This window comes from Nonomuraea mesophila (genome assembly GCF_004352805.1).
Classification (GTDB): domain Bacteria; phylum Actinomycetota; class Actinomycetes; order Streptosporangiales; family Streptosporangiaceae; genus Nonomuraea; species Nonomuraea longispora.
Map to the genome: position 1 here is coordinate 1 of NZ_SMLD01000079.1, position 41,363 is coordinate 41,363.

General features: G+C 70.6%; 41 protein-coding genes, 1 tRNA gene and 1 pseudogene. 10 read left to right on the top strand and 33 right to left on the bottom strand.

The window, feature by feature from the left end; translation table 11 throughout:
- The 13 genes from E1295_RS26580 to E1295_RS26640 all read right to left on the bottom strand — a co-directional run.
- Nucleotides 1-732: FAD-binding protein (locus tag E1295_RS26580; protein ID WP_246080374.1), on the bottom strand; the 732-nt coding region annotated here is incomplete at its 3' end.
- Nucleotides 733-804: 72 nt separating this feature from the next.
- Nucleotides 805-2,259, bottom strand: coding sequence for an L-arabinose isomerase (gene araA / locus E1295_RS26585; protein ID WP_132633803.1), 1,455 nt, complete (start codon nucleotides 2,257-2,259; stop codon nucleotides 805-807).
- Nucleotides 2,256-2,975, bottom strand: a complete 720-nt coding sequence (locus tag E1295_RS26590) for an L-ribulose-5-phosphate 4-epimerase (protein WP_246080376.1) — start codon at nucleotides 2,973-2,975, stop codon at nucleotides 2,256-2,258. Before E1295_RS26590 ends, araA begins: the two co-directional genes overlap by 4 nt.
- Nucleotides 2,972-4,603, bottom strand: a complete 1,632-nt coding sequence (gene araB, locus E1295_RS26595) for a ribulokinase (protein WP_220448902.1) — start codon at nucleotides 4,601-4,603, stop codon at nucleotides 2,972-2,974. Before araB ends, E1295_RS26590 begins: the two co-directional genes overlap by 4 nt.
- 56 nt (nucleotides 4,604-4,659) lie before the next feature.
- Nucleotides 4,660-5,673 carry a LacI family DNA-binding transcriptional regulator gene (locus E1295_RS26600; protein WP_425465369.1) on the bottom strand — a complete coding sequence of 338 codons (1,014 nt, stop codon included), beginning with the start codon at nucleotides 5,671-5,673 and terminating at the stop codon, nucleotides 4,660-4,662.
- Between the two features lie 35 nt (nucleotides 5,674-5,708).
- Nucleotides 5,709-6,971, bottom strand: a complete 1,263-nt coding sequence (mmsB, locus tag E1295_RS26605; RefSeq protein WP_220448900.1) for a multiple monosaccharide ABC transporter permease — start codon at nucleotides 6,969-6,971, stop codon at nucleotides 5,709-5,711.
- Between the two features lie 5 nt (nucleotides 6,972-6,976).
- Complete coding sequence (gene mmsA / locus E1295_RS26610; protein ID WP_132633807.1) at nucleotides 6,977-8,506, bottom strand: multiple monosaccharide ABC transporter ATP-binding protein; 1,530 nt, start codon at nucleotides 8,504-8,506, stop codon at nucleotides 6,977-6,979.
- A gap of 60 nt (nucleotides 8,507-8,566) precedes the next feature.
- The gene (gene chvE / locus E1295_RS26615) at nucleotides 8,567-9,685 is read right to left on the bottom strand and encodes a multiple monosaccharide ABC transporter substrate-binding protein (RefSeq protein WP_132633809.1); all 1,119 of its coding nucleotides are present in this window, start codon (nucleotides 9,683-9,685) and stop codon (nucleotides 8,567-8,569) included.
- Between the two features lie 194 nt (nucleotides 9,686-9,879).
- Nucleotides 9,880-10,920 carry a galactofuranose ABC transporter, permease protein YjfF gene (yjfF, locus tag E1295_RS26620; RefSeq protein WP_246080378.1) on the bottom strand — a complete coding sequence of 347 codons (1,041 nt, stop codon included), beginning with the start codon at nucleotides 10,918-10,920 and terminating at the stop codon, nucleotides 9,880-9,882.
- A complete protein-coding gene (locus tag E1295_RS26625; RefSeq protein WP_132633811.1) occupies nucleotides 10,917-11,957 on the bottom strand; it encodes an ABC transporter permease in 1,041 nt (346 codons plus the stop codon). Before E1295_RS26625 ends, yjfF begins: the two co-directional genes overlap by 4 nt.
- Nucleotides 11,954-13,465 carry a sugar ABC transporter ATP-binding protein gene (locus E1295_RS26630; protein ID WP_132633813.1) on the bottom strand — a complete coding sequence of 504 codons (1,512 nt, stop codon included), beginning with the start codon at nucleotides 13,463-13,465 and terminating at the stop codon, nucleotides 11,954-11,956. The genes E1295_RS26625 and E1295_RS26630 overlap by 4 nt, the downstream gene beginning before the upstream one ends.
- A 54-nt stretch (nucleotides 13,466-13,519) precedes the next feature.
- Nucleotides 13,520-14,521: an ABC transporter substrate-binding protein gene (locus E1295_RS26635; protein WP_220448901.1), complete on the bottom strand. Its 1,002-nt coding sequence runs from the start codon at nucleotides 14,519-14,521 to the stop codon at nucleotides 13,520-13,522.
- 336 nt (nucleotides 14,522-14,857) lie between these two features.
- Nucleotides 14,858-15,610, bottom strand: a complete 753-nt coding sequence (locus E1295_RS26640) for a metallophosphoesterase (RefSeq protein WP_132633815.1) — start codon at nucleotides 15,608-15,610, stop codon at nucleotides 14,858-14,860.
- Between the two features lie 100 nt (nucleotides 15,611-15,710).
- On the opposite strand from E1295_RS26640, the gene E1295_RS26645 reads away from it, so the two are divergent.
- On the top strand, nucleotides 15,711-15,914 hold the full coding sequence (locus E1295_RS26645) for a DUF4236 domain-containing protein (RefSeq protein ID WP_132633817.1): 204 nt from the start codon (nucleotides 15,711-15,713) through the stop codon (nucleotides 15,912-15,914).
- A 104-nt stretch (nucleotides 15,915-16,018) separates the two neighbouring features.
- Here E1295_RS26645 and E1295_RS26650 read toward each other — a convergent pair whose 3' ends face one another.
- Together E1295_RS26650 and E1295_RS26655 are read right to left on the bottom strand one after the other, a co-directional pair.
- Nucleotides 16,019-16,849 (bottom strand): maleylpyruvate isomerase family mycothiol-dependent enzyme, encoded by an 831-nt coding sequence (locus E1295_RS26650; protein WP_132633819.1) that lies wholly within the window; start codon nucleotides 16,847-16,849, stop codon nucleotides 16,019-16,021.
- 55 nt (nucleotides 16,850-16,904) lie between these two features.
- Nucleotides 16,905-17,804 (bottom strand): LysR family transcriptional regulator, encoded by a 900-nt coding sequence (locus E1295_RS26655; RefSeq protein WP_132633821.1) that lies wholly within the window; start codon nucleotides 17,802-17,804, stop codon nucleotides 16,905-16,907.
- 177 nt (nucleotides 17,805-17,981) lie between these two features.
- Here E1295_RS26655 and E1295_RS26660 point away from each other — a divergent pair, with 177 nt between their 5' ends.
- Together E1295_RS26660 and E1295_RS26665 are read left to right on the top strand one after the other, a co-directional pair.
- Complete coding sequence (locus tag E1295_RS26660) at nucleotides 17,982-18,788, top strand: class I SAM-dependent methyltransferase (protein ID WP_166427426.1); 807 nt, start codon at nucleotides 17,982-17,984, stop codon at nucleotides 18,786-18,788.
- 27 nt (nucleotides 18,789-18,815) lie between these two features.
- Nucleotides 18,816-19,607, top strand: a complete 792-nt coding sequence (locus E1295_RS26665) for an alpha/beta fold hydrolase (RefSeq protein ID WP_132633825.1) — start codon at nucleotides 18,816-18,818, stop codon at nucleotides 19,605-19,607.
- A gap of 92 nt (nucleotides 19,608-19,699) precedes the next feature.
- Here the strand turns inward: E1295_RS26665 and E1295_RS26670 are convergent.
- A tRNA-Ala gene (locus tag E1295_RS26670) sits at nucleotides 19,700-19,775 on the bottom strand.
- A gap of 75 nt (nucleotides 19,776-19,850) precedes the next feature.
- Here E1295_RS26670 and E1295_RS26675 point away from each other — a divergent pair.
- Nucleotides 19,851-20,756, top strand: coding sequence for an RNA polymerase sigma-70 factor (locus tag E1295_RS26675; protein WP_132633827.1), 906 nt, complete (start codon nucleotides 19,851-19,853; stop codon nucleotides 20,754-20,756).
- Between the two features lie 180 nt (nucleotides 20,757-20,936).
- On the opposite strand, the gene E1295_RS26685 is transcribed toward E1295_RS26675, so the two are convergent.
- From E1295_RS26685 to E1295_RS26710, 6 genes are all read right to left on the bottom strand, one after another.
- Nucleotides 20,937-21,758 (bottom strand): alanyl-tRNA editing protein, encoded by an 822-nt coding sequence (locus tag E1295_RS26685; RefSeq protein ID WP_132633829.1) that lies wholly within the window; start codon nucleotides 21,756-21,758, stop codon nucleotides 20,937-20,939.
- A complete protein-coding gene (locus E1295_RS26690) occupies nucleotides 21,755-22,987 on the bottom strand; it encodes an MFS transporter (RefSeq protein WP_132633831.1) in 1,233 nt (410 codons plus the stop codon). The genes E1295_RS26685 and E1295_RS26690 overlap by 4 nt, the downstream gene beginning before the upstream one ends.
- Nucleotides 22,988-23,166: 179 nt before the next feature.
- Nucleotides 23,167-23,769, bottom strand: coding sequence for an SRPBCC family protein (locus tag E1295_RS26695; protein ID WP_132633833.1), 603 nt, complete (start codon nucleotides 23,767-23,769; stop codon nucleotides 23,167-23,169).
- A 52-nt stretch (nucleotides 23,770-23,821) separates the two neighbouring features.
- On the bottom strand, nucleotides 23,822-24,199 hold the full coding sequence (locus E1295_RS26700; RefSeq protein WP_132633835.1) for a hypothetical protein: 378 nt from the start codon (nucleotides 24,197-24,199) through the stop codon (nucleotides 23,822-23,824).
- Nucleotides 24,196-24,558 carry a hypothetical protein gene (locus E1295_RS26705; RefSeq protein ID WP_132633837.1) on the bottom strand — a complete coding sequence of 121 codons (363 nt, stop codon included), beginning with the start codon at nucleotides 24,556-24,558 and terminating at the stop codon, nucleotides 24,196-24,198. Before E1295_RS26705 ends, E1295_RS26700 begins: the two co-directional genes overlap by 4 nt.
- A gap of 11 nt (nucleotides 24,559-24,569) precedes the next feature.
- The gene (locus E1295_RS26710) at nucleotides 24,570-25,259 is read right to left on the bottom strand and encodes a TetR/AcrR family transcriptional regulator C-terminal domain-containing protein (RefSeq protein ID WP_132633839.1); all 690 of its coding nucleotides are present in this window, start codon (nucleotides 25,257-25,259) and stop codon (nucleotides 24,570-24,572) included.
- A gap of 44 nt (nucleotides 25,260-25,303) precedes the next feature.
- On the opposite strand from E1295_RS26710, the gene E1295_RS26715 reads away from it, so the two are divergent.
- Nucleotides 25,304-26,620 (top strand): DHA2 family efflux MFS transporter permease subunit, encoded by a 1,317-nt coding sequence (locus E1295_RS26715; protein ID WP_132633841.1) that lies wholly within the window; start codon nucleotides 25,304-25,306, stop codon nucleotides 26,618-26,620.
- Between the two features lie 5 nt (nucleotides 26,621-26,625).
- Nucleotides 26,626-27,120 carry a 2-thiouracil desulfurase family protein gene (locus E1295_RS26720; protein ID WP_132633843.1) on the top strand — a complete coding sequence of 165 codons (495 nt, stop codon included), beginning with the start codon at nucleotides 26,626-26,628 and terminating at the stop codon, nucleotides 27,118-27,120.
- Here the strand turns inward: E1295_RS26720 and E1295_RS26725 are convergent.
- Entirely contained in the window at nucleotides 27,096-27,476 is a 381-nt protein-coding gene (locus tag E1295_RS26725) for a hypothetical protein (protein ID WP_132633845.1), read from the bottom strand. The two genes, E1295_RS26720 and E1295_RS26725, sit on opposite strands and share 25 nt — an antisense overlap.
- A 41-nt stretch (nucleotides 27,477-27,517) precedes the next feature.
- Nucleotides 27,518-28,114, bottom strand: coding sequence for a TetR/AcrR family transcriptional regulator (locus E1295_RS26730; RefSeq protein ID WP_132633847.1), 597 nt, complete (start codon nucleotides 28,112-28,114; stop codon nucleotides 27,518-27,520).
- A 226-nt stretch (nucleotides 28,115-28,340) separates the two neighbouring features.
- On the opposite strand from E1295_RS26730, the gene nhaA reads away from it, so the two are divergent.
- Nucleotides 28,341-30,176 (top strand): Na+/H+ antiporter NhaA, encoded by a 1,836-nt coding sequence (gene nhaA / locus E1295_RS26735; RefSeq protein WP_132633849.1) that lies wholly within the window; start codon nucleotides 28,341-28,343, stop codon nucleotides 30,174-30,176.
- 8 nt (nucleotides 30,177-30,184) lie between these two features.
- Nucleotides 30,185-30,631: a hypothetical protein gene (locus tag E1295_RS26740; protein ID WP_132633851.1), complete on the top strand. Its 447-nt coding sequence runs from the start codon at nucleotides 30,185-30,187 to the stop codon at nucleotides 30,629-30,631.
- A 2-nt stretch (nucleotides 30,632-30,633) separates the two neighbouring features.
- Here E1295_RS26740 and E1295_RS52235 read toward each other — a convergent pair.
- Nucleotides 30,634-31,549 (bottom strand): annotated as a pseudogene (locus tag E1295_RS52235) (NADP-dependent oxidoreductase).
- A 144-nt stretch (nucleotides 31,550-31,693) separates the two neighbouring features.
- On the opposite strand from E1295_RS52235, the gene E1295_RS26750 reads away from it, so the two are divergent.
- Complete coding sequence (locus tag E1295_RS26750; RefSeq protein ID WP_132633853.1) at nucleotides 31,694-32,065, top strand: MerR family transcriptional regulator; 372 nt, start codon at nucleotides 31,694-31,696, stop codon at nucleotides 32,063-32,065.
- A gap of 102 nt (nucleotides 32,066-32,167) precedes the next feature.
- Nucleotides 32,168-32,500 carry a hypothetical protein gene (locus E1295_RS26755; RefSeq protein WP_132633855.1) on the top strand — a complete coding sequence of 111 codons (333 nt, stop codon included), beginning with the start codon at nucleotides 32,168-32,170 and terminating at the stop codon, nucleotides 32,498-32,500.
- Here E1295_RS26755 and E1295_RS26760 read toward each other — a convergent pair.
- From E1295_RS26760 to E1295_RS48985, 8 genes are all read right to left on the bottom strand, one after another.
- On the bottom strand, nucleotides 32,487-33,491 hold the full coding sequence (locus E1295_RS26760) for an ABC transporter ATP-binding protein (RefSeq protein ID WP_132633857.1): 1,005 nt from the start codon (nucleotides 33,489-33,491) through the stop codon (nucleotides 32,487-32,489). The genes E1295_RS26755 and E1295_RS26760 overlap by 14 nt on opposite strands.
- Nucleotides 33,488-34,498: an ABC transporter ATP-binding protein gene (locus tag E1295_RS26765; RefSeq protein WP_132633859.1), complete on the bottom strand. Its 1,011-nt coding sequence runs from the start codon at nucleotides 34,496-34,498 to the stop codon at nucleotides 33,488-33,490. Before E1295_RS26765 ends, E1295_RS26760 begins: the two co-directional genes overlap by 4 nt.
- The gene (locus E1295_RS26770) at nucleotides 34,495-35,331 is read right to left on the bottom strand and encodes an ABC transporter permease (protein WP_132633861.1); all 837 of its coding nucleotides are present in this window, start codon (nucleotides 35,329-35,331) and stop codon (nucleotides 34,495-34,497) included. The genes E1295_RS26765 and E1295_RS26770 overlap by 4 nt, the downstream gene beginning before the upstream one ends.
- Nucleotides 35,328-36,308 (bottom strand): ABC transporter permease, encoded by a 981-nt coding sequence (locus E1295_RS26775; protein WP_132508589.1) that lies wholly within the window; start codon nucleotides 36,306-36,308, stop codon nucleotides 35,328-35,330. The genes E1295_RS26770 and E1295_RS26775 overlap by 4 nt, the downstream gene beginning before the upstream one ends.
- Nucleotides 36,305-37,912: an ABC transporter substrate-binding protein gene (locus tag E1295_RS26780; RefSeq protein WP_166427427.1), complete on the bottom strand. Its 1,608-nt coding sequence runs from the start codon at nucleotides 37,910-37,912 to the stop codon at nucleotides 36,305-36,307. Before E1295_RS26780 ends, E1295_RS26775 begins: the two co-directional genes overlap by 4 nt.
- Nucleotides 37,913-37,923: 11 nt before the next feature.
- Nucleotides 37,924-38,634 (bottom strand): PIG-L deacetylase family protein, encoded by a 711-nt coding sequence (locus E1295_RS26785; protein ID WP_132633865.1) that lies wholly within the window; start codon nucleotides 38,632-38,634, stop codon nucleotides 37,924-37,926.
- On the bottom strand, nucleotides 38,631-39,566 hold the full coding sequence (locus E1295_RS26790; protein WP_132633867.1) for a GNAT family N-acetyltransferase: 936 nt from the start codon (nucleotides 39,564-39,566) through the stop codon (nucleotides 38,631-38,633). The genes E1295_RS26785 and E1295_RS26790 overlap by 4 nt, the downstream gene beginning before the upstream one ends.
- Before the next feature lie 441 nt (nucleotides 39,567-40,007).
- The coding region (locus tag E1295_RS48985; RefSeq protein ID WP_166427428.1) for a hypothetical protein at nucleotides 40,008-41,363 on the bottom strand (1,356 nt) is incomplete at its 5' end.

Below are 41,363 nucleotides of genomic sequence, written 5' to 3' on the forward strand. Positions count from 1 at the left end.
GCCGTCGGCGGGGCGGGTGGCGTACCAGTCGGGGCTGGTCAGCTCGTCGGCGCGCTTCAGCCAGACGCGGGTGTCACGCCAGTCGGTGAAGAGGCTGACGCTGTAGCCGCTCGACATGATCGCGTCGAAGTCGCCGAGCGCGTCCGCGGGCAGCCCTTCGCGTACGTACTGGCGCAGCTCGAAGGCGGGCACCAGGTCGAGCGTGAGCGACGTGACGACGCCGAGCGCGCCCAACGCGACCACCGCGCCGGGGAAGTCGGCGTCGCCGCGGGAGAGCGTCAGCAGGGAGCCGTCGGCGGTGACGAGGTCGAGCGAGGACACGGCGGCGGCCAGGCAGGCGATGCCCTCCCCCGAGCCGTGGGTTCCGGTCGCGACCGAGCCCGCGACCGAGATGTGGGGCAGCGAGGCCATGTTCGCCAGCGCGAACCCCGCTTCGTGCAGCACGGGCGCGAGCCGCGCGTACGTCATGCGCGCCGGCACCCTGACGGTGGCCGCCGCACTGTCGATCTCCACGGCGTCGGGCATGCGGTCCAGGACCACGAGGTCGCCGGTGGCGTCGGCGACCGTGTTGAACGAATGAGCGCTGCCCAGCGCCCGCACGTGGGCGCCGGCGGCGACGAGCCGCTGAAGCTGGTCGAGGGAGGTGGGATGGTGCACGTTTCGAGCGCGGAAGGCGGTGTTGCCCGCCCAGTTGGTCAGCGTCACGGCCTTCACCTTGCCACAGTCGTTCATGGTCGATCCCGCCGGGGCGGCGGGGAGCGCGAGCGTTGCGCGCCCGCGCCCCGAGCCCCTGGTGTGCGGCGATCAGAACCCCTGGGCCAGGCGGTAGTACGCCTGGTTCCAGCGCAGTTCCTTGGCGAACCGCTCGGTCGTCGTCCCCGCGTCGATGACCACGAGTTCGACGCCGAGCATGTCGGACAGGTCGGTCAGCTCGTCGCGGCCGACGGCCGTGGACAGCACCGTGTGGTGGGGCGCGCCCGCGGTGAGCCACGATTCCGTGGACGTGCGCAGGTCGGGGCGGGGACGCCACACCGCGCGGGCCACGGGCAGCCGGGGCAGCGGCTGCGGCGGGGCCACGACGTCGATCTCGTTGGCGACCAGCCGGAACCGCTCGCCCATGTCGGCCAGCCCGACCACGATGCCGGGGCCGGGCTCGGCGTCGAAGACGAGCCTGACCGGGTCCTGCCTGCCGCCGATGCTGAGCGGGTGGATCTCGCACGACGGGGTGCCGGCGGCGATCGACGGGCAGACCTCCAGCATGTGCGCGCCCAGGATCAGTTCCTCGCCGGGCGTCAGATGGTAGGTGTAGTCCTCCATGAACGAGGTGCCGCCGGGCGTCATGGCCTTGAGGGTGCGCAGCAGCACCGACGTCTTCCAGTCGCCCTCGCCGCCGAAACCGTAGCCGTCGGCCATGAGCCGCTGCACGGCCAGGCCCGGCAGCTGGCGCAGGCCGCCGAGGTCCTCGAAGTTCGTGGTGAACGCCTTGAAGCCGCCGGCCTCCAGGAAACCGCGCAGGCCCAGCTCGATCCTCGCCGCGTACCGCAGCGACTCGTGACGCTCGCCGAGCAGCTCGGGAGCGACGGCGTACTGGTCGGCGTACTCCTTGACCAGCGCCGTCACGTCGGCGTCGGCGGCGGCGTCCACGGCCTCGACCAGGTCGTTGACGCCGTAGGTGTTGACGGAGACGCCGAAGCGCAGCTGCGCCTCCACCTTGTCGCCCTCGGTGACGGCCACGTCGCGCATGTTGTCGCCGAAGCGCGCCAGCTTCAGCGTGCGCACCTCGGCCAGGCCGCGGGCGGCGCGTACCCAGGTGAGGATGCGCCCGGCCACGGACGGGTCGCTGACGTGCCCGGCCACGGTCTTACGCGCGACGCCGAGGCGGGTCTGCACGTGGCCGAACTCCCGGTCGCCGTGCGCGGCCTGGTTGAGGTTCATGAAGTCCATGTCGATGGAGCTCCACGGCAGCTCGACGTTGGCCTGCGTGTGCAGGTGCAGCAGCGGCTTGCGCAGCGCGTCGAGCCCGGCGATCCACATCTTGGCCGGCGAGAACGTGTGCATCCACGCGATCACGCCCCCGCACGAGTCGTCGGCGTTGGCGTCGAGCATGACGCGCCGGATCTCCGCCGCGTCGGTGAGCACCGGCTTCCACTCCACCGGCATGGGCAGCTGCTCGGCGATCCGCCGCGACTGCTCGGCCACCTGGCGCAGCGTGTCCTCACCGTAAAGTCCCTGGCTGCCGGTCAGAAACCAGATGTTCAACGCGGGCTCCTCTGTCCGTAGACGTTCTGGTAGCGGTCGTAGAGGCGGTCGATGTCGTCCTGCGGGATGGGCAGCGGCTCGCCGAGCTGCCTGGCCACGTGCACGGTACGGGCCACGTCCTCGCACATCACGGCCGCCTTCACCGCGGCCCTGGGGTCCTTGCCGATGCTGAACACCCCGTGGTTCTGCATGAGCACGGCCTTCGACCGGTGGCCCTTGAGCGTCTCCACGATGCCCCGGCCGATCGAGTCGTCGCCGATCAGGGCGAACGGGCCCAACGGGATCTCCCCGCCGAACTCGTCGGCCATGGCGGTCAGCACGCACGGGATGGCCTCGCCGCGGGCCGCCCACGCCGAGGCGTACGTGGAGTGGGTGTGCACGACACCGCCCACGTCGGGCATGTTGCGGTAGACGTACGCGTGCGCGGCGGTGTCGCTGGACGGCGCGTGCTCGCCCTCGACGAGATCGCCGTCGAGGTCGCACACGACCATGTTGCCGGCGTTCAGCTCGTCGTAGGAGACGCCGGACGGCTTGATGACGAACAGGTCCTCCCCCGGGATCCGCCCGGAGACGTTCCCGGCGGTCCAGGCGACCAGGCCGTACCGGACGAGCTCGGCGTGCAGTCCGGCGACCGTGGTACGGATGGCCTCACGCCGTCCGGCGGCTCGGTCGCCCGAAGCTCCGGCTTCCCCCAGCTCGAGTCCCTCCAGGCTCATGAGTGGGCCTCGTTCCTGATGGCGCGCAGGGTGTGCAGCATGTGTCCGTCTCCGAAGAAGTCGTGGAGTCTGCGGTATTCGGCGTAGAGCCGGTCGTAGGCGTCGGCGCGGGCCTGGTCGGGCACGTACGCGGCCTCCTTGCGCCGGCCCATGGCCGCGGCCGCCTCCTCGATGGAGGGGTAGGCGCCGGCGGCGACGGCGGCGTGGATGGCGGAGCCGAGCGCGGGCCCCTGGTCGGAGCCGATGGCCGACAGGGGGCGGCGCAGCACGTCGGCGTAGACCTGCATGAGGAAGGGGTTCTTCAGCAGGCCGCCGGCGACGACGAACTCCTCGACCGGCACGCCGGACTGCTCGAACGTCTCCACGATCATGCGGGCGCCGTACGCGGTGGACTCGATGAGGGCGCGGTAGACGTCCTCCGGCCTGGTGGCCAGCGTCTGGCCGACGATCACCCCGGAGAGGTTGTGGTCCACGAGCACCGAACGGTTGCCGCCGAACCAGTCGAGCGCGACCAGCCCGTGCTGCCCCACGGCCTGCTTCTCGGCCAGCGAGGTGAGCTGCTCGTGCCCGTCCGCGCCCAGGGAGTCGACGAAGGAGTCGACGAACCAGGCGAAGATGTCGCCGACCGCGGACTGCCCGGCCTCGTACCCCCACAGGCCGGGCACGATGCCGTCCTGGACGACACCGCACATGCCGGGCACCTCGGCGAGCTGGTCGCTGGGCATGATGTGGCAGGTCGAGGTGCCCATGATGGCCACCATCTGCCCGGGCCGCACGGCGTCGGCGGCGGCCGCGGTGACGTGGGCGTCCACGTTGCCGACGGCCACGGCGGCGCCCTCGGGCAGCCCGGTCCATCCGGCGGCCCGCGCGGTCAGCCGGCCGGCCAGGCCCCCGAGCGGGGCCAGCGTGACGCCGCCGACCTGGTCGCCGACCTGCCCGGTGGCGAGTTTGGCGGCGAACCCGGCGAAGCCGGGGTTGAGCTCGGCGAGGAACTCCTCCGACGGGTAACGCCCGTCCTGGAAGACGCCCTTGTAGCCGGCGGTGCAGACGTTGCGGCTCTCGACGCCGGTGAGCTGCCAGATGATCCAGTCGGCGGCCTCGATCCAGCGCTCGGCCCTGGCGTACACGTCGGGGGCCTCTTCGAGCACCTGCAGGGCCTTGGCGAACTCCCACTCGGAGGAGATCTTGCCGCCGTAGCGCGGCAGCCAGCTCTCGCCCCGGCGCGCGGCGAGGTCGTTGATCCGGTCGGCGTGCGGCTGTGCGGCGTGGTGTTTCCAGAGTTTGGGCCAGGCGTGCGGCTCGGCCGGCGTCTCGGTGCACAGGGGCGTGCCGTCGGCGGTGGTGGGCAGCACGGTGCAGGCGGTGAAGTCGGTGCCGATGCCGATCACCTGCTCGGGCGCGACGCCCGCGGCGGCGACCGCCTCGGGGACGGCGGTCCTGAGCACGTCGATCCAGTCCTGCGGCGACTGCAGGGCCCAGTCGGGGCCGAGCCGTACGCCGGAGCCGGGCAGTTCGGTCTCGATGACGCGGTGGGTGTACTCGTGGACGGCGCTGCCCAGCTCGGCGCCGTCGTGCACGCGGACGACGACGGCACGCCCTGAGAGGGTGCCGAAGTCCACTCCGACCACGTAGCTGTTAGCGTTCACATGGGACTCCAGGGGTTATCCGGGGGCATCCCCATCATCTACCGAGTTGGGGCGGTGCTCGACCTCACGACGAAGATGGGGCGTACGACCAGGCGCTCGTGCGCGGTGGGACCGGTGTCGATCTGCCGCAGCAGCACCTCGATGCAGTGCCGGCCCACCACGTCGAAGTCCTGCCTGACCGTGGTGAGCGGCGGCGAGAAGAACTCCGACTCGGGGATGTCGTCGAAGCCCACCACGCTGATCTGGTCGGGGACGCGCACTCCCTCCTCGCTGAGGGCGCGCAGCACGCCGAGCGCCATCTGGTCGTTGGCCGCGAAGACGGCCGTGACGCCGTCCATCCGGGCCAGGCTCTTGCCCGCCTCGTAGCCGGCGCGCGGGCTCCAGTCGCCGGCCAGCGGCTCGGGCACGTCCCGGCCGGCCTCCTCCAGCGCGGCACGCCAGCCGCGTTCGCGGCCCTCGGACTCCAGCCAGTCGGGCGGGCCGCTGACGTGCCACACGGTCTCGTGTCCCAGCTGCAGCAGGTGCCGCGTGGCCAGCCTGGCGCCCTCGACCTGGTCGATGCACACCACCGCGACGTCCGCGTCGTGCGTGCCCTCGACCGCCACCGCCGGCATGCCGGACGGCAGGTTCTCCAGGGCTCGCGCGGCCGAGCGCTGCGGGGCCACCACCACCACGCCGTCGACACCCTGCTCGGCGAGGTAGTCGATGGCGTCGCGCACGCCGGCCGCGTCGATCGACTTCAGGCTGACGATGCTGACGAAGTAGCCGGCGCTCCTGGCCGCCTGCTCGATGCCGTACATCGTGCTGGCCGGGCCGTACAGCGTGGTGTCGAAGCTCACCACGCCGAGCGTCCTCGACCGTCTGGTGACCAGGGCGCGGGCGACCAGGTTGCGCCGGTAGCCCAGCCGGATGATCGCCTCCTCCACCCGGGCGCGGGTGTCGGCCCGGACGTTCGGGTGGTCGTTGAGCACCCGGGAGACCGTCTGGTGCGACACGCCCGCTTCTTTGGCCACGTCGGCCATGACGGGCAGGCGGCGCTTGGGGGTCGTCACGGTCTCTCCTTTCACTCGGCCGGACAGGGTCGCGGCTAGCGCGCGGCGCCCGCCCTGCGCTTGGTCCACACGTCGAAGGCCACCGCGGCGAGCAGGACGGCGCCCTTGACGAGCATGACCCGCTCGCTCGGCGAGCCGATCAGGGACATGCCGTTGTTGATGACGGCCATGATGAGGCCGCCGGTGATCGCGCCGACGATCTTACCGACGCCTCCCTGGACGGCCGCCCCGCCGATGAAGGCCGCCGCGATGGCGTCCAGCTCGAAGGCGTTGCCTGCGGTGGGACCCGCCTGGTTGAGCCGGCCGGCGAAGATGATCCCGGCGACGGCCGACAGCACGCCCATGTTCACGAAGATCCAGAAAACCACCGACTTGACGCGCACGCCGGACATGACGGCTGCCTGGAGGTTGCCGCCGATGGCGTAGATCTGCCGGCCGAACACCGTCTTGTTGGCCATCAGCGAGTACGCCAGCACGAGCACGGCCAGCAGCACCAGCACCCACGGCAGGTTGTTGAACCGGGCCAGCTGCACGACGAGGAAGAGGATCAGCGCAGCGCCGGCCGCCATCTTCAGCACGAACACCGGCATCGGGTCGACCACCTGCCCGTACCCCTGGCGGGCGGCGCGGGAGCGCCACTGGGCGGCGACCATGCCGGCGACGGCGACGATGGCGACCAGCAGGCTGAACAGGTCGGCGCCACCGAGCAGCGGGCCGAGGCCGATGTTGCCGAGATAGCCGCTGGTGAAGCCGTTGGCGAGGGTGCGGACCTGGTCGGGGAACGGGCCGATGCCCTGGTTGCCGAGCACGGTCAGGGTCAGCGCCCGGAACAGCAGCATGCCGGCCAGCGTCACGATGAACGCCGGAAGGCCGAAATAGGCGATCCAGTAGCCCTGCCAGGCCCCGATGAGGGCACCCGCCAGCAGGGTGATCAGCAGGGCCAGCGGCCAGGGCACGCTCATGTTGACCATGAGCACCGCGGCCAGCCCGCCCGTGACCGCGACCACCGAGCCGACGGACAGGTCGATGTGCCCGGCGATGATGACGAGGATCATGCCGATGGCGAGGATCAGCACGTAGGAGTTCTGGACGATGATGTTCGAGATGTTCTGCGGCGTGAGCAGGGCGCCGTCGGTCAGCACCGAGAACAGCGCCACGATCAGCGCGAAGGCGATGTAGATGCCGCTCGACCGCAGGTTCAGCGACAGTCCGCCGAGCGACACCCGGCCCGGCCGCCGGGGCGGCTCTCCGTCGCCCTTGGCGCCGACCTCCAGGTCGGCGGGCGTGATGCTGCTCATGTGAGCTACTCCTGTCCCTTGGTCATGAGGTGCATGAGGCGTTCCTGCGTGGCGTCCCGGCGCGGCACCTCGCCCGTGACACGCCCCTCGGAGAGGGTGTAGATGCGGTCGCACAGGCCCAGCAGCTCAGGCAGCTCCGAGGAGATCACGAGCACGGCCTTGCCCTGGTCGGCCAGGCGGTTGATGATCGTGTAGATCTCGTACTTGGCGCCGACGTCGATGCCGCGGGTGGGCTCGTCGAGGATGAGCACGTCGGGCTCGGTGAGGATCCACTTCGACAGCACGACCTTCTGCTGGTTTCCGCCGCTCAGCTGGCCGACGACGCTCGACACGCTGGGCGCCTTGATGTTCATGCTCTTGTGGAACTCCTCGGCGACGCGATATTCCCGCATCTCGTCGACCCAGCCGCGCTTCGACATCCCGCGCAGCCCGGCGGCGCTGATGTTGCGCTTGACGTCCTCGATCAGGTTGAGCCCGTACCTCTTGCGGTCCTCGGTGGCGTAGGCGATGCCGTGCCCGATGGCGTCCTGGACGTTGCGGACCTCGATCGGCTCGCCGTCCTTGAAGATCTTGCCGGTGATGTGCACGCCGTACGTCCGTCCGAAGACGCTCATCGCGAGCTCCGTGCGGCCGGCGCCCATCAGCCCGGCCAGGCCGACGATCTCGCCGCGGCGCAGCGAGAGCGCGGCGCCGTCGACCACCTTCCTGTCGGGCTGGTTGGGGCTGTACACCGTCCAGTCCTCGATGCGCAGCACTTCGTCGCCGATCGACGGCTCGTGCGGCGGGAAGCGGTTGTCGAGCGCGCGGCCGACCATGCCGGAGATGATGCGGTCCTCCGTGACCTGGTCGGCGTGCATGTCCAGGGTCTCGATCGTGCGGCCGTCACGGATGATCGTGACGGAGTCGGCGATCGCGGTCACCTCGTTGAGCTTGTGGGAGATGATCAGGCAGGTGATGCCCTCGTCGCGCAGGCCGCGCAGCAGGTCGAGGAGGTGCGCGGAGTCGTCGTCGTTGAGCGCGGCGGTGGGCTCGTCGAGGATGAGCAGTCTCACCTCCTTCGCCAGCGCCTTGGCGATCTCGACGAGCTGCTGCTTGCCCACGCCGATGTCGGCGATCGCCGTCGTCGGGTTCTCCCGCAGCCCGACCCGCTTCATCAACGTGGCGGCCTCGTAGTTGGTACGGTTCCAGTCGATCAGGCCGCGCCTGGCCCGCTCGTTGCCGAGGAAGATGTTCTCGGCGATCGACAGTTGCGGGCTGAGCGCCAGCTCCTGGTGGATGATGACGATGCCGGCGCGCTCGCTGTCGCGGATGCCGCCGAACTCGCACCGCCGTCCCTCGAAGGTGATCTCGCCCTCGTAGGAGCCGTGCGGATAGACGCCCGACAGCACCTTCATCAGCGTCGACTTGCCGGCGCCGTTCTCGCCGCAGATGGCGTGGATCTCGCCCCGCCGTACGGACAGGTTGACGTCCTGCAGCGCCTTGACGCCGGGGAACGTCTTCGTGATCCCGCTCATCCGCAAGATTTGCTCGGTCATGATTCCTCGCTCGCAGCCGGGAGGCCCCGGGGACCCGGCCGGTCCCCGGGGCGCCGGACCCTACTTGAGCTGGTCCTCGGTGTAGTAGTCACTGCCGACGATGACGTCCTTGTAGTTGCTCTTGTCCACGATCACCGGTTCGAGCAGGTACGAGGGCACGACCTTGTTGCCGTTGTCGTAGTCCTCGGTGTTGTTCACCTCGGGCTTGCCGCCCTTGAGCACGGCGTCGGCCATCTTCACGGTCTGCGCGGCGAGCTCGCGGGTGTCCTTGAAGATGGTGGAGTACTGCTCGTCGGCGATGATCGACTTGACCGAGGCGAGCTCGGCGTCCTGGCCGGTCACGATCGGGTACGCCTGGTCGCCGCGGCCGTAGCCGGAGCTCTTGAGCGCCGACAGGATGCCGATCGACAGGCCGTCGTACGGCGAGAGCACGCCGTCGACCTTGGTGCCGCCGGTGTAGGTCTTGGTGAGGATGTCCTCCATGCGCTTCTGCGCGGTGGCCGGGTCCCAGCGCAGGATCGCGGCGGTCTTGAAGTCGGTCTGGCCGCTCTTGACGACGAGCGTGCCGTCGTCGATCTTCGGCTGCAGCACGGACATGGCGCCGTTCCAGAAGAACGTGGCGTTGTTGTCGTCGGGCGAGCCGCCGAACAGCTCGACGTTGAACGGGCCCTTCTCGCCGTCCTCGACGCCGAGGCCCTTGAGCAGCGAGGTCGCCTGCTGCACGCCGACCTTGTAGTTGTCGAACGTGGCGTAGTAGTCGACGTTGGGGCTGTTGCGGATCAGCCGGTCATAGGCGATGACCGGGATCTTGTTGTCGGCGGCCTGCTGGAGCTGGCTGGTGAGCGCGGTGCCGTCGATCGAGGCGACGATCAGGAGTTTGGCGCCCTTGGTGATCTGGTTCTCGATCTGGTTGGCCTGCGTGGGGATGTCGTTCTCCGCGTACTGCAGGTCGACCTTGTAGCCGAGCTTCTCGAGCTGCTCCTTGACGTTGTCGCCGTCGTGGATCCAGCGCTCCGACGACTTGGTGGGCATCGTGACGCCGATGAGGGCACCGGCGTTACCGGCCGCGGCGGAGGCGGAAGCCTCGGCGTCGACGGTCTTCACGCTGGACCCGCAGGCGGTCATGGTCACGGTGAGCGCGATGGCGGACACCACGCCCCCGATTCGGGCCAACCTCATGTCATCTCCTCGCGAAGGGGGTCGCGGCAGCGCTGGACGCGGCGGCTGCCGATGAAACGGTGATGCTGATCACGGAACGTGATGAGGACGGTCTGACTCGCGGTCACCACCGCCCGATTGTTATCGTTAACAAACACAATGTCAACGGTTCCTCATAACCTGCCGGTAACGTTCCCGGACGGCTTCCTCGCAGGTCAGCGGCGCGAACGGGCCGAGAAGACCCGCTGCAGGAGGATGAAGACGAACAACAGCAGGCCGATGAAGATCTTCGTCCACCAGGACGACAGCGTGCCCTGGAAGCTGATGATCGTCTGGATCAGCCCGAGCACGAGCACGCCGAGCACGGTGCCGAACAGGAAGCCGCTGCCGCCCGTCAGCAGCGTGCCGCCGATGACCACCGCCGCGATCGCGTCCAGCTCCATGCCGACCGCGTGCAGACCGTAGCCGGAGAGCATGTAGAACGACAGCAGCACCCCGCCGAGCGCCGAGCAGAAGCCGCTGATCGTGTAGACCGCGATCTTCGTCCGGCCGACGGGCAGGCCCATCAGCATCGCCGACTGCTCGTTGCCGCCGGTCGCGTAGACCGAGCGGCCCAGCCGCGTGTAGTGCAGCACGTACGCCGCCACGAGCACCACCACCACGGCGATCACCACGCTGGGCGAGATCCACAGGTCGGCGAACAGGTCGATCCTCGTCTGGGCGAACGCCGTGAACGTGGCGTCCTCGATCGGGATCGAGTCGGTCCCGATCGTGTAGCACAGCCCCCGGGCCAGGAACATGCCCGCCAGCGTCACGATGAACGGCTGGATGTCGAAGGCGTGCACGATGTACCCCATCACCAGCCCCAGCCCCGACCCGATCGCCAGCACCAGCGGGATCACCACGTACGGAGGCCACCCCGGCCCCGCCATCAGACCGGCCGCGACCATGGTCGACAACGCCACCACCGACCCCACCGACAGGTCGATGCCCCCGGTGAGGATCACGAACGTCATCCCCACCGCCACGACCAGCAGGAACGCGTTGTCGATGAAGACGTTGAGCACCACCTGCCCGTGGGCGAACCCCTCATAGCGGATCCCGCCCACCACGAACATGGCCACGAGCAGGCAGCCGGTCACCAGCACCGGCAGGTATTTCACGGGCAGGGCCGCGCGGCCCAGTGTCATCGTGCTCATGCTCATCGCCTCACTCCGTACGGCGGGCTCGGTCGCCGTGGGCCGCCGCCCGCTCATGACCGCACTCCGTCCGGCGGCACTTCCTCGCGCACCCGCACCTTCTCCTCGGCCACGGCGCCCGGCGGCGCGCCTCGGCCCCGCCGGCGGAACACCTTGGCGCGGAAGGACGGCGACTGGATGAGGCAGACCGCCGTCACGACCAGCGCCTTGAACAACAACGTCGTCTCCGGCGGCACGCCGATCGAGTAGACGGTGGTGGTCAGCGTCTGGATGATGAGCGCGCCCATCACGGTTCCGGCCAGCGAGAAACGGCCGCCGGCCAGCGACGTGCCGCCGATCACGACGGCCAGGATGGCGTCCAGCTCGATCCACAATCCGGCGTTGTTGCCGTCGGCGCTGGAGACGTTCGAGCTGATCATCAGTCCGGCCACGCCCGCGCAGAGCGCCGCGAACGCGTAGACCATGATGATGATCCCGCGCGACCTGATGCCGGCCAGCCTGCTGGCCTCGGCGTTGCCGCCGACCGACTCGATGAGCATGCCCAGCGCCAGCCGCCGGGTCATGAACGCGGTGATCACCAGCACGGCCAGCACGATCAGCACGCCGAACGGCACGGTCAGCCAGTAGCCGCCGCCGATCATCTTGTACGCCTCGCTGTTGACGGTGATGATCTGCCCGCCGGTGATGAGCTGGGCCAGGCCGCGCCCGGCCACCATGAGGATGAGCGTGGCGATGATCGGCTGGATGCCGACGCCCGCGACGAGGAACCCGTTCCACGCCCCCAGCAGCAGGCAGAGCCCGAGCGCCGGCGCCACCGCCGCGAACACGCCGGCGTCCTCGCTGATCCGCAGGCACGCCAGGGCGCCGGCGATCGCCACCACCGAGCCGACCGACAGGTCGATGCCGCCGGTGGCGATGACGAGCGTCATGCCGAGTGCGACCAGGATGAGCGGGGCGCCGAACCGCAGGATGTCGATCAGGCTGCCGTACAGGTGGCCGTCCCTGACCTGGATCGCGAGGAAGCTCGGGGTGAAGAGGACGTTGAGCGCCAGCAGCAGCACCAGGACCGCCGCCGGCCAGAGCAGCCGTCTCATGAGGCCCGGCCTCCGCTCGCGATCGTCTCCATGAGCACGTCCGTGGTCAGCTCGTCGTCGTTGGGCAGCTCGGCCACCAGCCTGCGGTCGCGCAGCACCTCGACCTTGTGGCTGAGCCGCAGCACCTCCTCCAGCTCCGCCGAGATGAACAGCACCGCCACGCCGCCGTCGGACAACTCCGCCACCAGGCGCTGGATCTCGGTCTTCGCGCCGACGTCGATGCCCCGGGTCGGCTCGTCGAGGATGAGCAGGCGCGGCTCCAGGATGAGCCACCTGGCCAGCACCACCTTCTGCTGGTTGCCGCCGCTGAGGTCGCGTACGAGGTGCTCGGGGTTGGGCGGGCTGATCCGCAGCGCCTTGACGTACCTGCCGACCAGCTCGTCCTGCACGTCCCTCGGCACCGGGCGGGTCCAGCCCCGGGTGGCCTGGAGGGCCAGGATGATGTTCTCCCGGACGGTGAGGTCGGGGATGAGCCCGTCCTCCTTGCGGTTCTCCGAGCAGAACGCGATCTTGTGGTTCATGGCCGCGCGCGGCGTGCGCAACGACGCCGGCGCCCCGCCGACCGCGACCTCACCGGTGCTCGCGTGGTCCGCGCCGAACAACAACCGCGCGATCTCCGTACGGCCGGAGCCGAGCAGGCCGGCCAGGCCCACGACCTCGCCCTCGTGGACGGTGAGCGAGAACGGCTCGATGGCGCCCGCCCTGCCGAGCTCGCGCGCCTCGACCAGCGGGCGGTCGAAGACCCGGGCCGAGCCGTGCAGGCGTTCGAGCGCGTCCAGTTCCTGGCCGATCATCTTGGCGACGAGCTGGACCTGGCTGAGCTCGCTGGTCGGGTACTCGCCGACGAGCCGGCCGTTGCGCAGGATCGTCATCCGGTCCGAGATCTCGTAGATCTGGTCGAGGAAGTGGGAGACGAAGAGGATGGCGATACCCTCCTCCTTGAGCCGCCTCATCACCATGAACAGCTGCTCGACCTCGCCCGCGTCCAGGCTGGAGGTGGGCTCGTCGAGGATCAGCACCCGCGCGTCGACGTCGAGCGCCCGCGCGATCGCCACCATCTGCTGGATCGCCGGCGAGTACGACGACAGCGGCGCCGCCACGTCCAGGCTCAGCTCCAGCCGCGACAGCAGTTCGGCGGCCCTGGCCCGCATGCGCCTCCAGTCGATGCGGCCCAGGCGGCGCGGTTCCCTGCCGATGAGGATGTTCTCGGCGACCGAGAGGTTCGTGCAGAGGTTGACCTCCTGGTAGACCGTGCTGATGCCGGCCTGGCGCGCCTCCAGGGGGCTGCCGAACGCCACGGCGGCGCCGTCGAGTTCGATGGTGCCCGTGTCGGCGGGGTGCACGCCGGTGAGCACCTTGATCAGGGTGGACTTGCCCGCGCCGTTCTCTCCCATGAGCGCGTGCACCTCTCCGGGTGACAACCGCAGGTCCACGCCGTCCAGGGCTTTGACGCCCGGAAATTGTTTGCCGATCCCGCTCATCGTCAGGACCGGCGCGGGTACGGCCATACGCCTTCCCTCTTCACAGATGGGCCGGGGCCGAGGGCGGCCCCGGCCGGGTGGTCAGTACTGGCGGGTGGACAGGACTTCCTTGGCCTGTTCCTGGGTGAACGTCGTCTCCTCGGTGACCACGCGGGCGGGCACCTGCTCGCCCTTGACGACCTTCTTGGCCAGGTCCATCAGCTGCGGGCCGAGCAGCGGGGAACACTCGACGATGTAGTTGATCTTCCCGTCGGCGAGCGCCTGCATGCCGTCCTTGACGGCGTCCACCGTGATGATCTTGATGTCCTCGCCGGGAACCTTGCCCGCGCCCTCGATCGCCTCGATCGCGCCGAGGCCCATGTCGTCGTTGTGTGCGTAGAGCACGTCGATGTCCGGGTTCGACTTCAGGAAGGCCTCCATGACCTCCTTGCCCTTGGCCCTGGTGAAGTCACCGGTCTGCGAGGCGATGACCTTGAACTTCGGTTCGGCCGCGATGACCTGCGCGAAGCCCTCCTTGCGGTCGTTCGCGGGCGCCGAACCGGTCGTGCCCTGCAACTCGACGATGTTCACCGTGTCGGTGGCGTCCTTGTACTCCTCCACCAGCCACTGGCCGGCCTTCTTGCCCTCCTCGATGAAGTCCGAGCCGAGGAAGGACTTGTAGAGGCTCGTGTCCTTCGAGTCCACCGCGCGGTCGGTCAGGATGACCGGGATCTTCGCGTTCTGGGCCTCCTTGAGCACCGTGTCCCAACCCGACTCCACCACCGGGGAGAAGGCGATGACGTCCACCCTCTGCTGGATGAAGGAGCGGATGGCCTTGATCTGGTTCTCCTGCTTCTGCTGGGCGTCGGAGAACTTGAGCGTGATGCCCGCCTTCGCGGCGGACTCCTGGACGGACTTCGTGTTGGCGGTGCGCCATCCGCTCTCCGCCCCGACCTGGGAGAAGCCCATGGTGATCGCGTCGTCTCCGCCGCCGGAGCCGCCGCCGTCACTGCCACTGACACCGCCGCCGCCACCGCTGCCGCACGCCGCCACCGCCATCGCGGTGAGCCCGGCGAGCACCAGCGCCGAGATCCTCTTCAACACGTGGGAGTCCCTTCCTATGTGAGCGCTAACATGCCGGTACGGCCGCCAGCGCCTCCTACTTTCCCGCCGGCCACCTTCTCCTGCCTGAACACGCCGCGAGCCGGCGGACGCGAGTTCCGCCGCCACGCTCCTTTGCCGATCTGGCCCCGACTGTGAACGTTAACAACGGGTGTCGTCAAGGGCCCTCCGGATTACGGTCGGGTCACGTGCGCCCGCCCTTGACGGGGTTCGCGGACCTGGCGTGCGACTTCTCCCCTACGACGTCCCGGCGCACTCGGTGACGTCCGTCCGGCGGAACGCCGAGCGGCGGGAACGGCGCCCCCCCTCCCCAGGCCATCACGGGACGACGCGGTAGTGCGTGGTCATCCGGCCGTCGTCGTCGAGCACGTGGAACGCGAGCGCCGGCGGCAGGTCGAAGTCGATGCAGTTGCCGAGCGTCGTGCCGCCCTCCCACGGAAGCCGTACCGTGGACACGACGCCGGGCGCGACGAGCAGCGGCCGGCCGGCGAACGTGGTGGCGGCCGGCGTGTGGGCGTGGCCGGTCAGCACGGCCGGCACGTCCGTGCGGCCGGCGAGCAACGCCTCCAGGCGCTGCGGCCGGTGCAGCCTGATCTCGTCCAGCGGCGGGCTGTGCAGCGTCACCGGCGGATGGTGGAACGCCACGAACACCGGCAGGTCGGCGCCCTCCAGCACCCCTTCGAGCCAGGCGATCGTCTCCTCCTCCAGCCGCCCGGCGTTCTCGCCGGGGATGGACGAGTCGCACATGGCGTAGATCGCGCGGGAGGTGCGCCGCACCTGGTTGACGGGCCCCGGCCGGGGCTCGGGCTCGCCGAGCAGGACCCGGCGGTACTCCGCCCGCACGTCGTGGTTCCCCGGACAGGTCAGTACGGCGTGACGCGAGGCGAGCACCTTCCCCGCCTGCTCGTACTCCTCGGCCAGCCCGTGGTCGGCGATGTCACCGGTCACCAGCACCGCGTCCAGCTCGTCGCAGGGCAGCGCGTCCAGGTAACGCATGACCCTGTCGGCGCGGGCGACGGCGTCGGGAGTGGCGCCGATGTGGATGTCGCTCAGGTGGGCGATCACGATCATGAACGCGGTTCCTTCCTGGAGGCACGGCACGGCGGGGCGAGGAACCCGTCGGGCCGCCCGGTCGTTCTCAGGATGAGCGTACGCAGCCGGAGGAGGGGCATTGGGCTGGCACTACCGCAAGTCGATCAAAGTGGGGCCGTTCCGGATCAACCTGTCGCGGCACGGCGTCGGCCACAGCTTCGGCAACCGGCGTTTCCGCGTCACGACCGGCCCTGACGGCCGCCGTCATGTGTCGGTGCACCTGCCGGGCGGTTTCCACCTCGGCAAGACGTTGGGGTCGCGCAGACACCACCGGCACTTCTAGCAGACACCACCGGCACTTCCGGACGTAGACCCGGACGGGCCGGCGCGCCCGTCACGCGCGAGGGTGCCCCGCATGTCCGGGACACGTGCCGTCGCCGCTCGCCCTCAGGCGACGATCGCGAGCAGCGTGGTCACCGCCGAGGCGAGCGCGGCGTCGCCGGACATGCCGGCGCGCTCGCGGGCCTGCTCGGGGGTGATGCCCCGGGTGGCCAGGCGCCAGAAGGTGTCCTGGTCCATCGAGACGCGGGCGGCGGGCTCCGCTCCGGCCGGGCCCATCTCCCACCGGCCGTCCCGCCGGACGGCGTACCACCGGCCGCCGGCCGGCCCGGTCACCTCCAGCTCGACCGCCGTCCCCTCCGGGCGCTCCTCGGCACGCAGGGTGTACGCCAGAGCCCGCGCGAACAGGTCCAGCACCGGCCCCATCAGCTCGGGGTCGTCGGCTCCCGGAGCGGAGACGGCGTCGCGCACCTGCTGCTGGTGCACCCAGAACTCGGTGTACTCGCGCCCGATGTCGAGCCACGCGGGACTGCCGACGTCCGTCGCGGCCCAGGACACGTTCAGGTCGGCGGGCCCGTCCAGGTCGCGGCCCGCCCACAGGTCGTCGAGCTGCCGGCCCAGCATGTTCAGCAGGTCGCCCATCACCCGCGGGCTGATCTGGCGCAGCGCCTCCACGAACTCCCCGTTGACGCGCGCGAGGTAGGCGGGCAGTGTCTCGTCGTCGGCGAAGACGGCACGGAAGTAGCCGTCGCGGCTGCCGGAGAGCCGCCGCATGTAGTCGTTGAGCACGTGGGCGACCACGTCATGGACGTCCCAGCCGGGACAGACCGTCGGCCGCGACCAGTCCTCCGGCGCGAGCCCGCCGAGCAGATCCAGCAGGGCTTGCCGCTCGCGCGGGAACAACGGGCGCACGTCGAGGGCAGGACCAAAGATCGTCATGCCCTCGACCCTACGCGCGCACCCGGCCACCTGCGGGACCGGCCGTCCACAGCGGTCACGGCGTCCGGGCCCCGAGCTCGGCCGCTGCCTCGGCGGCGAGCTGGATGGTACGGATGGCGAGCGGAGAGTGGCTGCGCCCGGCCGGCCAGTGCACATGGATCCGGCGTGGCGAAGGCGTTGGGCGTAGTTCGTGGACGCGGAGCCGGTCGTCCTCGTCGGCTCCGGCGCCGTGGACAGCGAGCCAGGGCAGCACGGCCGATCCCATGCCGGCCCGCACCATGGACAGGAGGGCCTCGTTGCTCGCCGTGCGGAACACGATGCGCGGCCTGGCCCCGGCACGGGCCAGGGCTTGTTCCATGGCCGGCTGGTCGCAGGTCAGTGGCCAGGCGACCATCGGCGCGCCGTGCAGCTCCCGCACGGGTACGGGCCCGTCGGGGAAGACGCCGGCACGGGCGACGAGCAGGTAGGGCTCGGTGAGCAGGTGGACGGATTCGACGTCGCCGTCGAGGCGCCCGTCGTAGAACAGCAGATCGAGGTCCCCGATCCGCGGGTTCTCCGGCTCTTCCTCCGACAGGCGGATGTCGCAGCCGGGGACCTCCTCGTGCAGCCGCCGCACGACGACCGGCAGGATCACGTTCGTCACGCTCTGGAAGGTTCCGATGTCGATGCGGCCCTCGCCGGCCTGGAACCGCTCGATCGCCTCCGTCATCTCCTCGGCCTTGGCCAGCACCTCGCGCCCGCGGGCCAGCACCAACGCGCCCAGCGAGGTGATGCGAACCGGCCGGGGTCCTCCCGGCCGGTCGAAGACGGCCCCGCCGGCCGCCTTCTCGAGGGCGGCGATCTGCTGGCTGACGGTCGACTGGGTGTAGCCGAGCCGCGCGGCGGCCCGCCCGAACGACCCCTCGTCGGCGACGGCGGCCAGCGCGGTCAGGTGCCGCAGCTCGATGTCGGGCATGAGCCAAGGCTAGCTCTGTTCATCGGTGACAGCGATCGACTTGATCGACAATCATCGCTTTTCCCGATGAGCCTGCGGGCCTAGCGTGGCTTCCATGACGACGACCCGGCTGCGCCGTAACGGCGACCCCGAACAGGTCTGTGCGGCCACCGATGAGCCGGCGCGGAGGTGATGGGTATGCCCATGGACCTGGATCACGAACTGCTCGACTACGAGGAACCGCTGCGGACGGCTGCCGCGCCCGCGCCCGGTGAGCACATTCTCGACGTGGGGTGCGGCGCCGGCGCCACCAGCCGGGACCTCGCGCCCGCAGCCGCTCCGGGCCGCGTCCTCGGCATCGACATCAGCGCCGGCTCACTGTCGCGCGCCGAGCGGTCGGCCCGGGAGGCGGGGATCGAGAACGTCGGCTACCTGTGTGCCGACGCCCAGACCCACCCGTGGCAGAGACCGGCCTTCGACGTGGTGGTCAGCCGGTTCGGAGTGATGTTCTTCGGCGACCCACCGGCCGCGTTCGGCAACCTGCGGCGGGCATTGCGCCCCGGCGGGCGACTCGTGTTCCTGGCCTGGCAGGGGCGGCTGCGCAATGAGTGGGCGGTGCTCGCCGACCGCGTGTTCGACGGGGTCTTCGGACCACCGGGCCGGCCGGCTCCCGAGATCGGGCCGTTCTCCCTCGCCGACGAGCGCGCCACCCGGCAACTCCTACGCTCCGTCGGCTTTGCGCGGGTCCGCCTGCGCCCCATCGAGAAGGCGGTGCGCTACGGCACAGACTTGGACGAAGCGGTGGAGTTCGTGAGCTGGTACTCCAGTGCCCGCCTGGCCGAGCTGACCTCCGCCCGGCGGAAGGCCGCTCTTGCGACGTTGCGTACCGAACTGAACGACCGCCGCGACCCCGCCGGCGAGATCCGGCTCGGCGCGCGGGCCTGGCTGGTCACCGCGGAGAAGCCCGCGAGCACACGAGAGACCCGGGCCGGCAGGACGGCGTGAGCGATGACCGGTCATCAGGGAGAAAGCATGGAGTGCCTGATCAAGCAGGCCACAGTCCACTACGTCGAACACGGGACCGGCGTGCCGCTGGTCGCCCTGCACGGCGCGGGAGTCGATCACCGCGAGATCGAGGCGGCGATGGAGGCCATCGTCCCAGGAGACGGGTACCGCCGGATCTATCCGGACCTGCCTGGCATGGGCCACTCGACGAGCGACGGCCTGACCGGCAACAACGATGTCGTGGACCTGCTCGGCGACTTCATCGAGCGCGTGGCGGGAGGGCCGGCCCTCGTGCTCGGACATTCCTACGGCGCCTACCTCGCCCGGGGCGTCGCCGCACGACGGCCCGGCGTGGTGCTCGGCCTGGCGCTGATATGCCCCCTCGCGGAGCAGTCGACGGACGTGCCCGCGCCCACGGTGGTTCGCCAGGACCACGACGCCTGCGACGACCTCGGGCCGGAGGACCGGCCGGGATTCGAGGAGTATTTCGTCGTGCGCACCCGCGCCACCGCCCGCCGGTACCGGGACCGCGTTGTTCCCTGCACGGCACTCGCCGACGAGCTCGCGACAGGGCGCATTTTCGCCGGATGGGCCATCGACGTCCGCCAGGACACCTTCTCACCGGCGTCCTTGATCGTGGCCGGGCGACAGGACTCGACCGTCGGGTACGCCGACGCCGTGCGGTTGCTGGAGCGCTACCCGCAGGCCGGCCTCGCCGTGATCGAAGGCGCCGGGCACGCGCTCCTGCACGAGCGGCCCGACCTCGTCGCCGCGCTCGTCGCCGACTGGCTCGATCGCGCGTCTCCGAGTGGGCACTGACCTGCGCGGCCGGGATCGGCTCGGCCTGCCCCGACGTGGCGAAGAGGGCCACAACGGGAAAAGGCCACTCCGGAGAGCGGCCTTTGAAGGGGTGGTGGAGCTATGGGGATTCGAACCCCAGACCTCCTCCATGCCATGGAGGCGCGCTACCAACTGCGCTATAGCCCCTTGCGATCACCAAGTGTATCGGAGTTCCGGAGCCCTTGTGTCACACCGGAGCGCCCGTGATACGTCTTAGACGTCATGTCGACGTTTGAGGAGCACAGGAGCCTGCTGGTCGCCGTCGCGTACCGGATCCTCGGCAGCGTGGCCGACGCCGAGGACGTCGTCCAGGAGGCGTGGTTGCGCTGGTCGGGGGTGGACGAGGCGGGCGTCGGCGACGCCAAGGCCTACCTGGTCCGAGTGACGTCGCGGCTGGCCATCGACCGGCTGCGGTGGGCGAAGTCGCGGCGCGAGTCGTACATCGGGCCGTGGTTGCCCGAGCCGATCAGCACCGCCCCCGACGCGGCCGAGCACGCCGAGCTGGCCGAGTCCGTGGAGCTGGCGCTGCTCGTGGTGCTGGAGACGCTGTCGCCGCTCGAACGGGCCGTGTTCGTGTTGCGGGAGGCGTTCGACCTGCCGTTCGCCGAGATCGCGGAGATCATCGCACGCAGCGAACCGGCCACCAGGCAGCTCGCCCGGCGGGCGCGCGAGCACGTACGCGAGAAGCGGCCGCGGTTCGACGTGGACCGCGAGCAGCGCAGGCGGATGACGGAGCGGTTCGTCAACGCCGCGGCCGAGGGAGACCTGGACACGCTGATCGCGATGTTCGCCGACGAGATCACGATGGTCACCGACGGCGGCGGCAAGGCCAGGGCCGCGCTGCGGACCATCACGGGGGCGCAGAACGTCGGCCGCTTCCTGCTGTCGATCGGCCGCCCGGCGAACCTCGCCCGCTTCCTGACGTCGGTCGGGCTGTCGCAGGGGGAGGACATCTCGCTCGGCATGGCGGTGCTGAACAACGCTCCGGCGATCATGATCTCGGGGGCCGGGCGGGTGGTGTCGGTCATCTCACTGGAGGTCAGGGACGGGAAGATCAGTACGGTCTACCTCATGGCCAACCCGGACAAGATCGCACATCTGGAGCCGGCGGCGAGCGAGGCCGGCTGACCGGTCAGGCGAACACGTCCTACCTCCTCGTCCTGCGGGCGTGCTTGCGGTGCACGGTCTGCCGCCGCACTCCCAGCGCGTCGGCGATCCGCTCCCAGGACCAGCCCTGCGCGCGGGCGCTGGAGACGTGCGCCGCCTCCAGTTCCTCCAGGTGCTGACGACGTATCGGTGCGGGTTTCGCTAGGCGCAGGTGGTGCGCATGGTCAGGGCCGCCTCTTCCAGCGTGAGAGAAACCTCGATCCGCCCCAGCTCTCCTGTGCCGCGCACGTGGGTGCCGCCGCACGGGATGGACGCCTCGCCCTCCGGCAAGGAGCACCGCCACGTGCGCCGGGCCGTCAGCTCCGGCCCCGGCACGTCGATGGCGACCGGCGCCCCGGCGGCCACCCACGCGGCGAGTTGCTCGTTCACGCGCCGGGCGACCTGCGCCGGGTCCAGCCCTTCGGCCGGGAACCCCTTCTTCCGCAGCGACTTGCCCAGGCGGTAGACGTCCACGCTGCCGTACGGAACGATCCGGGACGACGTGATCGCCGCCTGGTCGAAGTCGGGCCGGCCGAGCCCGTCGAGCGCCGGCTCCTTGCGCCAGCGATCGGCCAGCGCCGCGTTGAGGGCGAGCGCGGCCAGGTGACAGGCGGTGTGGCCGGCCGAGAGTCCCGCGCGGAAGCCGGCGTCGACCGCCAGCTCCACCTCGGCCCCCACGGGCAGGGGCTCCGAGGTGACGTGCAGGACCAGCCACTCCCACCCCTCGGCGCCGCGCCGCACCGGGATGTCCCCGCCCACGAAGGCCTCGCCGGAGCTCGACAGGGCCCCTGTGACGCAGTCGAGAACCGGCATGCCCGCGATCGTCCCGCGATCGGCGGGCTGGTCGGGCCAGGTGTGGTCGAGGGGATGGAAGGGCGTCTCGGCGACGGCCAGGCCGTGCCGGTCCCCCACCGGCACGACCCCCGCGATCCGCGAGCGGCCGCTGGTCCGGCCGGACGGGAAGGTGACGACGGTGGATCTCATGCGCCGATCTTCCCAGCGGTGGCGAGCCGGCGTTCGTCCTCCAGATAGCGGTCGCCGCCGGCGTACAGGCCGGTGCAGAGCTGTGCCACGAGGACCAGGAAGATCATCGTGTACGGCAGCGCCCACCCGCCCGTGGCCTCGCGCAGCACACCGACCAGCAGCGGTCCCGCGCCCGAGATGAGGTAGCCGGTGCTCTGCCCGAAGGCCGACAGCGCGCCGGTGGCCTCCGGCGTACGGGTGCGCAGCGCCAGCATCATCAGGGCCAGCGGGAACGACCCCATGCCCACGGCCACCAGCACGATCCAGACCAGCGCCATGGACGCGGACCCGAACCACAGCCCGAGGAAACCGGCCGTGTAGAACCCCACGAGTCCCACCACGACGGGTCGCTGGTCGCGGAAGCGGGAGGCGACCATGGGCGTGGCGATGGAGACCGGGATGTTCAGCGCGGTGAACACCCCGAGGATGAGCCCGGCCTGCGAGGTGGTGTAGCCGCTGTCGGTGAGGATGGTGGGGAGCCAGCCGAACATCACGTACGCGATCATCGACTGGGTGCCGAAATAGATCGCCACCATCCACGCCAGCCGGCTCCTGACCAGCACGCGCATGCCCGTGTCCCGGACGCCCGTGTCGCGCTCCGGCTCGCTGCGCAGCAGCGCGAGCCACGGGACTGCGGCCACGGCGGCCAGCGCGGCCCACACGCCGAGCGCTATGTGCCAGTCGCCCGACGCGCGCTCGATCGGCACGGTCGCGGCGGCGGCGAGCATGGTGCCGGCCGCCAGGGCCGTGGTGTAGACGGTGGTCATGATCCCGGTGCGGGCCGGGAAGTGCCGCTTGATCAGCGTCGGGATGAGCACGTTGCCGACGGCCCCGCCGGACAGCGCGACCGCGCTGCTCAGCAGGAATATCTCGGCCGAGCCCGCCATTGACCTGATGAGCATGCCCACGCCCAGCGTGACGAGGGCGAGCAGCAGCAGCCGGTGCTCGCCCACGCGCCTGGCCAGCGCAGGAGTGATCGCGCCCACGCTGGCGAAGGCCAGCACCGGCAGCGTCGTGAGCACGCCGGTGCCGACGCTCGACATGCCGAGCGCTCCGGCGAGCTGGTCGAGCAGCGGTCCCACGCTGGTGACGGCGGTGCGCAGGTTGAGCGCGGCGAGGACGATCCCCAGGACGAGCAGCCAGGCGAGAGGGCTGGTACGGCCTCTGGACTCTTGGGCGAGCACGCTCATGCGCCGGAGATCCTCCGTTCATCAAGTCATGGGACGAATCACCAGCCTAACAGGACTCAAACCACGATTTATTCCTGACCGATGACGGAACCGGCGGAAACCGGCAGGACTGACGACAAGCCCCCGGGCCTGACTGAGGCCCGGGGGCGAACACCGGTCACGAGCGGGGAACGCGCCGGTCAGAGCATGGGACGCGGCCCCGCGGGCGGCGGGTCGTGCGGCGGCACCGGCCCGGGAGGCGGGAGCGTGCCTCCGGGAGGCGCGCCGCCGCCGCCCACGGTGCCGGGCGGCACCGACTGCTCCCCGCCGTAGGTGGAGCCGCGCTGGTGGGGTCCCGGAACGTCGCCGCGCCAGCCGCCGGTCTCACGGCCGCGCGACTCGATGAACTGCTTGAAGCGGTCGAGGTCGTTCGTGACGCGCATGCGGACGATCTGCAGCCAGTCGCCCGCGGTCTCGACGAAGCCCTCGGGGTCGTACTCCATCTGGAGCGTGACCTTGGTCCTCGTGTCGTCGATGCGGTGGAAGGTCACCACACCCGCCTGGTGCGGCTTGTCGATCGACCGCCAGGCCACGCGCTGGTCGGGGTGCTGCTCGGTGATCTCGGCCTCGAACTCGCGCCTGACACCGGCGATCTCCACCACCCACGCCGTGCGCGTGTCGCCGATCTGCTTGACCGACTCCACGCCCTCCATGAACTCGGGGAAGCTCTCGAACTGCGTCCACTGGTTGTAGGCCGCCGAGATGGGGGCCTCTACGTCTACGGAGTGTTCGATACTGCTCATGGGATCAGCCACTGCCCCGGCGGGCACGGCGATAACGCCGTACCGGCCGCCGTCATCGACGGCGCAGCAGCCAGTAGAGGCCCACCAGCGGCAGCACGAGGGGGATGAACAGGTAACCCCTGCCGTACGCCGACCAGACCGTCTCGTCGGGGAACGCCGCCGGATCCACCAGGCTGGCGGTGCCGATGATCAGCACCCCGGCCAGCTCGATGCCGAGCGCGACCAGCGCGAGGCGGCGGGCGCCGCGCGCGAGCGCCACGGTGAGCACGATGTAGACCAGCGCCGCGAAAGCCGACAGCGTGTAGGCCAGCGGCGCCTCGGAGAACCGGCCTGCGATCTGCACGGCCGCCCGCGCGCCCGCGGCCAGCGAGAACAGCCCGTAGACGGCGATCAGGGCACGCCCCGGCCCGGAGCTGATGGGCGCGCTCACGCCACGCCCTGCCAGATCTGCATCAGGCGCCCGTTCATCACCGCGATCGCGAACCCGGCCACGACCAGGATCGCCGGCCCCCATCTGCTCCGCTCGGCCAGCGCCAGGAACACCCCGGCGGGCGGGATCAGCACCCCGCCGCCGATGTAGCCGAACAGCGTCACCTTGTCGCCGGGCCCCGCGCCGCCGGCCACCGCCGCGATCACGAGCCCGGCCTGGACGAGCAGGGCCACCTCGAGCAGGGCGAACCCGGACAGCAGCACCATGCCCATCGGCCGGTTGCGGATGGCGACGACCAGGCTCACCAGCATGAGCAGCAGCGAGCCGGCGATGACGATCGTGGAGACGACGGTGTTCATCGCAGGTAAGGCTATCGCCCGCGCAGGTCGGCCTCGATTCCGTCCAGCAACCAGGTGAGGCCGCGCTCGAAGTTGTCGTCGGCGCCCCCCACACCCTGCTCGATCATCGGCGCCAGCCGCGGGAACTCGCCGTTGCCGATCAGCTCCCTGATGTACGGCTCTGCGACGGCGGCCCGTTCGGCGTCGTTGACGCCCCGTTCCCTGGGCTCGCGGCGCTCGGTCGCCTCCCTGATCACGAATCCGGTCATGTGGTCGGCGTACGCGGTGAGGATCCGCCAGGCCGTCAGCCGGTCGACGCCGAGCCTGTCCAGCACGGACAGCTTCTGCTCCACGTGACGCAGCCCGTTGGGCCCGACCTCGACCCGCTGCGAGATCAGCTCGACCCGCCACGGGTGGCGCAGCACCATCGCGCGCTCGCGCCGGGCGAGCAGCAGCAGCGCCTCCCGCCAGTCGTCCGGCAACGGCTCGTCGACGAGCACCTCGGCGGCGATCTCGTCGTGCATCAGCGCCAGCAGGTCCTCTTTGCGCTCGATGTAGGAGTAGAGCGTCATGGCCCGCGCGCCGAGCTCGGCGGCGACGCGCCGGATGGAGACCGCGCCCAGCCCTTCCGCGTCGGCGATCGCGACGGCGGCGGCCACGATCGCCTCCCTGCTCAGCGCGGGACGGCGGGGCGGCGGCGGCCGGGACCAGATAGAGCTCACACCCTCGATTCTAGACACCGTACGAAACTGATACGCTGTACGACATGCGATACGGTGTACGGAACCCGCTCCGCGCCACCGGCCTGGTGGTGCTCCTGGGCGTCGTCATGACGATGCTCGACACCACGATCGTCAACGTCGCGCTCGGCACCCTGGCCCGCGGCTTCCACACGACGCTCGCCACCATGCAGTGGGCGGTCACCGGCTACCTGCTGGCGCTGTCCATGACGGTGCCCGTCACCGGCTGGGCGGTCGGCAGGTTCGGCGCCAGGAACGTCTGGCTGCTCTCGCTCGTGCTGTTCGTGGCGGGATCCGCCCTCAGCGCCGCCGCCTGGTCGGCCGGCAGCCTCGTCGCCTTCCGCGCGGTGCAGGGGCTGGGCGGGGGCCTGCTGCTGCCGGTCGGGCAGACGCTGCTGGCCCAGGCGGCGGGGCAGGAGCGGATGGGCCGCGCGATGGCCATGATCTCGGTCCCGGCGATGCTGGCGCCCGTGCTGGGGCCGCCGCTCGGCGGGGTGATCGTGGAGGGGCTCGGCTGGCGGTGGTTGTTCCTGGTCAACGTGCCGGTCTGCGCGGCGGCGCTCGTGGCCGCGTACGTGCTGCTGCCCCGCGAGCCGGGCGCGAGCCCGCGCAGGCTCGACGTGGTGGGGCTCGCGCTGCTCTCGCCGGGCCTGGCCGCCCTGGTGCACGGGTTGTCTGAGGTGGGCAACGGCTCCTCGCCGCTGCACCCCGCGCTCTGGACCGGTGTGGCGCTGGTCGCCGCGTTCGTGCTGCGGGCCCTGCGGGCCCCCGGGCCCCTGCTGGACCTGCGGCTGTTCGGCGACCGGTCGTTCGCCGCGGCGGTGTGCGCGCTGGTGTGCTACTCGGCCGCACTGTTCGGCTTCACCGTGCTCGTGCCGCTCCACACCCAGCTCGCCGAGGGCGGCAGCGCCCTGGAGGCGGGCCTGCTGCTGGCCCCGATGGGCATCGGCGCGGCGCTGACGATGCCGCTGGCGGGCAAGCTCACCGACAGCCGGGGCCCACGCGGTGCGGGGGCCGCGGGCGTCGTCGTGGCGGTGACGGGCATCGCGGCGTTCGTGCTGCTCGACGGCGGCATGGTGGCGATGTTCTGGCTCGGGCTCGGGCACGGCCTGGTGTCCACGTCGCTGATGGCCGCCGCGTTCAGGACGCTGGAGCGCACCGCCCTCCCGGCCGCGACCACGCTCAGCACGATCGCGGTGCGGCTGGCCGCGCCGTTCGGCGTCGCCGTGCTCACCGTGGTGCTGCAGGCGTCACTCGGCGGAGCCCACCCGTTCGCGTACGCGTTCTGGACCGCCATCGCGCTGGCCGCCGTCTCGCTGGTGCCGATCGTGCTCATAGGATAGGGAACGTGGAGAGGATCCTCGTCAGCGCCTGCCTGATGGGGCGCAAGGTGCGCTACGACGGCGGCGCGAAGACCAGTTCCGACGCCTGGCTCGCCACGTGGCGCGCGCAGGGGCGGCTGGTGCCGTTCTGCCCCGAGGTGGAGGGCGGGCTGCCGGTCCCGCGCCCGGCCGCCGAGATCGAGGACGGCGCGGGCGGCGCGGCCGTGCTCTCGGGCGCGGCCCGCGTGCTGGCGTCCGACGGCTCCGACGTGACGGCCGCGTTCATGGCGGGCGCGCGGTCGGCGCTCGCGCTCGCGCGCTCGTCCGGCATCCGGATGGCGGTGCTCAAGGAGGGCAGCCCCTCGTGCGGCGTGCTCTCCGTCTACGACGGCAGCTTCGAGGGGCGGCGCACGGCGGGCCAGGGCGTCACGACGGCGTTGCTGGAGCGCGACGGCATCCGGGTCTTCGGCGAGGACCACCTCGACGAAGCCGCCGCCTACCTGCGCACCCTGGAGACGTAGAAGGCCGACGCGAGGCCCGCGGCGAGCACGGCGGCCATGCAGCCGTGATACCAGGTGAGCAGCGCCGAGCCCGAGCTCCCGCTGAGAGCCATGGCCAGGATGCCCAGCACCACTCCGCCCAGCGCCGCGGCGTGACTGTAGATCAGCCCGTTCCAGGCCCAGAAGCGCCCGGCCAGCGCACCATGGGCGCCGGCGAGCAGGGCGGCCGCGCACAACGTCTCGACGACCGCCGCCGGTGTGATCACGGGCTCGTCCAACAGGCCCGGCGCAATCCCCCAATGCGGCAGCGCGAACAGCAGGAAGACCAGCGCGTAGCAGGTCGACAGCAGGCCCAGCGCCCTGCGAAGAGCATCCATGACCTCCACGCTGGCATCCGCCTCCTGCCGTGTCGTCGTCCTCAAGGAGTCGGCCCGGCTACGCCGTCCGCTGTAGGCAGCAGCCGCCTCACCAGGCGGATCACCTCATCGATCGTCACCCTGGCGTCCTCGCCGGTCTCGCAGGCCGCGACCTCCCGGCCCGCCTCGCCCATCATGGTCGTGAGCAGCACGACGAGCACGTGGCTCTCGCGGGTGTCCGCCAGGCCGAGCAGCCGCTTGTTGCCGCCGATCCAGTCCCAGCCGCGCCGGCGGCGCAGCGGGACGAACTCGATGGGACCGTCGTTCTCCAGGAACAACCTGGCCACCTCCCGATGCTCCCACGAGCCCTCCAGGTAGGCGCGGGCGCCGGCGAGGAAACGTTCGCCCGTGCCCTCGGCTGCCTTGGCCGCCTTGGCCGTGCGTTCCTCCTGGCCGCGCATGAACTGCTCCCACAACGCCAGGAACAGGCCGGGCTTGCCGCCGAAATGGTGGTAGAGGCTGCCGACGCTGATGCCGGACGCCTCGACGATGTCGGCCACGGTCGCCTCGGCGTAGCCCTTGGCCAGGAAGACCTCGCGGGCGGCGCGCAGCAGTGTGTCACGGGTGCCGCTCGACCGGCTCCACCGTCGGCTTCCCATCGCATCTCCTTCGCCGCCGGCGGCCGTCGCGACCGCCCAGAGTACTCCGCGGCGCCCTCGCCGTCGTCCACAGCACCAGCTTCGGCGCCCTCGGCGTCGGGTTCCTGTACCTGCGGTGACAGCGGCGGCGCGGGCGGGGCGACGCCGCGGGAGAAGTCCGGTCCGGGCGGCTCGCGGGGAGTTGTCAGGACACCTCTAGGATCGAACACCTGGGGGTGAATCTGTCATGTTGCGGGCTTTTCTGCGGACCGAGGCGGGCAGCACGACCGTCTTGCTCGGCGCGACCCTGCTCGCCCTGTTGTGGGCCAACTCCCCATGGGGCGACACGTACGAAGCCTTCTGGCACATCCCGACAGGCATCTCCTTCGGGGACGCGCTCTTCTCCCTCGACCTGCGGCACTGGGTGAACGACGGTCTGATGGCCGTCTTCTTCTTCCTCATCGGGCTCGAGGTGTCGTACGAGGTGCGGCTCGGGCAGTTGCGCGACCGCCGTCTCCTGGCCGTGCCCGCCCTGGCCGCGTTGGGCGGGATCCTCGTCCCTGCCGGGATCTATCTGCTGCTGAACTTCGGCGGGCCCGGGGAGGTGGGGTGGGGCGTGCCGATCGCCACCGACACCGCCTTCGTGCTGGGCGTGCTCGCCGTCGTGGGCGCCCGCTGCCCCGATCCGCTGCGGGCGTTCCTGATGACGCTCGCCATCGTGGACGACGTCCTGGCGATCCTCGTCATCGCGTTGTTCTACACGGAAAGCCTGTCCGTCCCCGCACTCCTCAGCGCGTTCGCACTGCTCGCCGCCATCCTGACCCTGCGCAAGCTGAAGATCTGGCGGGCGCCCGCCTACATCGTGCTGGGCTTCGGGCTGTGGGTGGCCACGCTGGAGAGCGGCATCCACCCCACGCTGGTCGGCATCGCGCTGGGGATCCTGGTCTTCGTCTACGCACCGACCGACCAGAAGCTGCTGCTCGCCGGCGAGGCCGTACAGTCGTTCACCAGCTCGCCGAGCGCGCGGGCGGCCAGGGAGGCCACGCTGCGGGTGCAGCGGGCCGTCTCGGTCAACGAGCGGCTGCGGCTGCGGCTGCAGCCGTGGAGCTCCTACGTCATCGTGCCGGTCTTCGCGCTGGCCAATGCGGGCGTGGTGCTGGACGGCGAGTCCCTGCGGGCCGCCCTCACCTCACCCGTGTCCATCGGCGTGACGCTGGGGCTCGTGGTGGGCAAGTTCGTCGGCATCTCGCTGGGTACGTGGGTCCCGCTGCGGTTCGGATGGGGCACGCTGCCGGGCAACCTGGTGTGGGGGCAGTTGTTCGGCGGCGCGGCGGTCTCCGGGATCGGCTTCACCGTGTCCCTGTTCATCGTGGACCTGGCCTTCGACGGCAATCCGGGCATCCAGTCCCAGGCGAAGATCGGGATCCTGGCGGGCTCGCTGCTGTCCGCGGTGCTGGGCTGGCTGATCTTCAAGCTGGCCTGGGACCGCGGTGGCGTGTGCGCGCCGCCCGATGCCGAGCCCGAGGAGGAACTGCCCGAGCTGCTGACCGCGCCCGTGGGCCCCGCCGACCACGTACGCGGCCCGGAGAAGGCCAGGGTGACGATCGTGGAGTACGGCGACTTCGAGTGCCCCTACTGCGGACGCCTCCACCCGGTGCTGGAGGAGCTGCGCAAGAAGAACCCCGACGTGCGGGTGGTGTTCCGGCATTTCCCGCTGCGCACCCTGCATCCGCGAGCCGCCCCCGCCGCGGTGGTGGCGGAGTCCGCGGCCGATGCCGGCAGGTTCTGGGAGATGCACGACATCCTGTACGACAACCAGCGTTTCCTCACCGACGCCGACCTCGAGCACTACGCCGCCCAGCTCGACGTCGAGCCCTGGACGGACGTGCCCCGCCACACCGACAGGATCGCCGCCGACGAGGTCTCCGGCCGCGACAGCGGTGTCCGCGGGACCCCCACCCTCTTCCTCAACGGCGTGCGCTACCAAGGCGCCCTGGACCTCGGCTCGATCAGCAAGGCGGTGGACGAGGCCAGGCGATCGGCTACCGTCGAGCAGACCCCGCAACCCCCGGAGTTGGCTTAATGCTCAATGTGATCAGCATCATCTTCCCTCTCGTCCTGGTCGTCGTGCTGGTGGGCGGCATCATCGTGACGGCGATGAACCGGCGGGCCCATGGGCGCGGCGCGACGCTGGGCATGGCCGGCTGCGCCGTCCTGCTCGTGGGGGTGCTCATGAACGTCGTCCTCGGATTCATCGCCTCCTCGTTGTACGACGCCCTGGGCGCGGGCGGCGCGGCCATGCTCATCAGCGCCGTGAGCATGATCTTCAACGTGGCCGGCACGAGCCTGCTGATCGCCGGCGTGATCGCCCGGCGTGACCCGCAGCAGCCGCCGTCACCGCACCACCCGCAGCCCGGCCAGGCGCAGGGCTGGCAGCAGCCGCAGGGGCAGCACCAGCAGCCCTACCCGCAGCAGCCCTACCCCCAGCAGCCGCCGCAGCAGGGGTGGCAGCAGCCGCCCTACGGCGGCCAGAACTGACGTCACCGAGCCCGGACGCGGATCACGACCTTGCCCCGCGTGTGCCCACGCTCGGCGTACGTGTGGGCTTCCGCGATCCGTTCGATGGGATACGTCTGCTCGATGCGCGGCGTGTAGCGGCCCTGCCGGCCGAGTTCGCCGGCTTCGGCGAGGAGCGTGGAGTCGTTCCGCGCGTCGGCCAGATGCACACCCAGGCGGCGCGCGTTGGCGTGGTCGGCGACCGTCGACACGCGAGCGGGATCGCCTGCGATCGCGATCAGGTCGGGCAGCGAGCCGGAGGCCGCGGTGTCGAGCGCGACGTCGACGCCGTCCGGAGCCAGGGCTGCGAGGCGCTCCGCGAGGCCGCTGCCGTAGGTGGTGGGGACGGCACCGAGGGAGGTGAGGAACGCGTGGTTGCGCTCACTGGCCGTCCCGATCACGGTGGCGCCCTGAGCCACCGCGATCTCGACGGCGGCACTGCCCACGCCTCCGGCCGCGCCCTCGACGAGAAGGGTGCGCCCCCCCCAACGGGCCGAGCACGCCCAGCCCGCCCATCGCGGTCACGGATGCCAGACCGGCGCCGGAGGCCTCCTCGTCGGTCCACGTGGCGGGCGTGTGGGCCCAGGCCGAGAGCACGGCCAGCTCCGCTGTCGCGCCGGTGACGCCGCCCAGTCCGAAGACCCGGTCGCCGATGGCCACCCCCTGCACACCCTCACCGATCTCGTCGACCACGCCTGCGGCGTCACGCCCGGGAATCGCGGGCAGGTCCACGGGGAGCACCTCGCGCAACGCACCCGACCGCGCCTTCCAGTCGATAGGGTTGACGGCCGCCGCCGCGACGCGGATGCGGATCTCGCCGGGCCCGGGATGCGGGTCCGGCACCTGCTCGACCACGAGGGTCTCCACACCGCCGTACTCGTGATATCGCACTGCGCGCATGACGCTGTTCCTTCCAGGTGGCCTGAACCGGCCGTTCATGGGATCAATGGGTGAATGTCCGGCGAGCGCCGGCGCCCACTACGCTAAAACCTGACGTTGACGTCAGGTGCAAGTCGGGCGGGCCGCCCGAGCAGAGGAGGACGCGTGCGCATCGGTGAGGTCGCCGACAAGGCGGGAGTGAGCGTCCGGGCGCTGCGCTACTACGAGGAACAGGATTTGCTCCAGGCCTGCCGCAGTCCCAGCGGCCAGCGGCACTACCCCGACACCGCCGTCGGCCGGGTCCGGCTCATCCAGCAGCTGTACGCCGCGGGCCTGCCGAGCAGAGTGGTCCGCGAGGTGCTGCCGTGCGTGGACTCGGGTGCGGCGCAGGCTCCCCCGGAGCTCCTCGACCGGCTGACGAGCGAGCGGGTCCGCATCGACCAGCAGATCACCGACCTGCTCGCCGCGCGCGACCGGCTCGACGACGTGATCGCCAACGCCGTCGACCCCGGGCCCGGCTGCTCCCACGTACGGTGAGGATCACCGCCCTCACCCCGTGACCGCACACGATCTCATCACCCCGAAAGCGGGATGTAAGTGTGAGAATGTGGGCGTAACTCACATATGCGTGGGGGGATCATGACGCAAGAGCAGTCAGGCGGCCAGGAATTCGATCCCAACCGGACGATCAGGCACCGATTCCCTCACCCGGTCCCGCCGCCCGGGCCGCCCCCGCAGGGCACGCCGGAGTCGCCGTCCACCCAGCGCCTGTCCTACACGCCCGACATGCTGCCCGACGTGCCCACCTACGAGGCCAGGCCGCCCAGGTCCGGCTGGTGGTGGGTGATCCTGGCCGGAGGGCTGGTGCTGCTGATCGCGGCGGCGGCGGTGGCGGCGGTGTTGTGGGCGAGGAGCAACGCCGACACCGGGACCCGGGCCTACCAGGCAGGAAGCGTCGTCACCCGCGCGTGAGGTCCGCCGCCTCCGGCGTCTCCGCCTGCCAGCAGTGCGTCCAGCGTCCCTCGCCCAGCTCCGTACGCCCCGGCACCTCGGTCGAGCACACCGGCAGCGCCACCGGGCAGCGCGGATGGAAACGGCACCCGCCGGGCGGGTCGATGAGGCTGGGCGGCTCACCGTGCCGGGCGGTGTCGCGCGGCGTGACCCGGTCGGGGTCGGGCGCCGACTCCAGCAGCAGCCGCGTGTACGGGTGCCGGGGCGACTGGGTGACCGCCTCGCTCGGTCCGCTCTCGATGAGCCGGCCCGCGTACATCACCGTGATGTCCTCGGCGAAGTAGCGGGCGCTGGCGATGTCGTGCGTGATGTACAGCAGCGCCAGCCCGCTCTCCTTGGCCAGCTCCTCCAGCAGCCGCAGCACGCCCAGCCTGATCGACACGTCCAGCATCGACACGGGCTCGTCGGCGATCAGCGCGACGGGCTCGACGGCCAGCGCCCGGGCGATCGCCACCCGCTGCCGCTGCCCGCCGGACAGCTCGTGGGGCAGTTTGTCCATGAACTGCTCCACCGGCGTGAGGCTCACCCGTTCGAGCAGCTCGGCGACCCGCTTGTGCTCCTGCTCGTCCGAGCGGACGTGCCCGTGGATGCGCAGCGGCCTGGCCAGGTGGTAGCGCACCCGGTGGAAGGGGTTCAGGGAGGAGAACGGGTCCTGGAAGATCAGCTGCACCTGGCGCCGGTAGTCGCGGAACGCCGCCCCGCGATGCGCGCGCACCGGCTCGCCGCGCAGCAGCAGCTCTCCTGACGTGGCCGGGTAGACCTGCGCGAGCAGCCGGGCCACCGTGCTCTTGCCGCAGCCGCTCTCCCCCACGAGCGCCGACACCGAGCCGGCGCGCAGCGCGATCGACACGTCCTCCACGGCGCGTACGGGCGGCCGCTTCCCCAGCCGCCCCCGTGGCCCGCGGGCGGAGGTGAAGTGCTTGGTGAGGTTACGGCCCTCAAGAACGATCATGATGTTTCCTCCACACCGCGGCCGTCGTTCAGCAGGCACGCCACCTCGCCGTCGGAGCCGTCCGAGCCGTTCGGCCCGCGCGTCAGCAGCGGCAACCGCGTGGAGCACTCCTCCACGGCCCGCCCGCAGCGCGGGTGGAAGGCGCAGCCGGGCGGCAGCGCACGCAGGTCGGGCGGGGTTCCGGGGATGCCGAGCAACTCCTCGCGGGGCCCGTGCAGGCGGGGGAACGAGCGGAGCAGACCCAGCGTGTACGGGTGCCGCGGCGTCCTGTGCAGCGCCTCGGCCGTGCCGGTCTCGACGACGCGGCCCGCGTACATGATGGCGATCCTGTCGGAGATCTCCATGAGCAGCGACAGGTCGTGCGTGATGAACACGACCGCGAAGCCGTACTCCTCCCTGAGCGCCCTGATCTCGTGGAGGATGTCGCGCTGCACCACCACGTCGAGCGCGGTGGTCGGCTCGTCCATGATGATGACCTCGGGGTTGAGGGCGAGCGCGATCGCGATGGCGGCCCGCTGCCGCATGCCGCCCGACAGCTCGTGCGGGTACGCCCGCCGCCGGTCGGCGCTGATGCCGACGCGCTGCAGCAACTCGACGGCCCGCTCGGCCCGGTCGTTGCGCGACATCTTGGGGGCGTGGATGCGCAGCACGTCGTCGATCTGGGCGCCGACGGTGCTGACCGGGTTGAGCGAGTTCATGGCGCTCTGGAAGACGACGGCCAGTTCCTTCCAGCGGAAGGCGCGCAGTTCGTCCCGCTTGAGGGCGAGCACGTCCACGGCGGTGCCGTCCTGGCGGTGGTAGACCACCGAGCCGGAGGTGATCGCGGCGGGCGGGCGCAGCAGCCGGGCGACGGCGTTGGCCAGCGTGGACTTGCCGCTGCCGCTCTCCCCTGCGAGGCCGAGGATCTCGCCCCGCCGCAGGTCGAGCGAGACGTCGGCGACGGCGTGCACGGCGCCGCTCTGCGACAGGTAGTCGACGCCGAGGTCGCGGATCTCCAGGACGTTCATGTACGGGCCTTCCGGGGCGCCTTGACCTTGATCGTGCGCAGGCGCGGGTTGGCGATCTCGTCGATGCCGAAGTTCACCAGCGCGAGGCCGGTGCCGATGAGCGCGATGCACAACCCGGGCGGGATGAACCACCACCATGCCCCGATGAGCAGCGCCTGCCCGTTCTGCGCGAAGTACAGCATGCTGCCCCAGCTGACCGTGGACAGGTCGGCCAGGCCGAGGAAGGACAGCCCGGCCTCGGCCAGGATGGCGGCGACCACGGTGGCCAGGAAGCTGGTGGCGATGACGGGCAGCAACACCGGCATGATCTCGAAGAAGATGATCCGCAGCGGCCCCTCGCCGCTCGCCCTGGCGGCCTGGACGAAGTCACGCCGCCGGATCGAAAGGGTCTGGGCGCGCAGCACGCGGGCGCCCCACGCCCAGCCGGTGACCGCGATCACCACCGCCACGGAGCCGACGCCGCGCTGCGGCAGGTAGCCGGCCAGCACGATGATCAACGGGAGGGCGGGCAGCACCAGGAAGATGTTGGTGAGCACGGACAGCACCTCGTCGACCGCGCCGCCGAAATAGCCGCCGACGAGTCCGACGAGGATCGCGAGCAGGTTGGCGATGACGGCCGACAACACGCCGACGCCCATCGAGATGCGGGCCCCGTACACGATCTGGGTGAGGATGTCCTGGCCGGTCTGCGTGGTGCCGAGCCAGTGCTCGGCCGATGGGCCCTGCAGCCCGTCGTCGCTGGTGGCGGCAGGGTCGGCGCCGATGAGCAGCGGCCCGGCCAGGGCCATCAGCGCGAAGAAGACGAGAATGCCGAAGCCGATCTTGATCTTCATTCGGACTCCTGCCTGGTTCGCGGGTCGAGCACGACGTACGCCAGGTCGGCCAGGAAGTTGGCGACGAGCACGGCCAGCGAGATGACGAGGAAGATGCCCTGCATGAGCGGGAAGTCCTCGTTCTCAACGCCTTTGAGCAACATCGACCCGATCCCCGGGTACGAGAAGACGATCTCCGTCAGCACCGAGCCGCCCACCACGAAGCCGAGCGAGAGGGCGAAGCTGGTGATGTTGGGCAGGATCGCGTTGCGGGCCGCGTACGCCCACATCACCCGCCGCGAGGTCAGCCCCTTCGCCTCGGCCATGACCACGTAGTCCTCGCCCAGCGTCGTCACCATGACGTTGCGCATGCCGAGGATGCGGTCGGCCATCGAGGCGATCACGATCGTGATGGCGGGCAGCGCCGCGTGGTAGAGCACGCTCGCCGCGAACTCGCCGGTCATGCCGGGCATCACGTCCAGCCCGTACGCCCGCGAGACCGGGAACCACTGCAGGGTCACGCCGAAGACGAACACGAGCGCCAGCGCCACCCAGAAGTACGGCACCGCGTGCATGAACGTGGCCGCGGGCAGCACCCCGTCGAGCCAGGTGCCGCGCTTCCACGCCATGAGCACGCCGAGCGAGGTCCCGATCAGGTAGCTGATCAGCGTGGCCACCCCGACGAGCCCGACCGTCCACGGCAGGCTGTCGGCGATGACCGTGGACACCTCGGTGGGGAAGAACGTGATCGAACGGCCCAGCTCGCCGCGCGCGAGGTTGCCGAGGTAGTCGAGGTACTGCTGCCACAGGTTCGCGTCGCTGATGCCGAACGCGCGGCGCATCGCGTCGATGGCCTCGGGTTCGACGTTGCCCTTCATCCTGGCCACCAGCAGCTCCACCGGATCCCCCGGCATGAGCCGGGGGATCAGGAAGTTGAGCGTGATGGCGGCCCAGGCCGTCAGGAGGTAGAAGCCGAGCCGCCGGGCCAGGAACCTCACGTGGCGGCCGGCTTCAGACGCAGCAGCACGACGGCCGCGTCGGGCGAGGTGTACGGCGACGGCATGGCGTACGGGTCCTGCTCGGACGGCCAGCCGACGTACTTGTTCGTGCGGTACTGCGCCCAGGACGGGCTGTAGAACAGCGGCAGGGTGGGCAGCTTCTCCACCATGATCTTGCCGAGCCCCTGCGTGGCCTTCTGCTGCTCGGCCTCGTCCTCGGTGGCGGCGTACTGCTCGATCAGCCGGTCGGTCTCGGCGTCCTTCCAGCGCTGGTAGTTGCCGGTCGCCGACTCGCCGACGGGCTCGGCCAGGCCGCCGAACAGCATCGAGCGCATCTGGAAGTAGGGGGTCGGACCGGCCGCGGTGGCCCTGATCGACAGCTCGTAGTTGCCCTTGCCGACCTTGGAGACCCAGTCCTGGAACGCCACGCCCCTGGTGTCGACGGTGATGCCGATCTTGGCGAGGTCCTCCCTGATGAGCTGCGCCGCGTTGACCCAGTCGGTGAACGGCGAGGGCACCAGCAGCGTGAACTTCAGCTTGGCGGGGTCGATGCCCTTCAGCAGTTCCTTGGCCTTGGCCAGGTCCATCGTGAACGCCGCGTCCTTGTACTCGGGCGGCACGTACGCCTCCCCGCCCGGCATCGGCACGCCGGTCGGATGCGCGACCTTGGTGTAGCCCCGCTCGGCCACCCGCACGATCTTCTCGCGGTCGATGGCGAGGCTGATGGCCTGGCGCACCTCCGGCTTGGACAGGATCGGGTGGGTCAGGTTGGGCAGCAGCGTCACCACGCCCTCGGGCGGGAAGAAGAACTTGTTCTGCTCCGGCTTGCCCTGCACGTAGATCTTCTGGATGTCCGGTACGAACGCGCCCGCCCAGTCGACCTCGCCCTGCTGCAGCGCCGTCTGGACGGCGTTGGCGGTGTAGGCGGGGAAGCGCAGCACCGGCACCTCGGGCTTGCCCGGCTGCCAGTAGTTCGGGTTCTTGACCAGCTCGTACAGCTGGGCCGAGAACTTCGACAGCGTGTAGGGGCCGGTGCCGACCGGCTTGGTGTTGGTGAAGGTGACCGGGTCCTTCTCCTTCTCCCACAGGTGCTTGGGCACGATCGGCGAGTTGCCCGCGATGTTGAACAGCTTGGCGTAGGAGGTCTTCTCGAAGTCGATGCGCACCTTGTCCGGCGCCAGCGCCTCGGCGTCGGCGATCTCCAGCGCGTTCCTGTTGAGCTCCGGGTTGTCCTTGAGCATCTTGAACGTGAAGGCGACGTCGTCGGCCGTGAACGGCTTCCCGTCGGTCCACTTCACGCCCTGGCGCAGGGTGAACGTGACCGACTTGCCCTTGTCTGACCACTCGTGCTTCAACGCCAGCCACGGCGTGATCTCACCGGGCTTGAGCTTGTTGAAGTACATGAGGGTCTCGTGGATCATCCCGCTCGTCCCGAAGTTCACGCCTTCGAGGTGGTACGGGTTGAAGTCCTCCTGGAACGTGCCCGAGTCCACGGCATGGATGATGAGCGGCGGTGCGGCCTCACCTCCGCCGCTCCCGCCGTTGCCACCGCCGGAACAACCGGCGAGGGCGAGGGCGGCGAACACCGCCACCAGACGTTTCACAGGGGGCCTGATCATTGGGGGGCTGCCTTTCCGAAATACTTCGTCCGGTGGACGCGCGAGCCCTTGGGGGCGGCGAACGCCTGCGCGCGGCCGAATCCGGCTGGTGCGCCGCGCACGATGGTCAGCGCGCGGTAGTAGTCGACGTACGGGAAGCCGTAGGTCTCGCCCCTGGCGTAGGCGTAGCCGGTGATCGCCTGCGACCAGATCTCGTACGCCTCCTCGCTCAGCTCGACGAACACGTCGGGGGCGAACCCCTCGGCGTCCTCCCAGTTGTCGGCGTAGTAGAGCTCGCTCGCCCAGTAGGCGGGCTGCTCGCGTTCGAGGGTCTTCAACCCGCCGTAGAAGCGGGCGTCCTCGACGATGCGGTGGGTACGAGCGTGATCCTTGTGGATGGACGCGCTCCAATGGGTCAGGATGACGTCCGGGCGCAGCTCCCTGATCTGGTCGCCGACGCGCATCTTGACGTCGTCGTCCTCCGGCAGCAGGCCGTCCTCGTAGTCGAGGAAGCGCACGCCGGCGCCGATCCGCTCGGCGAACGTCTCGGCCTCCTCACGCTTCTGCTTGGCGTACTCGGCCACCGGCACCGTGGGGTGGCCGCGCTCGCCGAGCGTCAGATGCAGCAGCGTCGCGCGGTCGCCGCGCAGGACGTGCTGGGCGAGCACCGCGCCCGCGGTCAGGTCGAGGTCGCCCGCGTGGGCGCCGATGGCCAGAACGTGCGTCATGCTTCTCGCCTCATCACGTGGAACCGCCTGGTGATCTCGTAGCCGGCCTTGGTGTAGAGGTGGCCGGCGGGGCTGGTCTCGCCGGTCCACAGGAACCACGACGAGTGGAGCCCTTCGGCCCGCATCATCGTCATGGTGAGGTGGAGCAGGATCTTGCCGAGGCCGGTGCCGCGCTGCCCCGGGTCGACGCCGAAGGGACCGAAGCGCTCGGGGATGCCACGGTAGGCCGCGTAGAGGGCGAAGCCCACGATGCCGTCCTTCTCGGCGATCACGATGCGCCCGGGGTCGCGGTGGTGGCGGATCGCCTCACCCCAGTCGGGGTTGAAGACGTCGGCGGCGAAGCGGATCAGCTGCGGCAGCTCGCCCACGGCAGGGCTGCGGAAGGCGTACCCCTCGCTCTCGCGCCTGGCGCGCAGCTCGTGCACGTCCTCCGGGGTCACGTAGCCGACGAGCGTGCGGTCCATCGCGACCGGCGAGTACAACGTGCGGAAGCCCATCGCCTCCAGCAGCCGGAACCCGGCGGGGTAGAGCTCCGGGTCGGCACCCGGCAACACGTAGTTCGGCGTATACGACGAAAAATCCACCTTGGTCCGGCCGGCACCCTCCAGGAACGCCAGCGCCTCCCCCACCAGCCGCCGCCCCAGCCCGCCACCCCGGTGCTCGGGCGCGACGAAGAAGAACGGGATCCAGCCGGTCTCCGGCTCCAGATCGGTGCCGGGGGCGAGGGGCGTCAGCCGGCGGACGGCGTACGCGCAGCCCGCCACCCGCCCGTCCACCACGGCCACCCGCAGGCCCTCGGGATCGAAGTTGGGGTCGAGCAGCACGCAGTCGCGGAACCATCCGGAGGTGGTGGGGTCTCCTGGCATGCTCCGGTTCCAGGCGTCCACCAGAGGGCGTTCGTCGCCAGGCACGAACGCGCGGACAGTCACCATGGGGGTTCCTTTCACGCTGCGGCTGTCCTGCCACAGCTTTCCCAGTGTTAACCGCCCAGGTCAAGCAATGTAGGAAGAAATTTTCCATCTCGCAGTAAATGTGGAAAATTAGTTTCGCGTGCGGTATCTATGGATGGTTGCCCACTCGCCCCGCTTGCCCCAGCCGCACGCTGGGCGACCCCGGCAGGCGCACATCGGTCGTTCCGCAGGCACGCACCTGCGCCACGCGGACCCGGCAGCCGCGCGTGGCGCCGGCGGCGAGCGCGTACGAAAGATCCGCCGGCAGACGTCCGGGCGTGAGTGTGAGGAGTGCGTGCTGGAGGGGCGGCGCCCCTCCAGCACGCTCCCCCGCCGGGCGGGCAACCCCCTGCCGCCGGCGGGCTTGTGACCGCGGCGGTCAGCCCCGCATGACCGCGGCGCCGGACCCCTCCGCGCCGCCGGTCATTTCAGTCCGGCGAGGAACGTCTTGGCCAGCCCCGTCACGGCGGACCTGGCGACCGCGGGCTCGAAGACCGGCTTCTCGTAGTCGCCGGCCGCGACGATGCCGCCGCCGGCCGTCGTGCCCCTGAAGGTGAACTCGACCGTACGCTCGCCGGACAGGACCTTGACGAGCAACTCCTGCCGGGGTTCCTTGTCCTCCTCGCCCGGGGTGGTGGTCGTCGACAGCACGGCGAACGCCTTCTCCCCGAGCCCGGAGAGCTCCTCCCTGGGCCCGTACGTGGTGTGGCTCACGCTGTTGCCGATGCCGCCCTTGGCGCGGTAGCGGTCGTACTTCTTGGCGTCACGGTCGAACTGGAAGTCCGATCCGCTGCTGCCGTCCTTCCCCCAGTCGACGACGTGGACGCGCAGGCTTCCGCCCCTGGCGGTGTACTCCTGGCCCGGCTCGTGCTCGACCGCCTCCTGGATGGTCCAGGTGCACGTGGTCTGCTTGATCCGCCCGTCGTTGTCGCCCACGGACGGCCCGGAGACGGTGGGGAAGAACGCCGACTGCACGTCCGCGACGCTGAGGATCCCGCAGGGCCCGCCGACCTTGACCTTCGAGGCGTCCTTGGCCATCTCCGCGGTGATGCGCTCGGCGACCTTGCCGGCCGCGGCGCGCACCTCGTCGCCCTCGGGATACTTCCGGCCGGAACGGTTGCTGCCGCCGTACCGGATGTTGATCAGCCACGGCCCCTGCCGGACGTACACCTCGGCGGACAGGCCGCTGTGCCCGATCGAGCTCTGGCTGTACGAGGCGTCGCCGTAGTCCAGCTTGATGGTCTCGCCGAACGCCGAGCCGGAGGTCTTCCCGTCGACCCGGCGCCCGTCCCGTACGTTGACCCGCTTCTCGTGCATCTTCTGGTCCCGCTCGAAGCGGTCCTTGGCGTACTCGATCGCGTTCTGGGTGCCTGAGCTCTTGGCCTGGACGGAGATGGTCAGGCTGCGATGGCCGATGACGCCGCCGCCGACGTCCATCTTGTTGTTGCGCCATCCGCAGCTCGCCTGTTTGTCGTCCTCCGCGGCGGCCCCGGTGGAGGCGTCCCTCCCGCCGTACTTGCCGTCGGTGACCAGGCTCTTGCGCAGGGCGTCCGGGATGGCGTCACAGAGCTGGGCCCCGGTGACCGGGCGCAGCTTCACCGCCTTGGCGGCCGGGGTCGCCGAGGGCGTCCGTACCAGCCGGGGCCGCTTGCCGGACGGGTCGGGCGGTGGTCCTGGTCCGTCGCCGAACTGCTGAAGGAGCAGCCACCCTCCGGCCACCCCGCCGATCAGGACCCGGCGGCTGAGCGCCCCCGCCCGCCGCGGCGCGGCCTCCCCTTC

Bases quoted from the DNA above. Each gene is read 5' to 3' on its own strand.
- E1295_RS26675 (WP_132633827.1), top strand. From the start codon at position 19,851: ATGTCGACGTTTGAGGAGCACAGGAGCCTGCTGGTCGCCGTCGCGTAC.
- E1295_RS26725 (WP_132633845.1), bottom strand. From the start codon at position 27,476: ATGGATGCTCTTCGCAGGGCGCTGGGCCTGCTGTCGACCTGCTACGCG.
- E1295_RS26715 (WP_132633841.1), top strand. From the start codon at position 25,304: ATGCGATACGGTGTACGGAACCCGCTCCGCGCCACCGGCCTGGTGGTG.
- E1295_RS26755 (WP_132633855.1), top strand. From the start codon at position 32,168: ATGACGCAAGAGCAGTCAGGCGGCCAGGAATTCGATCCCAACCGGACG.
- nhaA (WP_132633849.1), top strand. From the start codon at position 28,341: ATGTTGCGGGCTTTTCTGCGGACCGAGGCGGGCAGCACGACCGTCTTG.
- E1295_RS26625 (WP_132633811.1), bottom strand. From the start codon at position 11,957: ATGAGACGGCTGCTCTGGCCGGCGGCGGTCCTGGTGCTGCTGCTGGCG.
- E1295_RS26655 (WP_132633821.1), bottom strand. From the start codon at position 17,804: ATGCCCGACATCGAGCTGCGGCACCTGACCGCGCTGGCCGCCGTCGCC.
- E1295_RS26640 (WP_132633815.1), bottom strand. From the start codon at position 15,610: ATGATCGTGATCGCCCACCTGAGCGACATCCACATCGGCGCCACTCCC.
- E1295_RS26685 (WP_132633829.1), bottom strand. From the start codon at position 21,758: ATGAGATCCACCGTCGTCACCTTCCCGTCCGGCCGGACCAGCGGCCGC.
- mmsA (WP_132633807.1), bottom strand. From the start codon at position 8,506: ATGACCGAGCAAATCTTGCGGATGAGCGGGATCACGAAGACGTTCCCC.
- E1295_RS26690 (WP_132633831.1), bottom strand. From the start codon at position 22,987: ATGAGCGTGCTCGCCCAAGAGTCCAGAGGCCGTACCAGCCCTCTCGCC.
- E1295_RS26785 (WP_132633865.1), bottom strand. From the start codon at position 38,634: ATGACGCACGTTCTGGCCATCGGCGCCCACGCGGGCGACCTCGACCTG.
- yjfF (WP_246080378.1), bottom strand. From the start codon at position 10,920: ATGAGCGGGCGGCGGCCCACGGCGACCGAGCCCGCCGTACGGAGTGAG.
- E1295_RS26730 (WP_132633847.1), bottom strand. From the start codon at position 28,114: ATGGGAAGCCGACGGTGGAGCCGGTCGAGCGGCACCCGTGACACACTG.
- E1295_RS26760 (WP_132633857.1), bottom strand. From the start codon at position 33,491: ATGATCGTTCTTGAGGGCCGTAACCTCACCAAGCACTTCACCTCCGCC.
- E1295_RS26660 (WP_166427426.1), top strand. From the start codon at position 17,982: ATGCCCATGGACCTGGATCACGAACTGCTCGACTACGAGGAACCGCTG.
- E1295_RS26765 (WP_132633859.1), bottom strand. From the start codon at position 34,498: ATGAACGTCCTGGAGATCCGCGACCTCGGCGTCGACTACCTGTCGCAG.
- E1295_RS26665 (WP_132633825.1), top strand. From the start codon at position 18,816: ATGGAGTGCCTGATCAAGCAGGCCACAGTCCACTACGTCGAACACGGG.
- mmsB (WP_220448900.1), bottom strand. From the start codon at position 6,971: ATGAGCAGCATCACGCCCGCCGACCTGGAGGTCGGCGCCAAGGGCGAC.
- E1295_RS26695 (WP_132633833.1), bottom strand. From the start codon at position 23,769: ATGAGCAGTATCGAACACTCCGTAGACGTAGAGGCCCCCATCTCGGCG.
- E1295_RS26590 (WP_246080376.1), bottom strand. From the start codon at position 2,975: ATGAGCCTGGAGGGACTCGAGCTGGGGGAAGCCGGAGCTTCGGGCGAC.
- E1295_RS26705 (WP_132633837.1), bottom strand. From the start codon at position 24,558: ATGAACACCGTCGTCTCCACGATCGTCATCGCCGGCTCGCTGCTGCTC.
- chvE (WP_132633809.1), bottom strand. From the start codon at position 9,685: ATGAGGTTGGCCCGAATCGGGGGCGTGGTGTCCGCCATCGCGCTCACC.
- E1295_RS26770 (WP_132633861.1), bottom strand. From the start codon at position 35,331: ATGAAGATCAAGATCGGCTTCGGCATTCTCGTCTTCTTCGCGCTGATG.
- E1295_RS26790 (WP_132633867.1), bottom strand. From the start codon at position 39,566: ATGGTGACTGTCCGCGCGTTCGTGCCTGGCGACGAACGCCCTCTGGTG.
- E1295_RS26650 (WP_132633819.1), bottom strand. From the start codon at position 16,849: ATGACGATCTTTGGTCCTGCCCTCGACGTGCGCCCGTTGTTCCCGCGC.
- E1295_RS26630 (WP_132633813.1), bottom strand. From the start codon at position 13,465: ATGGCCGTACCCGCGCCGGTCCTGACGATGAGCGGGATCGGCAAACAA.